Source organism: Rhizobium sp. PL01, from assembly GCF_033447125.1.
Classification (GTDB): domain Bacteria; phylum Pseudomonadota; class Alphaproteobacteria; order Rhizobiales; family Rhizobiaceae; genus Pararhizobium.
Map to the genome: position 1 here is coordinate 449317 of NZ_JAWQUM010000003.1, position 56166 is coordinate 505482.

Genomic DNA, 56166 nt, shown 5'->3' on the forward strand with positions numbered 1-56166 from the left:
TCGATGCTGGGCCTGGTCGCCTCCGATAGCTTTCTGATGCTGTTCGTCTTCTGGGAACTGACCTCGATCACCTCGTTCCTGCTCATCGGTTTCGATCATCACCGCGAGGCCGCGCGCCGCGCCGCGTTTCAGGCACTGGTCATCACCGGTGGGGGCGGGCTGTTCCTGCTCGCCGGTCTGATCGTGCTTTGGAACATCTCCGGCGTCACTCAGTTTTCGGATCTGTCGACGCTTGGCCCGATGGTCAAGGCGAGCCCGCTTTATCTTGCAGCGCTTGTTCTGGTGCTCGGCGGTGCCTTTACCAAGTCGGCGCAGTTTCCGTTCCATTTCTGGCTGCCGAATGCCATGGAGGCACCGACACCGGTTTCCGCCTATCTGCATTCGGCCACCATGGTGAAGGCCGGCGTCTATCTGCTGATGCGGCTCAATCCTGTTCTCGGCGGTACGCCGGAATGGCAGATCATCCTGCCGGTGTTCGGTGCCACCACGCTCGTCATTGGCGCGCTTCTGGCCGTGCGCCAGACCGATCTGAAGCTGATGCTCGCCTACACGACCATGTCGTCGCTCGGTCTTCTGGTGATGCTCACCGGCTTTGGTACGCCCTATGCCATCGAAGCGGCTGCGCTCTATCTTGTCGCGCATTCTCTGTTCAAGGGTGCACTGTTCATGGTGGCGGGCATCATCGACCACGAGACGGGCACCCGCGACGTCACCCGTCTCGGCGGGCTGCGCTCGGCGATGCCGCTGACCTTTGCGATCGCGCTCGCGAGCGCCATCTCGATGGGTGGCATGCCGCCATTCTTTGGTTTTTTGGCCAAGGAAGAGGTTTACGCCGCACTCTCGTCCTTTGATCCGCGCTCGATTGCTTTTGCGGTTCTCGCCTTGACCGGCAACGCGCTGATGTTTGCCGTTGCCTTTGCCGTGGGGTTGAAGCCGTTCGTTGGAAAGCACGTCGCCACGCCGAAACATGCGCATGAGGCACCGGTGCTGCTCTGGCTGGGGCCAGCCGTTCTGGCGCTCGCTGGCCTTGCCGCCGCCGTCCTGTCGGGCACCGTCCATATGCTGTTCTCCACGCCGATGGCATCCGCCATTGCCGGTGAGCCGCGCACTGTGGCTGTTTCGCTTGTGCCGCATATTGGCGTACCGCTTTCGCTGTCCGGCCTGACCGTCATCATCGGCATTGCCCTCTATCTTGGCCTTGCGCAGGTGAGGGCGGGCATCGCGTCGGTTCTCGCATGGATCGGTTGGGGGCCGGACCGCGGCTTCGATCAGGCCATCCGTGGGCTGGTTCGCATGTCCTTTGCTGTCACCCGGCGGCTGCAGAACGGCCGGCTGGATAGCTATATGACGGCGACCTTCGTGATGGTGGCGCTCGTCCTGCTCGTGCCGCCGTTCCTGTTTGGCGAACTGGCGCTGGCGCCCGTGTTTCCGTCCATTCCGGTGCACGAACTGGCCATCATGATTATTGCGGTGATCGGTCTCTTTGCCGTCGTTCTCGCCAAGGACCGGCTGACGGCGATCGTGTCGCTGGGCATCCAGGGCTTTTCCGTCGCTGTTATCTTCCTGCTCTACGGCGCGCCGGATCTGGCCTTCACCCAGTTCATGATCGAAACCCTGGCTGTCGTTATTCTGGCGCTGGTGATGACGCGGCTCAAGCTGTCTGCGTCCGATCACCGTCCATTCCGCGAGACCTTGCCGGATGCGGCGATCGCCATTGCCTGCGGGCTGGGGGCTGGCCTGATGCTGCTGAAGGTAACGCAGGTGCCGTTCAACACGTCCCTGTCCGATTTCTTCGCGCAATATTCGAAAACCATCGCCCACGGTGCCAATATCGTCAACGTCATCATCGTTGATTTCCGCGGTACGGATACGCTGGGCGAAATTGCCGTGGTGATGATCGCCGGACTGGCCGTTCTGTCGCTGGTGCGGCTCAGGGCCGGATCGATGCGCCGCATGGCCGATAATGATCCGGATGCGGAGGAGGCCGGCCGATGAAATCGCTGATCTTCCGCACCATCGCCCCGGTTGTCGTCAGCGTGACGATCCTGTTTTCGATCTTCGTGCTGTTGCGCGGGCATAACGAGCCGGGTGGCGGTTTCATCGGCGGGCTGATCGCCGTTGCCGCCCTGTCGATTTACGGCATCGCCTTTGGCGTCGAGACCGTGCGACGGGCCATCGTCTTCCATCCGCTGTCGATCGCCGGTGCAGGCCTGCTGCTGGCAACGCTGTCCGGCGTGCTGTCGATGGTCTTGCATGTGCCGTTCATGACCGGTCTCTGGATCTATCCCAAAATCCTCGGTGAGGAGATCCCGCTGTCGAGCGTCATGACGTTCGATATCGGTGTCTATCTCGTCGTCGTCGGCGCCGTCACCTCGATTGCCCTCTCGCTCGAGGAAAGGGGGGAAGACTGATGGAACCCGTTCTCGCCGTTCTGACCGGCATCTTCCTTGCCGTCGCAGTCTACCTGCTCTTGTCGAAGTATATCATCCGCATGCTGCTCGGCGTCGCCATTCTCGGCAATGCGGTCAACCTTCTGATCTTCACCAGTGGCCGCATCATGCGCGAGGTGCCGCCGGTGATCGGGGCAGGGCTTGACGTGCCCGCCGGTGCGACCGCCAATCCGCTGCCGCAGGCGCTGATCCTGACGGCGATCGTGATTTCGTTCTCGTTCTTTGCCTTCCTGTTGGTGCTGTCCTGGCGCGCCTATAGCGGTCTTGGAACGGATAACACCGATGCAATGCGCGTGGCCGAGCCGGACGATGTCCAGCCGCCACCGCTCGGATACTGACAGACATGGCCGCTTCCACTTCTCCCGTAGATCTTTCCGCAGCCCTGGTTCTCGAACCGGTGGCGGCACTCGACTGGCTGGTCGTCCTGCCGGTCGTCTGGTGCATTTCCATCGGCGCCATCCTGATGATGATCCGCCACAGGGGTATGGCCCAGCCGCTGATTGCGGTTCTGGGGCTTGCCGTCCTGGTCGTGCTTGACGCGGCACTGCTGTGGCATGTCGTCCAGAGCGGGCCGGTGACGATGGTCATGGGCCGCTGGCTGCCGCCGTTCGGCATCGCGTTCACGGTTGATCTCACCGGTGCCCTGTTTGCACTGACATCGGCCGTGGTGGCGCTCATCGGTGCCATCGCTGCCATCGACGATGTCAATGCCAGTGGCAGGCGTTATGGCTTCTATCCCTTCCTGATGCTGTTGATGGCGGGTGTCAGCGGCGCTTTCCTGACCGGCGACGTCTTCAATCTCTATGTCTGGTTCGAGGTGCTCTTGATCTCGTCCTTCGGTCTTCTGGTGCTCGGTTCCGAGCGCGAGCAGATCGACGGGGCGGTGAAATACGGTTTTCTCAACCTCGTTGCCACAACGCTGTTCCTGATCACCACCGGATATCTCTACGGCATCTTCGGCACGCTCAACATGGCCGATATCGCCCGCAAGGCACCTGGCCTGCAGATGGCGGCGCCGCTGGTGACGCTGACGGGGCTCTACATTCTCGCCTTCTCGATGAAGGCGGCCGCGTTCCCGGTGAATTTCTGGTTGCCGGCCTCCTATCACACGCCGCGCATTGTCGTGTCGGCGCTGTTTGCCGGCCTGCTCACCAAGGTCGGGATCTATGCCCTGATCCGCATCGGCGTCATGCTGTTTCCGGCAGAGCGCGAGCAGCTGAGCCTGGTGCTGGCTATCGTTGCGGCGCTGACGATGCTGACCGGTTCGCTCGGTGCCCTGGCGCAGAGCGATACCCGCCGCCTGCTCGGTTATCTCGTCGTCTCCGGCATCGGCGCCATGCTGGCCGGCATCGCCGTCGGCGGTCCGGAAGCGATTGGCGGGGTCATCTTCTACGCCATGCATTCGATGCTGGTGATGACGGCGCTGTATCTGGCAGCCGGTGTCGCAGCCCGGCTGGGCGGTGGTTTTTCGCTGAGTGCTGCCGGTGGGATCTATCGTCACCACCTGCTGTTCACGGCGCTGTCGCTGATGCTGTTCTTCTCGGTGTCCGGCCTGCCGCCGTTCTCCGGCTTCTGGCCGAAGGTCATGCTGGTGAAGGCCGCCATCGATGGCGGTGTATCCTGGCTGGCCGCCATCTTGCTGCTCTCCGGGTTTCTTACCACGATCGCTACTGGCCGGGTTTTCCTGCTGGCCTATTGGCGCCCCGTGGAGGCGCAGACTGCGGCAAAGCCGGAACCCCTGGCCTTCACGGCCCTTCTGCCGCTGCTGTGCCTGACGGCGCTCAGTATTATCATCGGGATTTTCCCCGAGACACTGATGAACCTTGTGCAACAGGCCGCAGCGACGCTCAACGAGCCGTCTGCCTATCTCAACTCCGTCTTTCCGGCGGGAGGGACGCCATGACATTTCTTGCCGTCAATCTTCTGCTGACCCTGATCTGGGCTGCCGTATCCGGCAGTTTCACCCTGCACAATCTGCTTTTGGGCTTTGCTGTCGGCGCGCTGTCGATGTGGCTGGTGCGCGAGCAATTCGATGCAGCGCGCCACCGCGTCCGTCCCCTCAAGCTGTTGCTGCTCGTCGGCCTGTTCTTCAAGGAGCTGTCGCTGTCGGCCATCAAGGTGGCGGTCCTGGTGGTGCGGCCAAACATGCAATTGCGGCCGGGCATTTTTGCCTTCCCGCTGTCGCTGACGCGCGATTTCGAAATCACGTTGCTTGCCAATCTGATCACCCTGACACCGGGCACCCTGTCGGTCGATGTCTCCGAAGACCGCAAGACCCTTTATGTGCACGCGCTCGATTGCCATGATCCGGCGGCGGAAAAGCGGGCGATATCTGGCGGTTTCGAACGCCGTATCCGGGAGGCCTTTCCGCTATGAACGCCGCAGCCATCCTGTCCTATTCCACCTCCTTCGCGCTTATTGCCCTGTCGCTAGGCCTGCTGCTGACGGTGTTGCGGATCCTGCGCGGGCCAACCTTGCCAGACCGGGTTCTGAGCCTCGACATGCTGGTGGCGATTGCCATCGGCCTCATCGCTGTCCTTGCCATCAAGAGCGGCTTCAATCTCTATATCGATATCGCCATTGCGCTCGGCCTCGTCGGTTTCCTGGCAACTGTCGCCTTTGCCCGCTTCATCCTGGCGCGTGGCCTCTCGCCGGAAAAGGACAAGGGAAGAGGGAGCACGCTGCCTACGGCGCAGAAGGCCAAGCGCGGCAAGCTGGTGCACCGCAACAGGAAGGGAGCCCGGTGATGGCAGATGATCTCAACATGCTGACCGCGCTCGTCGTCAGTGCGCTTCTGGTGATCGGGTCGCTGTTCAGCGTTCTGGCTGCGCTTGGGTTGCTGCGCTTTCCCGATCTCTATACGCGCATGCACGCGGCCTCCAAGGCCGGCACGATCGGCTCCGGCCTGCTGCTGCTGGCGGCCGGCATCCACGCAATGGATATCGGCATCCTGTTGCGTGCCCTTGCCGGTTTTGCTTTTTTCGTGCTGACGGCACCGCTTTCGGCCCACCTGCTTGCCAAGGCCGCACATCAGGCCGGGTACCGGCTGACCAATCTGTCCGTGACCGATCAGATGCCGCAGTCGCCGCAGAAATCCCGTGCCCTCTGACGCACTGTGCCTTTAATCGAACGCATTCTGCCGCGATGCATGCGTTCGCGCGATTCTCATCAAGCGGTGCCGGTTTTATTGTACCGGCCAATCAGCCCCCTCACTAGAATGTCTGGCAGCTGGGACTTGGTATTGCTGGAAACAATGTGGTTAATGCTAAGTAAAATAGCAATTACTTGCCGAGCCATACAGCCTCTGCGGCAAAATGTGTCGTAATGTTTCTGATTACGCGCTGATATGCGCTGTCTTTAAAGTTCAATAGGCTAAATCTCGCATAAATTATGATTGGACTTTTGCCCGATCGATGTTAATCGAGTAAAGGCAAAGTGTCTGTTTTCGTATTACTTCATTCTGAAATTCCAGCATGGGTTGTGAATATTATTTGTTGCTTTGAGGCGCAGGGTTGTACCGGCGCTTTGGTGACGGATTTCAACCCCTAGGAATTGGGAGTATTATGCAGTTGTCGTGATTTTCTGTCGCCGCCAGAGCCAACGTGCATCTGGCCGGGCAGGACCTCGCGATGTTCGGGCGCTTTCTCAAAATGGTTTGGTTGTGCTCGCGATAAACCCGTCGCAGGCACGTTTGAAGTGATTCCGATAGGAGAAAGAAAAAATGACGGATCTACCGCTTGGCTCAAGCCATGATCTACTGGTCGAATTGACCGCCGAGATCGTCGCCGCTTATGTCGGCAATCATGTCGTCCCGGTCGCCGAACTGTCGACGCTGATCGGTGACGTGCATGCTGCACTGCACAACACGAGCAGCCCGGCTCCAGTCGCCGTTGTGATCGAAAAGCCGAAGCCTGCCGTTTCGGTGCGCAAGTCAGTTCAGGACGACCAGATTACCTGTTTGGAATGCGGCGGCACGTTCAAGTCGCTCAAGCGCCACCTGATGACCCATCACACCCTGTCGCCGGAAGAATATCGCGAGAAGTGGGACCTGCCGTCCGACTATCCGATGGTCGCACCGGCCTATGCCGAAGCGCGGTCGCGCCTCGCAAAGGAAATGGGCCTTGGCCAACGCCGCAAGCGCCGCGTGAAGTAAACCACGCGGATATAAGTAATAATTCGAAAAGCCGGTCTGGCTCCCACAGGCCGGCTTTTTTGTGCGCATAGCCAATGCGGAAAAATTGGGAACGAGGAAAATATACCTATTATTTTCTGGAAAAGGCTTAAAAACCATGGAAAAACAACGGGTGGTTGTGGCGGTGCGCTTCCATTCATCCCCGTAATCACACTAGGGTGTATGAATTAATTCCTATTAAAGGAGTGAGCCATGCACCTCAACACTATCCTTCACCGGCCCTTGTCCCAAAACCTGTCCTTGCCCGTGCGAGGGGGCGTGCTGAAGCGCACCATCCTGCCGCCCGGTTCCGGCACCCTCGCTGATCCATGGGGGCCGGTCCTGTCTGTTGCCGCCCACCACAGATGCCGCCTCGTGCGTCAGGTGACGGCGGAAATGGTGATGATGGTGGGGGAGCGCGTGCCGCTCAGGCGTGATCGCCGCCGCACCAGCTGCCATGTCCGGCAGATCTCCATGTATGTCTGCCATGTCGTGCTGCAGATTTCGCTGACCGATATCGGCTATTCCTTCGGCCGCGACCGCACCACCGTCAGCCATGCCTGCAATGTCGTCGAGGACCGGCGCGACGATCAGGCCTTCGACGATTTTATCGCTGCGCTGGAGCGCGTCGTTACTTGCTTTTTCGGTGCGCCAGGGGGACGGGACCATGCGTGAGGTAGCCGGTGCCCACACAGCCCAAAAAGATCTCGTCCGTTTCGTTCGCGCTGTCATCACCCATGCACCCGTCCGGCTTGAGCCGGGGGAAGCCGCTGGCACGCTCGTTCTCGGCGGGAATAGCCCGCAGAAAGGCAGGCCGACGGGACAGGTTGCTGCGAAGACGGTCGGTCAGGCCCTGTCGCTCGGGTTGATCATCCTTGAGGGCTGCATCGTCCGGGCAACGGCTGAGGCGCTGCCTTTCCTGCGCCGCGCCCTCGTGGGCGCGCCGGAGGCATTTCAGGAGCAGCACCGCGACATCGAGACCGCAGTTGTCGCCGTGGAGGGTATCCGTCAGGCCGTCCGGGTCAATCAGCTGGAATCGCCGCTCGGGGCTGCTACCCGGCTGAAGGAGAAATCCGGCCAGCCTTTTCTGACGCCGGAGGCGATCGCAGCGGGGGAGAGGCTGCATGCGGATTTTACCCGGGCGCATTTGCAGCCACGGCTCACCATGCGTTACGAGCCGCTTCTGTCCACGAAGACCAGGGGAAGCGCAAACAGTGCTGCTGATATCAGCGATTCCGCCATGTCCGCGCGGTTTCGGGTGGGAAAGGCGATGGAGGCAATCGGGCCGGAACTCTGCGGCGTGGCGCTGGATGTCTGCTGCTTCCAGAAGGGACTGGAAATCGTCGAACGGGAGCGGCAATGGCCGGCGCGTTCGGCCAAGCTGATGCTGCGGACCGCCCTGATGGCACTTGCCCGCCACTATACCCCGCCCCGCGAGGCGAAAAGGAAGAACCATGCCTGGGGGGCGGAAGGCTACCGGCCTGACGCGGCTGATCTCAGCCTTTAGGCCACCAGCTGGCGGGCGGCTTCGTCCTTGATGCGCTTGATCATCGAGCGCAGCCCGTTGGCACGCTGCGCCGTCAGGTATTCGATCAGGCCCATGCGGCTAAACAGGTCAATGGCATCGGTCTTGACGATGTCGGAGGCGTGCTGGCCGGAAAAGATCGACAACACGATGGCGACCAGGCCGCGCACGATATGCGCGTCCGATTCGCCCTCGAATGTCAGGATCGGGTCGCTTGCGGCCGGGCTGGCATGAGTGACCAGCCAGACCTGGCTGGCGCAGCCCTGCACCTTGTTTTCCGATGTGCGCTTGTCTTCCGGCATGTCCGGCAGCTTGCGGCCGAGTTCGATGACATAGCTCATCCGGTCCTGCCAATCATCGAGATAGGCACAATTGTCGATGATCTCGGCAAGCGGGGTGATCGGCGATGTGTTCATCTGGTCCATGTCGTTCATATAGGCGATGGGCGGCGAAATGAGAACTGCAAAAAAGAAACGCCGCGAGGGACGGGCGTTCCTCACGGCGGCCGGAAAATCGGCAGTTTAGGCAGTCTGAAAGAATCCTGGAAATGGGCGGCGCTTTTAGCGCACGACCTTCGGCTCGATGCGCTTTTCCGGCACGGGGATTCTGTTGAAGATCGGTTCTGGCTGGGCGGTCACCTGTTCGGCTGTCGCGACATCTGCCGTGACATCGACGGCGGGCTGTGTGGCGGCGGCAACCGTTCCGGTGGTCACCGCATCGCTCGGTTCGGCAAATTGCTGGTCGAGAAACTGATAGGCGATCTTGGCGCCTTCACGGGCCCGGTGACCGAGCGCCACGAATGTCTCGGTGCCCTTGACGCAGACATCCGGCTTTTCGACGCAGATGGCGCTGATATAGCCGAAGGCCTCGGTGGCTGCCGATACCGTGTCGCCGACATCGACCTTTGGGCCTCGCTCAAGCGTCGAGGTGCTTGCCGGATCGAGAAACGGCAGGAGCACCAGCACCAGCGAAAACCAGAATGTTCCCTTGATCAGAAACCACATTGTCTTGCCCATCCTTTGGTAAGGCACTCAAACCTGCGTCCGGTCTTTGCCGGGTTCGCTCCGTTGGCGCCTTGTCATCACACCTTAAAAGGGGATTCGGAACATGCCTTTGCCAAAACCGGTGGCATTTGCACCGTCTTTTCGTAAAATTTGAACGATCGGCATTTGAATGGCATTTGTCGCGCATTTTAACGATCGCCATTAAGGTTCAAGGCGGAGCGTACCCGGCCAAGGCAGCAAACGCGGGAGTGGCAGTCGATCCGGGCTGCCACACAGGTTAACGCGAGGGCGAAAACCACCTAAAATCCGGCGCTTACACCCCATTAACCACAAAAGACAAAGCCCCGGCGATTTGTCCCGGAATGGGACTTTGGGGGCGTTTCGCGGGATTTGTCGCGGTTTCATTTATCCTTTCATTAAGCCGCCAATGCGAAATTCGGATGTGCAAAGCGATCGCTCATAAAGACAGTTTCCGGTCGTGGACGAGAACTTGCCTATAAAGGACGGAACCATGACGGGGTCCGGAAAAGAACGAACGTACAGGGTTAGACGTTGAGAGTATTGCGTAACATTGCTGGCAGGATGGCGTCGCGTGTCGATGACGCTGCGCGCCTTTGGCTGCCCCGCCAGGTGGCGGGCGAGCCGGCGGCAAGCCGCGAGTTCGCCGTCGTCCGGGCGGTCGCCGCCACCGCTCTTGTTGCCTTCCCGACCGTTCCTCTCGCCCTGTCCGTTGCTTTGCCGGTTTCTCTGGCGTTGCCGGTTGGCGCAGCACTGGTCGGCGCCGCCGCACTGATCGCTGCCGTTGGCGGCATTGCCTACCAGCGCAATCGCAAGCCGGCCTATCCCACCGCCGAAACTCTGGAGAGACCTATCGATAATGGCGCCCGCCACTATGATTGTTTCGCCGGTCTGGTGACGATCCATGATATCCGCGGCTCGGTCACGTCGGTTCACGGCCGCGACGCCGAATCCTACCTTGCCTGGATGCGCAATCCCGGCGGCCGGGGATTTATCGAGCAGATCCACGTTTCCGACCGTATTCTCTTTCTGCAGGCCATCGATATGCTGCGCCAGGGCGATCGCCAGGCGACCATCGACATCCGGCTGGAACACCCGAATGTCTTTGCCGGCGGCGAGCAGTTCGTCCATATGCGCTGCGAAATGACGGTGCTTGGCGAGGCGGAGGGTGAATTTTCCATCCTCGTCCAGTCGCGCGACGTTTCCGAAGAGGCGCGGTTGCGCGCCGAGGCGATCTACAAGACCGGCCTTGCCGAATCAGCCAATGACGCAAAAACCCGCTTCCTGGCCGCCGTCAGCCATGAATTGCGCACGCCGCTCAATGCCATTCTCGGTTTTTCCGACATTCTCTCCGGTGAATATTTCGGCAAGCTCGAAAACGACCGGCAGCGTGAATATGTCTCGCTGATCAACCAGTCGGGCCATCATCTTCTGTCGGTCGTTAACACCATGCTCGACATGAGCAAGATCGAGGCTGGCCGCTACGAGCTGATCCCTGAGCCTTTCCGGGTCGCCGAAGTCGTCAATGCCTGCGAAGCCATGCTCGGCCTGCAGGCGCGTGAAAAGGGCGTGCAGCTGACCAGCCGGATCATGCGCAATGTCGCAGAGGTCAATGCCGACCAGCGCGCCATCCAGCAGATCCTGATCAACCTTGTCGGCAATGCCATCAAGTTCACCGATCGTGGCGGTCTCGTCACCATCGACGCCGAAATCGCCGGCAGCAATCTCAACCTGATCGTCAGCGATACCGGCATCGGCATTGCCGAAAACAAGCTGTCGTCGCTTGGCCAGCCGTTCGTGCAGATCCAGAACGACTATACCCGCAAATACGAGGGCACCGGCCTTGGCCTGTCTCTGGTCAAGGGTTTGGTGGCGCTGCATGGTGGGGAATTCGATATCCGCAGCCGCCCAGGCGAGGGCACGGTGATTACCGTAACGATCGCGCTCGACGGATCCGGCATTGTCGGCATCGACGAGCAGGAAGCTGTGGAACAGACAATGGTGGAGTTTCCGCCGCGCCTGAAGGAGCGTACGCGGGTAGAGACGAACGGTCAGACCTATCCGGAAGCGAGCCGGAAGGATGCCGGTGGAATGAACGGAGGCGCTGGTCATGACGGCTCGCAAGCGAAAACAGCCTGAGAAGAAAAAGAAGGCGCAGCGCGGCCTCGGTCTTGCGACCGCTGGCCTGGCGATGCGTGGTCTGACCTTCGCCGGCCGCTTGGCGTCGCGCAATCCGCGCGTCTTCGGCGGTTCGCTGGCGTTTGCCATCGCCTTCAGTTTTGTTGCCGCCAATGCCATGTGGTATCAGCCGGGCGTGCATCCGTCGCCGTTCCTGCGCACGCGTGTGCCGCTGAGCGATCCGCAATCTGCCAGGATCGGCGCTGAGGATGACAGCCTTGCACCGCGCAAAGTGACCACATTCGTCATCCAGCGCGAAGACGAAGAGCAGCAGACAGCCAGCATCGAACAGCCGAAACCGGAGCCGGAAGCAGACACCGTTTCTGAGATTATCCAGTCCGCGCCCGCAGCGACGCCTGCGAGCGACGCCACGCTGGTGGCTGGCATCCAGAAGGAACTGGCACGCCGCGGGTTCTACGACGGCCCTGCCGATGGCAAGACCGGCCCGAAAACATCGGCGGCGATTCTACGTTTCGAAAAACAGGCGGGACGTCCGGAGACGGGATCGGCCAGCGATACGCTTTTAGCGGCGCTGCAGGGTGCAGCGCCCGCGCAGAACAGCGCACAGCAGATGCGCGCAAAGGCAGTTGCCGCGGCCAAACCTGCACAGCGGCCCTATGAGAACGTCAAGGGCGGCAAGGGCGAACTCGATCCGGTCGCTGCCGCGATCCGCAATGCCGAGATCGATCCGCAATATATCCCCAAAGTCGATATTCCCGCCTCCAGCGAACTGGTGATGAACATCCAGAAGGGGCTGACCAACCTTGCCTATAGCGATGTCTCGGTCGATGGCGTCGCCGGCGAGCAGACACGCACGGCCATCCGCCATTTCGAAAAGCACTACCGGCTGCCGGAAACCGGCCAGCCGAGCGACAAGGTGCTGAAAAAAATGAAGGAAATCGGCGCACTCTAAGTTCCCGCGTTCGTTGTAAATCTCGAAAATTCCCGTTTTCGCTTCGTTAACCCTGTTCGCATAGGTTGTAGCGGGGTTGAGGAGAGAATTGGGATGGTGACGACGGCTTTGCGCATACCTGTGCCCGGAATCGAACCGGGTGAAAACGATAGCGATGCGGGCTCCGGTAGCCTCAGACGCGTCATCGCCGATCTGGCACGCGAAGCAGCCGGTCTTGGCATCGATCTTGTCGATATCGCCGGCGCTATCCAGGATGCTGCAACACTGTCTGCCCGCCACGTCGATATTTTTTCCAGCGCCACCACGACTGCCCGTTCGATTGCCGCCGCCAATGGTGAGGTCGCCCGCTCGCTGCGCGAAACCGATGCATCGGCCACCAGCGCCCGCACGGTGCTGGGCGAGCAGGGCGAGCGGCTGCAAGGCTCGCTGCTTGAAATAGACCATATGGTCGCGACCACACGCGAGATCGGCACCGAAATTTCGTCATTCTCCGGCGCGCTTGCCGATGTCGACAGGTTTGCTGGCGAGATCGGCACGATCGCCCGGCAGACCAACCTTCTGGCGTTGAACGCTGCGATCGAGGCGGCGCGGGCAGGGGATGCCGGCAGGGGCTTTGCCGTAGTGGCGTCCGAAGTGCGGGCGCTGGCGTTGCAGACATCGCAAACCACCGTTTCGATCCAGAAGACGCTCAGTGAATTGCGCAGCCGCATCGTGCGGTTATCGTCTGCCGGCGAACAGGCTTCGGCGTCGGCCGCAGGCGTCAAGCAAAAGGCCGGCGAGATTCAGGGCTCCTTTGCCAGCCTGGAGCAGGTGATGTCGGCGATCCTCGACAGCGCCTCGTCTGTCACCGGGACGACCGATGCGGTTGACCGGCAATATGCCGCCTTTGCCGAGCAGTTGACCGGTATAGCCGCCGAGATCCATACGTCGAGCGGTGCGCTGCAGACAGCTTCCGCGCGGGTCGATGCCGTCGTCGCGGTCTCAGAAAAAATCATTCAGGTGACGGCGAGTGCCGGGCTTGAAACCCCAGATAGCCCCCATATCCGCACCGCCTGCGCTGTTGCCGCGACGATCTCCGAGGTCTTCGAGCGTCATGTCGCATCCGGTGGTATCAGCATGGATGCCCTGTTCGACCGGCAATACCGGCAGGTCACTGGCAGCAATCCGGCCCAGATGACCACCCGCTTCACCGAATTTACCGACCGTGTTCTGCCTGCTATCCTGGAGCCGATCGCCACGTCTGACGATCGTATCGCCTTCTGTGCGCCGATCGATGAGAACGGTTACCTGCCGACCCACAACCGCAAATTCTCCCATCCGCAACGGCCGGGCGACACGGATTGGAATACCGCCAACTGTCGCAATCGTCGCATGTTCAATGATCGTGTCGGTCTAGCCGCTGGCCGCAGCACCGAGCCCTTTCTGGTGCAGACCTACCGGCGCGACATGGGAGCCGGGACTTTCGTGCTGATGAAGGATATCTCCGCCCCGATCTTCGTCAACGGCCGTCATTGGGGCGGGTTGCGGCTGGCGATCCGGGTTTAACGCCGACGCCATGAGCAGGGGCCGGGTATGCGGAGCAGCGTATATTTGCACGTCAATCCCGGCCGGTGTATCAGCCATCCATGCGCCTGAAATCCGAAATCTTCGTGTCTGCTCTCGTTCGCCGGGTCTTTGGCCTTGGCGGCTATGCGGCCGTGCTGCGCAAGGGGGCAGGCGAGGCCGGTGCGATCTTCATCCGACAACGGTCGCGCCTCGGTACTGAAACGCTATACGCACCGGCGCCGCAGAGTTTCTTCGACGATCCCGCTCCCGGCCGGTTGTTCGAGATCCGGCTGGATGCAGTCGAGGCAGATGCGGTCGATCAGGCAATCGTCCGGGAAATCCGGTTCGATCCGGATTGCTGGGTGGTGGAGATCGAAGTGGATGCGCGGGGCGATCTGTTCGATGTCGTGGCTGAAAAACCCAGCTGAACCGATGAAAACCTAGCGCCCGCGGCCAAAGGTTCGTGTTTGCTGGACATCGGCCACACTGCGGGCAGGGTCCTGCCGCGCTGCTGTCTGACGGGGGGCGTTGCCGCGATCCGGCGACAGGTAGGCCTGATGCCCGGATGGGCCGACCGTATCCTTCTGGTCCGACTGCAGCCAGGCTTGAACGCGGACGCGGCAGGTCTCGGAACTCAGAGAGCCGAGCAGCGCTTCGCCGCGTGTCGCGCCGCCGAGGCGCTCGGCAAGGTCGGGATAGAATGCGCAGAGCACGAAAAGGCTGTCATCGGCATGCATGTCCAGCGCCGTCAATGTTGTGGCGAGTTGCTGTCCGGATATGTCGAGCAGGATCCGCTCGCCAAGTTCTGCGGTCGAAGACAGGGCGGCCGACAGGCTGGCGGCGAAAAGGTTGGCCTCGCCGGAGCGGGCGAAGCGCACGAGCAGTGCCCCATGAAGAGGCTCCAGGGGTTCGATGACCGGCAGCGAAGGTGCGGTTTTTGGAGTGACGCGGGCCAGCGACTTCAGATCGCTACGAAGTTTTTCCTCGCGCAACAGCTTTGCCGTGGTCATGTCCTGTGCCGTTGTTTCCGGCTGGCGCGTCTGTGCTTCATCTGCGGCTCGTGCGGCCGGGAAAACTGGCATGGCGGGGGAGGCGGGCATCGCAGGAGCGGGCGTCTTTGCCGGTGTCGCGGCGGTCTGGCGGCGTTCGACAAGGGCATCGACCACGTGAACCGAGAGATTGTCGCGGCGGGCAATCGCGGTGGCGTGCGCCTGTCCCTGGGCGCGGATGACCTGCAGCAGCGTCGCGTCATCGATCGAAGTCGAGCGGGTGAGGAAAATCGCTGCAATGGAAATCGGCGCATTGCCGATCTGCAGCGCTACAGACGGTGGCAGGTACTGACACTGCGACAGGGCGGCGGCGGCCTGGCGGCGGGCTTCATCGCTGGAGGCGGAAAATAGCGGATCGAACAATTCGGAGAATTGCTTGAGGTCGATACGGCGGGGGCGGCGCAGGGCTTCAAAACCGGTCACGGTCGCCATCAGGACCACGTCCTTCAGCCGCCCTGTCTGCGGTCTTTCCAACTCACGAAACCGGTCCGCCACGGATACACCCACTCATACGCACAACATTATTGTCCCGATTTCGGACAGCCGGCATTGCCGCTTGTCCGAAAGGGTGGCGAAATTTCAGACATGGACGGAGGGAGCTTTTCCGAACGCCGCTGGCGCTACCACTATCATCGACGCTAAGGCGCTGAAAACATTGGTGCCAACGAGGGCGATGCCGACCCTGCCGATCATGGCTGAATGATGATTTCAGATTAGGGTGACGTGGTTAATATTCCGTTTACCGGATGAGAATCGTGCCGTTACGCTGCACGCTCAGATGGTTTTGCACAGGTCCCTCTGGCGAACCCGCCGGCGGATTCACATTATCGATGACTTTGGCGATGGAGGTGCCGGTGATATCCGCCAACTGATGATCTGCGGCGTCGGCAATCGCAATCAGCACTTCTTCGCGGCTCCAGCCGGCCAGATGAGCTTTATCGACGATGAGGGCAATGGTGGGGGAAATGGTTCGGGCGCATTGTTTGCGGCGATATTCGCCGACCCAGTGCTGCAAAGGACTTAGAAACATATTTTTCTCCCGTCAATAAAGGACAACCCCTGCGCGACGGGGTTTGTTCCATTAAATCGAGGGTGGAGCGTTCCATTCTGTCAACATGAAAACGGGCTGCCAAAATGAAAACGGGCGGCGTGATGCCGCCCGTCGCTCCGTGCATGAGTTCCGCTAGTAGTTGTTGCAGTTCACGTCGCGCGGATTGCAACCTCCGCCGCCATCGCCTCGGAATCTGGGTTGGGCGTTACCGGGTTCTACCTGCTGCTGACTGTTGTTGCGGCGTTCGATGCGCTGCTGATTATTGTTATTGCGCTCGATCTGCTGCTGGCTGATGCTGTTGTTACGATCTATGCGTTCGCGGTCCCGTTCGCGCCGGTTGTTCTGATCCCTTTCGACCTGTCTCGCATTGTCGTCACGGCGCCGCTCGATGCGTTCCCTGTCAGGGTCGCGGCTCGGGCGTTCGATGACGATGCCATCGTTATTGTCGTAACGCGGGCGTTCATAGGTGTTGTAGTCACGCCGTGGCCGGCTGTCCGGTGTGTAACGATCCCTGTCGCGGTCACGACGGTAGGAATCGCGTTCCCGATAGAAAGAGCGATTGCGATAGTTGCGGTCCCAATAGGTTCCGAGTTCGAACGTCACCAGTGGAATGCCGAGCGAGCGGTAATAGTCCGGCTCGACATAAACGCGGCGCTGCTGATACTGCGCCTGGACATAACGGCCAGCGACCCAGCCGCGGCCATTATAGAAAGACACGTCGCACCAGGGCGTGTCGGCAAGGCAGCCATGAATTTCGAGCGCCGTGCCAACCGGAATGACCGTGACGGCAGGGTAGCGGGTGCTCGGCCCGGAGCGCATGTTGACATTTCCGGTCGCAAAACCTTCCGCAGCTTGCGCGGCGACCGGCAGCAGAAAAGCCGCTGCTGCTGCTATCGCCATCAGCGCTGATTTCAATGAATATCGTCGCGGTGTTCTCATCGGTTTCCATCCTATCCATCCGGCGTGGCTTCGCAGCTGCCGCCGCCCAGTTTGCTGCAAACACCGTTGTTTTACGTCTTTTTTGAGGTGTTGGTGCGTCCGTCAGCTACGTTCAGCACAAAGAAACGCCAAGACAGGCTGCTTCGTTCCGTCGATACGCGGCAATATGAATGGCACCGGAACAGGATGATCAAGTCACAGCTTTCCTGATTGGAAAATGCGCGGGAAGGAAGCACAGTTTGCGTGGGTTTGTGGGGAACCAAATCGGCACTGATGCGTTTTGGAATCATTGAAAAAGGAGCCCTGACCATGGTCGAAAAGAAATTCGCAGCTGTGCCCAATGATGGCGATGTAGCGGAGTTAGAAGCCAGCACGGCGAAAGCCGATCTCGAAAACCAGCTGGCCGATCTGCGTGCCGAGATTGCCCGTCTGACCGATTCCGTATCCGCCATCGGCAGCAGTGCCAAGGCGGTCGCCGCGTCGGAAGTCGAGGTGCTGACCGAACGGCTGCGTGACCGCATCCGGGAGGAACCTGTTTCCACGCTGCTGGCGATTGCCGGCGTTTCGTTCGTGATCGGCCTGCTCGCACGGCGTTAGGCTTGGCTTTCTGGGTGTTCCCGGCGAAACTTTCGAGTGCGAATGTTCGTCTATGATGGTTCCTGCAGGACGGGAACAGTGTCCGGTGAATTGGCGCCGGACACATTGGTCTCATGGCTATCGCTTGAATCGAGGTTTGGACCGTTAAGGAGCTGTTAACTATCGTATGGCTCAATCTGACGGCGGGGGGTGTCCTTGGATATCATCGGCATTCTCGCATGTAGACTGGCATGAAATCCGGATTTTCCGGAAGAAGGAGCAACGAGAAAGGCGCAGATGCCCCAAGCCTGACGGCAAAGGGACCGCGCCAGCCCGCAAAACGGGCAGGGTGAAATCAGTACGGTAGTTCATCCGTCTCAACCATTTTTGGAGACGAGCATGGCAGAGGTTATCAGACTGGAGGACCGCGTTGTGCGGGCACCGCCGAAACCATCCATGGGTCCGATTGCGCCAAGCAATGCGGTGATCCTGTTGTTTACCGGCATCCGCTACGAGCGGCTGGACGGTCATCCGGGCAGCACACCGGCTAAACCGGCTCCGGGCAGGGCAAAGAAGCATTGAAATCTGTTCAGCGCCTGGCAGCGATGTTTCGGGCTGACCAAATTATCGTGTTGAAAATTCCATTTTGAATTGAACATTTATTGGAGACGGCCAGCCGCCTCCGCGCCGCGAATGTGCCATTGCTCAAAAAGCTATCGCCGGAAGGGCTCACAGCTGGATTCGGCCAGGAAGTTGCGCACGGTTTCCTCATAACTATCCGTTGGCGCCAGGGCGCGCAGGACGGCATATCCTTCCTCATCCGGCATCTCCACCATGATCGACTGAGCCAGGCTCGCTGGCGGCGTCTTTCTGAGATCGACGAGCTGGATTGGCGTGGCCATGATCAGATCGAGATTGCCGTTGACCGCCGTATGGTCGTTCATGCTGAAAATTTCATTGGAATTGGCGTCGTAAATAGCAAGCGACCAGAAGGGCGCGGCGCCCTTGGCGACGAACCGGGCCGGGCCCGCATCCACCGAAAACCCGCAGACGGCGACCCGCAGGAATGGATCGTCGTTGGCAAGTCCCGTTGGCCCGGGTTCGCTGGTCAACGAAAAGAAACTATCCATCTCGTAGAGACCAAGCACCCGGCTATAGGCATCCTTTCCGGTAAATTGCGGCAGGGCCAGAATGATGACGATATGCAGCAGTGCCGCACCAACGAGACCGACCAGGATGGCAAAAAGCGCGCTACGCATCCGGGCACCCCGTCTTGACGATCTTCGGCATGGCGAGATCGATGAGGCCGGAGGACCCGGCCGTCGGGGTGTCGAGCAGGGTCAGTACCAATTTGAAGGCGCCAGTGCGGCGTATCGCCAGCCAGTTATCCGGCTGGGCGACCGGCGAAACATGGATGACGAAGGAACTGTCCGGTTTGCGCAGCACCGTCCAGGCATTGGTTGCCGCTGGCAGCTCAGGGGCGATTTTCATCGGCTGGTCGTTGGCATTGGTGGCGTACAGCGTCCAGAAGCGGGCGGGCGGGGTGATCCCGGCGATATCGTAGGTGCAGCTGGAGGTCAGCTTTTCCCCCGTGCTGTCCATGGCAGCGGTAAACTGCAGCCCTTCCGCTCCGCCATAGAGCAGCTTGCCGTCGCGCGCCCGGTGCGCCTTGGCATAGGGATCAGTATTTTCCGTCTGCGCCTCGGGAAAGGCGACCCATGGACCGAGCGCGATCGCCCCGAAACCGACCGTGGCTTTCAGGGCAGACACGGTTGAAACGATGCCGACGCCGAAGGCGACGGACAGGGCGAGAGCGATGAGGAGGGGGATGCGGAGCAAAGGCTTTACCGGGACTGTGCAGGGATTGGTGGGGAGAGGGATGCCGGAATGAGTGCGGCGGCGGTGTACCCCCCTCTGTCCCGGAGTGCCAGAGGGGGGCGACAGGGCAAGAGACCAGCCGCAAACACATCACCGCCCGCCATCCCTGCCTCCCTTGACGATGGTACCGGTCGGTTGCGGATCGAGTTCGGCGACTTTGCCGGGAGCGTCTGCCGGGACTTTCAGGGCGGGGGCGGTATCGAATTTTTCGCCGAGCGACTTCAGCATCCGAGTGACTTCCGAGGAGAGCGAACGGGGACGCACCAAAGGCGGCAGGGCATTTTCATCGGCGGGTTTTGCGGCGGCGACCGTCGCCGCTTTCTTCTTCGCGTCCGGTCCCGGCAGCGGATTGTCTATGCCGGGAATGGCTCTGTGCTCGATGCCTTGTTCCGCATAATCCATCAGCCGCTTGAAGGTGATGGCGGGGAGCGAGCCACCGGTCATGTTGTTGGTCGAGGTATAGTCGTCGTTTCCGAACCAGACGGCGGTGGTGTAATCGCCGGTAAAGCCGACGAACCAGGCATCGCGGTAGGCCTGCGTCGTGCCGGTCTTGCCACCGGCGACGATGCCGTTGTCGAGCGCTGCCTTGCGGGCTGTGCCGATAATCGGGATCTGGGTCAGCATGTAGTTCATCGAGGCATTGGCCTGCTCGCTGACCACGCGCTGGGCTGGCGGTGCGTCGCGATTGAAATCATAGAGAATATCGCCGTCATAATTGAGGATCTGGCTGATGCCGTGGCGGCGTGATTGCAGGCCGCCGGCCGGAAACACGGCATATGCCGTCGCCTGATCCATGACCGTGACTTCCGAGGTGCCGAGCGGCATGGTCTTGTCGGTGCGGATCGGCGTTTCGATGCCCATCTTCTTGGCGGTTTCGGCAATGATTTCGGTGCCGAGCGTATCCTTGGCGAGGCGCACCGGCACGGTGTTGATCGACTTGGCAATGGCGGTCAAAAGGGTGACGCGGCCGGAATAGCTGCCCTTGGAATAATTCTGCGGCGACCATCCGCGCCAGGTGATCGGCGCATCGCTGATGGTCGATTCCGGCTTGAGGCCTTTCTCCATGGCGGCCGTATAGGTGTAGACCTTAAACGACGAGCCCGGCTGGCGCAGCGCCTTGGTGGCGCGGTTGAACTGGCTTTCGCCATAATCCCTGCCGCCGACCATGGCCCGCACCGGGCCGCCATTCTCGATCATCACCATGGCGCCCTGCTTGACCTTGTAGGTCTCGCCATATTGCCTGAGGCTGGATTCGACGGAGTCTTCCGCCGCCTGCTGCAGGCCCATGTCGATGGTGGTGCGAACCACCAGCGAATGCTGGGCAAAGGGCGTGGCGATGCGCTTGGTTTCGTCAAAGGCCCAGTCGAGGAAGAAATCCGGCGCACTGACTTCGGCGCGGTCGATGACCGTTGCCGGGTTGAGGCGCGCGGCAATCACCTGGCCTTCGGTCATCAGCCCGCCCTGGACCAGATTGGTCAAAACCTCGTTGGCGCGGGCGCGGGCAGCCGGCAGGTTGACATGCGGCGCATAGCGGGCAGGCGCCTTGAACAGGCCGGCGAGCATGGCGCTTTCGGCCAGGTTGATATCGGTGATGTTCTTGCCGAAATAGAACTGCGATGCCGCTGCCGCCCCGAACGTGCCGCCGCCCATATAGGCGCGGTCGAGGTAGAGGCGCAGGATTTCCTTCTTCGACAGGTTGCATTCCAGCCAGACGGCAAGGAACGCTTCCTTGATCTTGCGCTCGATGGTGCGCTCGTTCGACAGGAACAGGTTCTTGGCCAGCTGCTGGGTGAGCGTCGAGCCGCCCTGAACGACGCCGCCGGCGCGCGCATTGATGGTCATGGCGCGGGCAAGGCCCAGAAAATCAATGCCGTAATGATCGAAGAACCGGCGGTCTTCGGTGGCAAGCACCGCCTTGACCAGCGTGTCCGGCAGTTCGTCGATCGGCACGGAATCCTCGTGGATAATGCCGCGATGGCCGATTTCGTTGCCGTAGCGATCGAGGAAGGTGACGGCAAAATCGCTCTGTGCCCGCCAGTTGCCTTTGGTGTCTTCAAAGGCCGGAAGCGCCAGCGCCAGCATCAGAACCGAGCCGACCGTGCCCCAGGTCATGCCTTCGCCAAGGACCTCGAACAGCGCCTTCTTCCAGCCGCGCATGCGAAAACGGCGGAAGAAGATGGTGAGATCCTCCCACCAGACACCGAGCCGGAAACCGGCATTCCAGACGGTGGAATCAATCCACGAATCGATGCGCAGCAGGATATGCCGCTTCCTCGGACGGTCGTCCTTCGGGACGCCGTTTTCAGGGTTCGGGCTGTCGTCTTGGCTTGGATCCTGCAATGCGGTCGCATCCTGGTGGCTTCAACTCCCATCCGATATTTGCATGGGCCGGGTTTCTATTCTACGCCGATATCGATAATGAGCCTTAAAAAACCGGCAATGTTTTGTAAAAATGTCGCCGAAATCCAACTGATGGAAGAATAAAAATTATGGGCGAACAGCCCTTCTGGAAGACGAAAACGCTGGCCGAGATGACGGGCGCCGAATGGGAAAGCCTGTGCGACGGCTGCGGGCTCTGTTGTCTCAACAAGCTGGAAGATTGGGATACGGGCGAGATCGCCTGGACCAATGTCGGCTGCACATTGCTGGATGGCGAGAGCTGCCGGTGCAAGGACTATCCCAACCGGCAGGCGACGGTGCCGGACTGTATCCAGCTGACGCCGGAAGAGGTGGAGACGCTGAGCTGGCTGCCGCCGACCTGCGGCTACCGGCTGGTGCGCGACGGGATCGATCTCTACTGGTGGCATCCGCTGATCTCAGGCGATCCGGACACGGTGCATCAGGCCGGCATTTCGGTGCAAGGCCGCACGGTGTCGGAGGACGATATCGATGTCGAGGATCTGGAAGACTATCTGGTGACCTGGCCGTTGACCGTGGGTGAGCGCGCCGAGCGGTAAAGCCTATTCTGCCGGAACCGCCGGTGTCAAAAGACTTTTCGGTGCGACATTGCGCCAGGCGGTGTCCATCACGTGGCCGATGACGTCGTCTTCGGCATCGGCGAAATAGACGGATGTCCAACCCTTCAGGCCCCAGCCGCCGGGAACCGCAGCACAGACACCGGGCTCGGTTTCGAGAAACAGTTTCTGCTGGTCTGGCGTGAACTTGACGACGGCGCGGCCTGCTTCCGGCAGGGACATGAAGATGCGCTTGCCGACGCGAAAATCGCGCTTGCCGAAATGAGCGCTTTCAACGGCGCCCGGCAGGCCCAAAGCCCGCTTTTCCAGGTCCTCGGTTCTCATGGGGAAAGTGTAACACGCTCGGGAAAATGCACAAAATACAAGAAAATAATCCTAATAGGAAAATAATCCTTGACGGCGTGACGGTCATTTGATAGGTTTATGGCACAGTCGGAAAAGTGGGTGAAGCGGGAAGCTTCATCCGGCTTTGACGCTCTCTTGAAGAGCACACCATCCGCCGTTCGCCCCGAAGGGCTGCACACATTCAAGGATCATTTTGTCATGTCTGAACTGGATTTCGATCCGGCGCTGTTTGGCCTGTGGCCGAAGGCGGCGGTCTATGACGGGTGGCCTGCCGGTGAAGCCGACGCGGCACTTGAGGACGTCGCCCGGCGGGTAATCCTCGAGACCAAGGCGGAGACCGTGTCGCCGCTTGACGATCTGCAGGACATGCTGAACGGCATGACCAGGGAATTGCGCGAACAGATGCAGCAGTTTCAGCGGCTGCGGCGGCTGGCCGACGACAAGGCTGAAGCGGCAGGCGAGGAGATCGACCGCAAGCTGATCCAGGCCGACGCCAAGGCCAGCATCGAGGCGATGTCGGTGATCGTGCGGACGCTGGAAAAGATCGACAGCCTGCAAAGGACGATTGCGCATGACCGCCATGTGATGGCCGAACAGGACTTCGACGAGGCGGCATTTGAAAAGCTGCAAGCGGAGTTCGAAGCCCGAATTGAAAGCCGAGCACAGGATATCGTCCGTGAGCGTGAACAAGATAAAGCGAGAGAAGCGGCGGCAAAAGGCGCTGATGCAGAGTGTTCGTCTGCCGGGCCCGCCATCGGCAATGCCAAATCAAGCGGGCCGTCCTGAGCGAAACCGCGCCAAGACGTTGAGCGTCAAAAAGGATGAGATCGAAGCCTTTCGCGGCACCAAAATGGGCTGGACATTCGATGCCCACAGCACGACGGAACGTTTATTGACACGGCTGGAGGTTGGTCTGCTGCGGGATGATCGGGTGTCGATTTCTGCCGGTGAGGAGGATCGCGATGACGATGCAGCATCCATTTGCGAAGGCCGTGAGCTCATCTCTGATTCAGTGGACGGTCAGGCAGGGCAGACAGCGGAAACGGCTGCCGGTACCGAAGTGCCTTTCTCACAGCCTCATCCGGACGCAGGCTTGCCGGATTGCGATGTGCAGGTGGCGCGCACGTTCAGGAAGAGGAAAGCTTTACAGTTCCACCGTCTGCTTGGTGCCTGGAACCATACTGCCCGCTCCGAACAGAAGCCGCCCGAGGGCGACTGGCGGGTCTGGCTTTTGATGGGCGGGCGCGGGTCGGGCAAGACGCGGGCAGGGGCTGAGTGGGTGCAGGAACTGGCGGCCGGGAAGACCGCGCGGCCGGGACTGCGGATCGCGCTGGTGGCCGAGACGCTGGGTGATGCACGCGAGGTGATGATCGACGGCGTCTCCGGCATCTGCCGGATCGCGCGAAGCAGCCGGCCGGATTTCGAGGCCTCACGGCGCCGGCTGGTCTGGCCGAATGGCACGGTGGCGCAGATCTTTTCCTCGGAAGATCCGGAAAGCCTGCGTGGACCGCAATTCGACTATGCCTGGTGCGACGAACTCGGCAAATGGAAACACGGGCAGGAGACCTGGGACATGCTGCAGTTTGCACTCAGGCTGGGTGATCATCCGCGCGCACTGGTGACGACGACGCCAAGGCCTGTGCCGGTGCTGAAGGCGCTGATCACTGACCCCGGCACCACGACGTGCCGGATCAGGACCGGCGACAATGCCGGCAATCTGGCACCTGGATTTCTGTCGGCGATGGCAGGGCGCTACGGCGGCACGCGGCTCGGACGGCAGGAACTCGATGGCGAGATGATCGAGGACCGCGAGGATGCGCTCTGGTCGCGCACGGGGATCGACGCATTGAAGCTACGCGATACCGGGCCGCTGACGCGTATCGTCGTGGCTGTCGATCCGCCCGCCGGCATGGGCCGGGAATCCTGTTGCGGGATCATCGTGGCGGGACTGGACCGGAGCGGGCGCGGCGTCGTGCTGGCTGATTGTTCGGTTGAGGGCGCAAGCCCGGCCGGATGGGCAGGCGCGGTGGTGCGGGCCTACAGGCGTTTCGATGCCGACCGGATCGTGGCCGAGGTCAACCAGGGTGGTGACATGGTGTCTGCGGTACTGCGCGGCATCGATGCGCAACTGCCGGTCACATCCGTCAGGGCATCGCGCGGCAAATGGCTAAGGGCAGAACCGGTGGCGGCACTCTACGAACAGGGCAGGGTGGTGCATGCCGGGTCGTTTCCGGCACTGGAAGATCAGATGTGCGATTTCGGGCCGGATGGCTTGTCATCCGGGCGCTCGCCGGACCGGCTGGATGCGCTGGTCTGGGCGCTGACGGCACTGATGCTGGATGGCGGCGGCGAGCCGCGGGTCAGGGGGATTTGAGGTGGCGGCAATGATGCGGCGCGTCACCCCACCCCGGCACTGCGTACCGACCCTCCCCGTCAAGGGGAGGGTGAAAGGGCGGAATTATTTAGCTGATGCCGTCGCGGATGGCTTGGGCGTTGTCGACGCGGTTTCGCGGATCTGGCGCCACTCGTTTTCAAGGCGTTCGAACTGGGCCTGAGAGATCTGCTGGGCTGGCATGGGCGATCCTTTCGTCAATTTTTAGTACCGCTCGGTAACGCGATTGGTTCCGGAAAGGTTGCATCGACAGGTGAAATAATCCGGACGGGCGCGGTCAGCGCTTGTTGTCTTCGGCCGTGGCGGATTTCGGTATTTCCGACGCGTTTGCGCGCATCTGCTGCCAGGCGCTTTCGAACCGGTCGAGGATATGCTGCGGTACCGTCGAGCGGTTGGTGTCGGCTTGGATTTTACTCTGCGCGTTCATTCGATCCTCCTCGATCAATCGCAAAATCATTTTGCTGACTTCAGTTTTCATATCTTAAAGCCAAAGTAAATCAGGGCATTAAACAGTTTAAACGATTTAAATTAGTTAAATCGATTTAGAGTCACGACATTTTTTCAGGTCTTGTGACTGTAAGCGGAGTGTAAATGGTGTTTGCGCGAAAAACCTTCTTCGATGCGGTGCGCGTTTCCCTGTTCGACGGTGTCTTGAAACGGCGCCAGGTGGCGGGGCTGACGGCGATTCTCGATGGTGTCAGCGATGTTCGCGAGATCGATGACCGCTGGCTTGCCTATATGCTGGCGACCGCGCATCACGAAACCGGCCGGACGATGCAGCCGGTGCGCGAAACTTTTGCCGCCAGCGACAGCCGGGCGATTGTGGTTCTCGACAGCGCGTTTGAAGACGGCAGCTTGCCATCCGTGTCGGCGCCATACTGGCGGCGGGACGCGGAGGGGAAGACCTGGCTGGGGCGCGGGCTGGTGCAGCTGACGCATAAAATCAACTATGAAAAGATGGCACTGGCAACCGGGATCGATCTGGTGTCCCGGCCGGAGCGGGCGATGGAGTTGAGCGTTGCCGTCGACATCCTGTTCATCGGCATGGAGACCGGCACGTTTACCGGGCGCAGGCTAGGGCAGTATTTCTCCGAAAGCACAGAGGACTGGGCCGGCGCCCGGCGGATCATCAACGGCCGCGACAGGGCGGAACTGGTTGCAGGCTACGGCAGGCGCTATCTCGCGGCGATCCGGCAGGCCGGATGAAGGAGTGACCGAAGGCGGGGGCGGAAGCCCGTTCTTTTCGTGGGCTTGCCCCTTGCCCTAGCCCTCTCCCCGTGAACGGGGAGAGGGGACGATAGAGGTTGCCGCATGTCCCTTCACCCTGTTGGCGGGGAGAAAGTGCCCGACAGGGCGGATGAAGGGCTGTTCTTCCCACGAACCGCAGACAATCAAGGAAATTGATCCGATGAAAAATCCATTCCGTCTGCCGTGGCATCGCCCGGCAGAGAACGAGAGCGTGCGCGAAACCAAGACGGCATCGGGTTTTGTCGCGATTGCGCAGGAGGGGCGCGCGCACTGGACCGGGCGGTCCTATGCAGCCCTTGCCCGCGAAGGATTCATGCGCAATCCGGTGGCGCACCGGGCGGTGCGGCTGATCTCCGAAGCTGCGGCAAACGTGCCGCTGCTCGTTTACGAAGGTGTGCAGGAGCGCAGCGGGCATCCGGTTCTTTCGCTGCTGGCCCGGCCGAACGGCCGGATGGGCGGACATGATTTCCTTGAGACGCTCTATGGCCATCTGTTGCTTTCCGGAAATGCCTATGTCGATGCGGTCGAGCTCGGCGGCACGGTGCGCGAACTGCATCTGCTGCGGCCGGACCGGGTCCGCATTCTCGAAGGGCGTGACGGCTGGCCGGAGACCTATGAATACCGGGTCGGCGCTCTGGTGCGGCGGATGTCCGCCGGCGAAGACGGGCTTCTGCATCTGAGGCTGTTTCATCCGCTCGACGATCACCTTGGTTTCCCGCCGCTGGCGGCCGCGCAAATGGCGCTCGATCTCTCCAATGCGGCAGCGACCTGGAACAAGGCGCTGCTCGACAATTCGGCCCGGCCTTCCGGCGCGCTGGTTTACCAGCCGAAGGAGGGCGGCAATCTGTCGGCTGACCAGTATGACCGGTTGAAGAGCGAACTGGACGAAGGGTATTCCGGCCCGATCCGTGCCGGGCGGCCGCTGCTCCTGGAAGGCGGCCTCGACTGGAAGGCGATGGGGCTTTCGCCCAAGGACATGGATTTCGTCGAGGCAAAGAATGGCGCGGCACGCGACATCGCCCTTGCCTTCGGTGTGCCACCGATGCTGCTCGGCATTCCCGGCGACAATACCTATGCCAATTATCAGGAGGCCAACCGGGCGCTCTACCGTCTCACCGTCCTGCCGATGGTTTTTCGCACGGCTGCGGCACTGTCGGGCTGGTTCTCCGGGCGATCGGGCGAAATGCTGAAGCTGGTTCCGGATCTTGATCAGGTGGCCGGGCTGACCGGCGAACGCAGCGAGGTCTGGGCGCGGATGAAGGACGCGGATTTTCTCACCGACGAGGAGAAGCGGCAGGCGGTGGGGTATTGAGGCGGGCTGTCACGGCTGCGGCTGCCCTGGTTTTGTCAAGCAGATCAGATGGTTCACTGAATGCCCGGAATCGATTTCCGCTGTTTTTGAATCAATCTGTGACGGGCTTGAATCGATCTTTGAAGATCGGCGGCCAAGGGATTCAAAAGAATCAGCAATCCGTGGGCCTGACGCAGCGGCAGGCATCGCCTGACCTCGTGGAACGAGGCAGTGGCGCGCCAATCAAGTGCAATTCCGATAATAGCATCAAGGACTTAACAAATGGCTGATTTTGGCAATGATCCGGGCCTGTGGGCCGCCAAGGGTATCGGCTCTGCGGCTGGGGCTGCGGTGTCGCTGATCTACATGTTGCCGAAGGGCAAGCGCGAGGCTGCCTCGCGCTTTTTCACCGGTCTTTCCTGCGGCCTGATTTTTGGCGGCCCGGCGGGGCTCTGGATTGTCAGCAAGCTCGGTATCGCCGGGAGCCTTTCGGGTGCGGAGGTTATGGTGACGGGATCGGCGGCGTCCAGTCTTGTTGCCTGGTGGGTGATGGGAGCGGCGGTGCGGGTGGCCGAGCGGTTTGGCACACGGCCGGATTAGGTCATGTGTCATGTCCGGCTGCCATCCCGGGCGGATCGAAAGCCCCGCCCGGGTGTGTTCCTTCCGCATCGCATCCTGCGTCGGTCCACGGCCGTCCCTCGAAGACGACCCGGATCGAGATAGACCGGAGCTGCCGACGATCAACCCCGGGCTTTGAATAATTTTGACGGCGTGGCGCTGACGTTCAGCTGCCCGCTTTTCGTCCACTGCATTTTCAACCATCGGAGAGAGACCATGACGACCGACAGGATGCCTGTCTGGCGAACGCAGAAGTTCGCCAATCTGACGCTTTCCGGGGTGACCGGGGAGGGGCGGTTTTCCGGCTATGCCAGTATTTTTGGCGAGGTCGATCTCGGCAAGGATGCGATTTCGCCCGGTGCTTTTCAACAGTCGCTGGCGCGGCGTGGCGCTGGCGGCGTGCGCATGCTGTTCCAGCACGATCCCGGCGAACCGTTGGGTACGTGGAAGACCATTCGCGAGGATGCGCGTGGGCTCTATGTCGAGGGGCTTTTGTCCCCGGGCGTCGCGAGGGCTCGGGAGGTGCATATGCTGATGAAGGCGGGTGCGCTCGACGGGTTGTCGATCGGCTTCCAGACCGTCAAGGCCAGGACCGACGGCAAGAGCGGGGTGCGCCGCATCCTCGAAGCCGATCTCTGGGAAATCTCGATCGTCACCTTCCCGATGCTGCCATCGGCACGGGTGTCGAACGTCAAGAATGCGCGGTTCTTTCGCGACACGGAAACGGAGCTCGTGCGCACGATGCGGCGGGCGGCCCGGTTGATAAAACTCTCTGACAGAAGGACAGGCCAATGAACGACACGAGCAACATGGCGCCCCAGAGCAAGGTCGCCCCGGAAATCAAGACGGCGCCGGAGACGATGACCGCAGCCTTCGAGGATTTCATGGGTGCCTTCGAGGCCTTCAAGGAAACCAATGACCGGCGGCTGGGCGAACTGGAAAGCAAGCTGACGGCCGATGTCATCACCCGCGACAAGATGGATCGCATCTCGCGCACGATGGACGAGCAGAAGCGGGTGATCGACCAGCTGGCGCTGAAGAAAGCGCGGCCGGCATTGGGCCGCGGCGGCGAAACAAGCCTGGAGACGATGGAGCACAAGGCGGCGTTCGAAAGCTATATCCGCCGCGGTGACGAGCAAGCATTGCGGGAGTTGGAGGCCAAGGCATTTTCCACCGGTTCGGCCAGCGATGGCGGCTATCTGGTGCCGAACGAGACCGACACGGAAATCGGCCGCAGGCTTTCGGTGGTGTCGCCGATCCGGGCGATGGCGACGGTGCGGCAGGTTTCTGGGGCGGTGCTGAAGAAACCGTTTGCACTGGCCGGCATGGCAACCGGCTGGGTGTCAGAGACGGCAGCACGTCCGCAGACCACCACGCCGCAGCTGGCCGAACTCTCGTTTCCGACCATGGAGCTTTATGCCATGCCCGCGGCAACGGCGGCCCTTCTTGACGATGCGGCTGTCGATATCGAGAACTGGATCGCTTCCGAAGTCGATATCGCTTTTGGCGAGCAGGAAGGCACGGCCTTCGTGTCCGGTGACGGTACCAACAAGCCGAAGGGCTTTTTGAGCTATACCAATGTGGCGGACGCGAGCTGGAGCTGGGGCAATATCGGCTATATCGCAACGGGCGCTGCTGGCGCCTTCAAGGCGAGCGGACCGTCCGATACGCTGATCGACACCATCTATGCGCTGAAGGCCGGGCACCGGCAGAATGCAGCTTTCGTGATGAACCGCAGGACGCAGGCCGAGATCCGCAAGTTCAAGGATGCCGACGGCAATTATCTCTGGCGTCCGCCGGTGGTGGCCGGCCAGCAGGCCTCGTTGATGGGCTTTCCGATCGCGGAGGCCGAGGACATGCCGGATATCGGCGCCAGCAGCATGTCGATCGCCTTAGGCAACTTTGCCGCCGGCTACCTGGTTGTCGATCGCACCGGGGTCCGGGTGCTGCGCGATCCCTATTCGGCAAAGCCTTATGTACTGTTCTACACCACCAAGCGAGTTGGTGGTGGAGTGCAAAATTTCGAGGCTATCAAGCTGATTAAATTCGCGGCATCTTGAATACGCGTAAGGCTGCCCTTTCTGAAAGGGTGGCAGCCCATTCGCGCCGCGGTCTTCCCTGCCGCAGTGCGCGAGGGGTGGACGCAGCTCCCCTCCCGCTGCGTCCACCCAATTTCTCGCCCAACAGCCTTATCGACGGAGATATCCATGACTATCACCGAACTGGCGCCGCCGCTCGGCGAGCCGCTGACGCTTGCCGAGACGAAGGCACATCTGCGTGTTGAAACCAATGCCGACGATGCTGTCATCACCGGGCTGATCCGCACCGTGCGCGAGCACCTGGAGCGGCAGACCGGGCTTTCGCTTCTGACGCGGACCTTCCGGCTCTATCTCGACGACTGGCCGCCGGCACGGGTGATTCAGATTGGCAGGGGGCCGGTACAAACAATTGAAGCCATTACGGTTTATGACGCGGCAGGCGTGCCTGTTGCTGTCGATACCGCTGGTTTCGTGCTCGACGGTCGGGCCCGTCCGGCGCGGCTGATCCTGCCCCGGCAACCGCAGCCGGGGCGAGTGATCAACGGCATCGAGATCGATTTTTCAGCCGGTTTCGGGGCGACCGGTGCGGAAGTGCCGGACACGCTGAAACGGGCGATGCTTCTCCATGCGGCTCTGCTCTACGAGTTTCGCGGCGCGGTCTCTCCAGACAGCCAGCCGGCAGCGGTGCCTGCCGGTTACGACCGGCTGATCGCACCCTTTTGCCGCAGGGGGCTTTGACCATGGGCGCCGTCATCCTTGATCCCGGGCAATTTTCGGAGCGGCTGGACCTGGAGATGCGGGCCGACGCTCGCGATGGTCACGGCGGGATTGTGCCGGGTTTTGCGCCGGTGACCTCGCTCTGGGCGCGGATCGAGCCTGTCGCCGCCGGCGAGGAAGAGCGGGCGGACGCGGAGGTGTTTACCGTGACGCACCGTATCTGGATCCGGTTTCGCGAGGATATCGCGGCCGGCATGCGCTTTCGCAAGGGGACGCGGGTTTTTGCAATCCGGGGATTTCACGATCCGGATGAGACCCGGCGTTATCTGGTCTGCCGCTGCATGGAGGATGGACGATGAGCGCTGCAGGGGCCTTGCAAAAGGCGGTTTTCGGACAACTCGCCGGTGACGCGGCATTAAAAGTGCTGATTGGCGCCGACGGGGTTCACGATCATCTGCAGGCACGGTCGCACCGGCCCTGCGTTTTCATCGCCGGCATCGACAGCCAGGATGCATCGACGGCGAGCGAAGCGGGGGAAGAGCATCTTGTCACGCTGGAGGTGCGTACCGGCGAAGGCGGCAATCGCGTGGCGGAAGAGATTGCCGCGCGGGTACGCGCGCTTCTGAACGACGTGCCTCTCGTTCTGGCCGGGCATGCTCTGGTCAGTATTTTGCATCGGCGCACAAGGGTTGGCCGTAATGCCAAGGCCAAGGGGCATGTGGCGGAAATGGTCTTTCGTGCCGTGACCGAGTGAAGTTTCGCGGTCGCGAAGTGTGCGTTCGTCGGCGTCCCTGCGGGCGCTTTTTTTGTTTCCCAGAAGGATGAAGACATGGTGGCGCAGAAGGGGAAGGATCTTCTCTTGAAGATCGACAATGGCGGCTCTTACCTGACGGTGGCGGGGCTGCGCTCGAAGCGGCTGGCGTTCAACGCCGAGACGGTGGATGCCACGGATGCGGAATCGGCAGGGCGATGGCGCGAGCTGCTGGGCGGGGCGGGCGTACAGCGCGCCTCGGTATCGGGTGCCGGTATCTTCAAGGACCAGAGTTCGGATGCGCTGGTGCGCGCGGCCTTTTTCAACGGCTCGATCCTCAACTGGCAGATCGTCATTCCGGATTTCGGCACGCTGACCGGGCCGTTCCAGGTGACGGCGCTGGAATATTCGGGCCAGTACAATGGCGAGATCCTGTTTGAAACGGCACTGGAATCGGCCGGTGCCCTGACCTTTGCGGCGCTGTGATGACCGGGCGCAACACGGGAGCGGCGGGCCGGGCGAACCGGCATCGTGGCGAGGTGGAAGCCATCATCGATGGCGAGCGGCGCATCCTTTGCCTGACGCTCGGCAGCCTTGCCGAACTGGAGACGGCGTTTGCCGCCGATAATCTGATGGAGCTTGCGGCGCGATTTTCCGCCGGGCGGCTGAAGGCCGAGGATATGATCCGGATCCTCAGCACCGGCCTGCGCGGTGGCGGCAACCTGGTTTCCGATGAGGATGTCGCCGTGATGAGCATGGACGGTGGCATTGCCGGCCTGGCGCGGTTGACCAGCGAACTCCTGGCGGCGACCTTTGGCGGGGCGGAGGACAGCGCAAACCCTTGAAAGCCGCAGCGGGCAAGGAGAATGGTTTGCCAGCCCCGTTTCCGTGGGGGCCGTCGATCCATGCCGGGCTTTGCCTTCTGCGGCTTCCAGCACAGGATTTCTGGTCGATGACGCCGCGCGAGATGCAGGCCGCCTTCGGCGGATTGCGGCCTTCCACCGCAGTTCCGGATCGCTCCGGGATGGAAACGCTGATGGCGGCGTTTCCAGACTGAGATGGCGAGCACTCTTTTTAAGGAGATAATGATGGAACGCGACGAGATCGGGTTTTCGGCCGCCGTCGACGATGCGGATGCCTTGAAGGATGTGCTCGACGATCTGGAACGGCGTTCGCGCTCGTTCGGCTCGGCGCTTACAGGCGCCTTGGCATCGGCGACGCGGGGTGGCAAAGGGCTTGAGGATGTGCTGCGCAGCGCCGGGCTAAGGCTGACGGACATCGCGCTGTCAGCGGGGTTGAAGCCGCTCGAAGGGCTGCTCGGATCGGCGATCTCCGGGCTTGCCGGGAGCCTCAGCGGCGCGACGGCTTTTGCCGATGGCGGCGTGCCGGGCAGGGTGACACCGTTTGCTGCAGGCGGTGTCGTCTCGACCCCGACCTATTTTCCGATGGATGGACAGATGGGGCTGATGGGCGAGGCTGGATCGGAGGCGATCCTGCCGCTGAAACGTGGTTCCGACGGATCACTCGGTGTGGCGTCTTCCGGTGGAGGTGCTGCGATGAATGTCGTCTTCAACGTGACGGCGCCGGATGCACAGAGTTTTCGGAAGTCGGAGGGGCAGATTGCCGCGATGCTGACACGCACGGTGGGGCGCGGGCGGCGGGGAGTATGAGAGCGGGTTTGCTTTTGTTCGCGTCATGCGCCACGCCCCAAGACCATTCGCGGGGCAGCTGTGGCCGCTTAGTAGTTAATCGCACGCATATAAACGACAGGTCGTCCATCGCGAACTACAGCAACCCCTTCGTGTCCATACAGTGGCCCGCGCTCCTCGCTGCGACACCTCCAAAGTCGATCACCTGGCAACATTTCACTAAGCAGCGGGGCAAGCTCTGCCTCGGGATTGTTGACAGCGTCGATGAAAGCCTGCGGGAAATTATCAATCCGACCTCCCATGAACTGTATCATCCAGTCACGAAAGCCAGGCGGGCTGATTTCATTAACCAACTCCAGCCCTGTGGGTTCGAAAACTATCTTCAAATTACTGTTCATGAATTGACCCATAGCATGACGCAGTTGCCACCCCAACAGAGGTTGCGGGGGATGGGCGATCGAGGTCGCCGCTTCCAAATAGGCGGAGAGGGCGAGAGACGCCGCTACCTTTCCGTTCGCACTTCCTTCGGGGCCAAGCTTGCCGACAAGCAAACGAGAGGCGAGTGCCACACGCACTCCTCCCGCAACCCCTGAAGACATTCCGCCAAACGATTCCACGATAAGCAGAAGCGGCACAGCCTGGCTGGTAAGATCCGCTCTGGACGGTATCGGCGGCTATCCGAAGATCTGCCCGAGGGCAATGGTGATGAATTGAAGTGGACGTCGCGGGTGAGCCTTCGACGACGATCACCAAGCCGGCGGCAATTGAGCAATTCGAGATTGACGGTGTCTACAGCCTGACCCCCGAAAAGGTTGGCCGACACCGTTTGTCTGGAATGAAGCCGGGCTTTGCGGCCCGGTTCCAACATCACCAACCACCTTTGGCGCAGTCAGGCCAGTGACGCCCAGCGGCACACACCGTCTTCGGTGGAGGCGATGTAATTCTGCATTTTACAAAAGGAGAAATGAATGGTCACCAGTATAGTTACCACATCGGGAAACACGACCTGCATGGATTTCGGTTCGAACCCATTGCACGGCTATGTTGGCGGAAGCACGCCCTACGGCTTGTGGGTGGATGGCCCCTTGCATCCATGGCGCGATGCAAACGGAACGCCTACGTTCATCACCTGCCATTCCGAAGGGTACCGTTACAATGTTGTCTCCGACTGGCACAACGGTGCGACCTGGACCAACTGGAATGCAGGCGTGCACTGGAACTCCCCCAGAGATACCACTGAAGGTCATTATGCGAACCGTCACTGGATCATGTCCCCCTTCGCTCGTGGCTCACTCGTGGTTGGCTTGACACATCACGAGTTCTATCAATCATCCAAGACGGTCGGCGGGGTTGCGGGTTTCAACTCCCACGCCCATGGGTTCAATACGCGCTGGGTCAACACAATTGGTTATGTGCGCTCCATCAATGATGGTCAGGCATGGACAATCCCGAATCCTGGGGACTACGGCCAAAATCATCACAATGTTCGCTGCGTGTTGATCCCGGAGCCGTGGTCTTATCAGTCTCTCGACACCGCCTATGGCTTCCTGCATCCTTCGAACATTGTGAAGGAAGGCAATTATTATTACGCCTTCGTGGAGGTTCGGAACCTGCCAGGTAATACTACGCTGCTTGATAACGGCTTCACAATAATCCGTACGTCGAATCTTGACGCCTCGGTGGGCTGGCAATTCTATAACAACGCGAACCAATGGGAGACGGTCAACCACCAATACTACCAGGGAAACATTGCGCCGCAGCAACCGAAGATATTCCTCAAGGTATCTGGGTATAATCCCTATACCATGCACGATCAGCACGGGCGCATGGCGCAGACCATCCGATATCATGTTCCCACGCAGAAATGGCTTTTGTTCGGCTATACCGGTCTGCAGGCGAATGGCTTCTGCTACTGTGTATCGGATACTTTGGCTAATCCGCAATTCGAGGCGAACGGGCGCCGTATGATTAGCCTCGCTGGCGGTGGTGCGATGAACGAATATCACAACAATCATTACATCGGGGTGTTCGATCCAAATTCTCAGGATCAGAACTATCAGACAATCCTGGGCAACAGCGCTGTGGTCATCACGGCTGATGAAGCTGTTCGCTATAAAATAGGCACGATCCAGATCACCTGATTGCTTCCGCGAACACACTGGACGCGTCATGCCCTTAAGGGCGTTCGTTCGCTTTTCATACGGGTCCGTTGATTGCGATATCAGCGGGGCAGAGCGATCTCTGCCCCGCGACGAAACGATAGCGCGAGGGAAATCGTTATGGGTAGAAATGGACGATGCAGGGGAATGTTCGATGAAGATCAGCCCACTGCGTCATCAAACTGTTTGAGATCGGTGGGGTCTACCCGTTCCCCTTGAAAAGGCTTGCCCTTCATTGAAGAGATTGATCGAGGCCGTCGCTTCTCAATAGACCGCGAGGGCGAGGGAGGTCGCGACTTGGCCGCCTCTCATTCACTTCGCGGAAGGTAGCGGGCAGGCGAACGTCGCCGCCGATACTGCGATTCCTAGAGAAGCCCTCCCAATCGATTCCACACACACTGGAAAACACCATGGCAACAGGATTTCACGAGGTCCGGTTTCCCTTGCGCCTGGCTTTGGGCACGAGTGGCGGGCCGGTGCGGCGGACGGATATTGTCAGCCTTTCGAACGGACGCGAAAACCGCAACCGGCGCTGGCGTGATGCGCGCCGGCATTATGATGCGGGTTCCGGGATCAGGTCGATCGGCGATCTCTATGCGGTGCTGGAATTTTTCGAGGCGCGGGCGGGGCAGCTTTACGGGTTCCGCTTTCGCGATCCGCTGGACTTCAAATCTTGCGCGCCGGGTGGGGGCATCACAGCGCATGATCAGGCGATCGGCACCGGCGATAGTGTGGCGGCCACGTTCCAGTTGGTGAAGACCTATGGCGATGCGGGCGGCGCGAGTGTGCGTGAGATCGCCAAGCCGGTTCCGGGGACCGTGGTGATTTCGGTTGGTGGTGTTTTGGCAGCGCCCGCCGATTTTACGCTCGATGCGGCGACCGGGCGGGTGACATTCCCGCCATCGAAAATTCCGGCGAGCGGCGCTGTCGTCAAGGCGGGGTTCGAGTTCGATGTGCCGGTTCATGATCTGCGCTTTGACGGGACCGATTTTTGGGCGGCCAGCGGTTTCCAGGCGGCCGACAGCGAGGCGGCGAGCGGGCTTTCCGTCGAGGCGGGCGAGGTTGCCGGCGGGTTTTCGAGCGTTGCGATCAGCGAAGCGGATGTGATCGCTGGACGTTATGACGGCGCCAAGGTCGAGGTGTTCCAGGTGAACTGGCAGGCGCCGGACCAGCGCATTCTGCTGCGCGTGCAGGAGATCGGCGATGTGGTGCGCGCGGGCGGCGCCTTTCGCGCCGAGCTGCGGCGGCTGACGCATCGGCTGGATCAGGTGCAGGGGAGGATTTACGGGCGGCGTTGCGATGCCGTGCTGGGCGATGGACGCTGCAAGGTGAATTTGAGCGATCCGGCCTACCGGGGCAGTGGCACGGTTGCCGCTGTTCTGGGGGAGACGCGGATACGGGTGACCGGGGTCGATGCGGCGGTGGCGGGACACTACCGCTATGGCATGTTCCGCTTCGTTGGCGGTGCGAATGCCGGGCATGGCTGCGACATCGAGGATCATCGCAAGGACGACGACGGGGTGACGTTTTCTCTGTGGCTGCCGCCGCCGTTGCCGTTGGCGGCGGGAGATCCGTTCACGGTGACAGCGGGGTGCGACAAGAGTTTTTTCACCTGTGGCGGCAAATTTGCAAACCGGCTGAATTTTCAGGGTTTTCCGCATATGCCCGGAACGGATTTTGCCTTCGGTTATGCGGATGGCGATGCGGTACATGACGGGCGGGCTTTGTATGAGTGAGGTTATCCGGAAAGATCACCCGACCCCGGCGCGGTGCGCCGTTCCTCCCTCTAAATGCGTGGGTAATGGCGCCGCATTCGCAGACCGGATCATTTCGGTCGCCCGGAGTTGGATCGGCACGCCGTACCGGCATCAGGCAAGTCTGAAGGGTGTCGGTTGCGATTGTCTGGGCTTGGTGCGGGGCGTCTGGCGCGAGATACATGGTTCCGAGCCTGAATTACCGCCAGCGTATCAGCCGGACTGGGCGGAGCGCAGTGGCGAGAACCGGTTGCGTGATGCAGCGCGCCGGCATTTTGGTGCGGAGCTGCCGGTGGCGGAGATGCGGCCGGGCGATCTGCTGCTGTTTTGCTGGCGGCCGGATCTGCCGGCCAAACATGCGGGAATTGTCAGTGCCTCCGACAGGTTCATTCATGCCTACGAACAGGCGGCGGTGATCGAGTCGGCGCTGGTGCCGTCGTGGCGCCGGCGGATTTCCGGAGTATTTCGTTTTCCCGAAAAGGTCTGACGATCATGGCAACCATTCTTCTACAGGCGGCGGGCGCTGCTCTTGGCAGTGTGTTCGGCCCGGTTGGGGCAGCACTTGGCCGGGCGGCCGGGGCGTTGGCCGGATCGGTCATCGACCGCTCGATCATCAACGGCATGACGACTGTCTCCGGCGCCCGGCTGGGCGATGCACGCATACCCGGTGCCGAGGACGGAACCGCGATCACCCGCGCCTATGGCACGGTGCGCATCGGCGGCACTTTGATCTGGGCGACGCGGTTCGAGGAGGAAGTGCGGGTCGAGCGGCAGGGCGGCAAGGCGAGCGGGCCGAGGGTCGAGACGTTTCGCTACTACGCCAATTTCGCCCTGGGGATCTGCGAGGGCGAGATCGCCTGCGTGCGCAGGGTCTGGGCGGATGGGCGGGAGCTGGATCTGACCGGGATCGAGATGCGGGTTTATCGCGGCACAGGCGGACAATTGCCCGACCCGCTGATCGAGGCAAAGCAGGGTGTGGGAAAAGCGCCGGCCTATCGGGGGCTCGCCTATGCTGTGTTCGAACGGTTGCCACTGGATGGTTATGGCAACCGGCTTCCGGTGATCCAGTTCGAGGTCTTGCGGCCGGTTGGCGCGCTGGAAAAGCAAATCCGGGCTATAACGATCATTCCGGGCTCCAGCGAGCACGGCTATGACCCGAACGTTGTGAAGGAAGAGACAGGGGCGGGTGCGAGCCGGCTGATCAACCGCAATATTTTTCATGCCGGTTCTGACTGGTCTGCCTCGATCGATGAATTGCAGGCATTGTGCCCGAACCTCGAGCGCGTGGCACTGGTGGTGTCGTGGTTCGGAACGGATTTGCGGGCAGGCCAGTGCCGGATCGTGCCCGGCGTCGAGACGCCGGTACGGCGGGGGGAAAGCCGGCCCTGGTCCGTGTCGGGCATTTCGCGCGGTGGTGCGCGGTTGATCAGCCACAATGATGGCGGCCCTGCCTATGGCGGAACACCGAGCGATGCGAGCGTGGCGGCGGCAATCGCCGATTTGAAAGCTCGGGGGCTGAAGGTCTATCTCTATCCTTTCGTGATGATGGACATCGCGGCCGGCAACGCGCTGCCCAACCCTTATGGTGGAACGGGGCAGCCGGCCTATCCGTGGCGGGGGCGAATTACCGCGCATCCGGCACCGGGACTGGTGGATAGTGCCGACAAGACAATGGCGGCGCGCACGCAGGTGGGTGCGTTTTGCGGCGCTGCCACGGCGGGAGATTTTTCCTTTTCCGGGACGTCGGTGGCGTCGCTGTCTGCAGGCGAGGGGTACCGTCGGTTGGTGCTTCATTATGCACTGCTGGCGAAGGCGGCGGGTGGGGTCTCCGGGTTGATCATCGGCTCAGAATTGCGTGGTTTGACGCAGTTGCGGGATGACGCGGGCGCGTTCCCGTTTGTCGAGAAGTTGGTAGCGCTTGCGGCGGATCTTCGGGCCATTCTCGGGGCGGGCACCAAGCTGACCTACGGGGCGGACTGGAGCGAGTATTTTGGTTACCACCCGCCGGACGGCTCAGGCGAGGTGCTTTACAATCTCGATCCGCTCTGGGCCTCGCCGGATATCGATGCAGTCGGGATCGACAATTACATGCCTTTGTCAGACTGGCGCGACGGCGACCTCACTCGGGGCAATCCGGATGACTTCCGGTTGGCAGAGGATGCGGAGGCGATGCGGGCCATGGTCGCGGCCGGTGAGGGCTATGACTGGTATTATGCCAGCAGCGGCGATCGCCGGGATCGCATACGCACGCCGATTACCGACGGGCTGGCGGGAAAGCCGTGTGCGGCTTAGCACGTTCCTTTGGGAATTACGCGGATGGACTTGTGTGGAGCGCCAATTATACCAATTATTCGCAATGCGTCAACTTTTTATAGTGGTGGTTTTGACGATAAAACGTCGCGAATTTGAAGGAGCGCACTCAGGCGCGGACGCAAAAAATGCACTATCCGATTCGCCTTTGATTCGCGACAGCGATGTAATTTTCCACGAAAAGCACAAAAAAACCGCCTGTTCGACGGTTTTTGGCTGGTTCAGCAAAATAAATTGTTTCTTTGACCCAAACGGCCTTGAGGGCTGTGGCCTGCTCGCGGGAGGCCTTCCGCTCCCACGGACCAACGGGCGACGTTAACTATTTCCCCGTCCAAGGCGTGCCGGTCCCGGATGTATTTCGCTCTCTCCTGAAGTAAAGCTCAAAGTATAGATTGGATTCTCCGGCTTCGGGTTAATTCAAGACACCGCGTGTTCTAGGAGGTGCGATTTCACGATCTGGAGCGGTGGCCATATCCTGGTCTTCGTCTGCCGTCAGAGATTGCCGCTCGCTCAGAGTGTCCGCGACTTTATTCAAGACCTCGATCCTTTCCCTTAGAAGGTCATCGGCCCGAGTGTATTGAGACCGGATACGCCTCTCTACGGCCTCTGCTAGCGCCGGCTTTGTTTCCCGCAACCGTCTCAATTCGCCATGACCTTCAGCTGTTTCCAAAGACATCGCGGACCCAAAACCCCCTTTGACGTCCATCATTGCGGCCAAATCCGTAGCAGGAACGAGGTCTGCATCAGGTGGACGCCGCTGCCGCTCGTGTGGTCGCCGAATACGATACGTTCGGAACTACCACGGTTGCATGCCCCTCTTCATGGGTAGCGGTTAATTTCAGGACCTCACGGGGGATGACCCGCCGTGGCATCGCCGCCAGCTGCCACGCGGCCGGCACCCTTATTGGTCGCGTCGGTCAGCACGAGACTCGCAACGAACTGAGGAGAACGTTTAAGTCTAGGGCGCAGCACACGGGAGATCACAGCCATTGCGACGCAAGAGGACAGCGTGAGTTGTTCATCGATCCTGGATCGACGGCGAGCGAAATCGGACGAGTGCTGCATTTGTTGGACCTCAACGGGAACCGATACGGGTGGCGGACGAGAGCTATCCCTGTATGTGCTGCACAGCCATTTGAGAGCAGATCAATTCGCCAACCAAGTCGCCGTGGAATTTCCCCAGGATCACTGAAGCGAAGCCAACCATAGACTCCGCTGGTCGGGCAGGAGCATTTCGATATGCAGTATACAAGACTCTCATAGGACCGCTCTCGTTAGATATCTCCGACGTCGGCACGCCCATTCGGGCGTCGGATAAACCTATTCGCTTAGCGATATTTTTCGCGGTCATGAGCATGCGTGCAGTCGTACCGGACACTGTGAACTTGCGTCAACGCCGCCGCTTCATTTTCGTACGCGGATACCTTTGTGAAGCGGAGATGAAAATCCGGACTCCACAGGAGATGCTTGGGAAGTAATTCGGGCGGGGTCACCTGACCCGGCGGCTGTTAACCTTTGGCCACCGGGCGGGCTACGTTCGCCAGCATTTGGCCGCTCATCAGCTGCGAGCCGCGGTGACCGCATCAACGGTTTGTATTAGCTTGTTATAATGTTTGGCAATGATTTGTTAACCTCGTCCGGCTTCACTCATGTCATCCGCTGGATCATGGCGGTGCTGAAACAGGGCGACGTCGCCGCCCGATCTATAGGAGAACCGGAAATGCCGAAAGCTTTAATGAGAAAGGGGCCGACCTTTCGGACGACCCCTTGCAAGCTCGAAGTGGTTGACCTCTCTGCAAATCGGTCAAGGCACATACAGTAGTACACACCCAGAAGGTAAGTGTGTTTGGTTAGCAAGACGTTAACGTGCTTTCGGCCGCGTTATTCTTGGGTGGGCCCGGTTGACTGCAGGGGTCGTTCTCTTTATGTTCCGCCTCCATCGGAGCGAAGAACCTATACCGCCCGATCCGGAGACCAGCGATGACGATAGTTAGGACATCCCAGAACCGAATATGACCAGCGTTAGCTGATCATTGGTTTTGTGACGGCCGCGCGATCCTCGTCGATCCCGACCTTCATTTCAGCAGCAATACTGCGGTCCGCCTACGCGGAAGCGCAGCAGCATGACCAAATTCCAATTTCATTCATCCGCGACGGTTGCCGTCCGCGGAAACAGGAGACGCATGTCATGTTCATTCCCAAAGACTGCTTCCATCCGACCGAAGTGCTTCCGACCGATCTCTGGGCTGAGTTCGGTATCCCCGAAGTCCTTCTCGTAGACAATTCTGGCGGGTTCATCCGCGCCATGTTCGCTGACGGTGACGTCAGCCTGGAGACCAATCTCCGCCCCATCGATGACGGCGAGGAGGCTGCGTCCTGGTGACCCCATCGCCCACTCGCGGCCTCTGGCACGCTTTGCAGTATTTCGCCCGGCCGCCGCCGCAATCGAACTGAACTGTCCGCATCCATACCCGAGCCACTCAGTCCGCGACGTCAAGCGTTCGCGACATCGGAGACGCATGCCATGAAAACCGAAAAGCTTAACCCTTTAGCCGCAGAGCAACTTGAAATGGATAGCTCGTCGTTCCTCGGCCAGCAAATCACGGTCTTGATCGATCGCGCCACGCGCTGCGTGATCGCCTGTCGCGTGGGGAAGACGTTGATCGGGGCGCGCTGCTGCATGGTCCGCCCGGTTGCGGAAAGACGACATACGCCCAGGCACTCGCTAACTCGTGCGAGGCCAATCTCGTAGTCGCGTCCGCCGCTCGTTGGCAGGCTGCTGGTCACTTAGGGGATTACCTCAAAGCTATGCGCTCCGCATTCACACAAGCGATGAAACAGAAGCCCTGCATCCTTTTCGTGGACGAATTCGATAGCTTCGGCGACAGGGAGGGGGAGGACGACCATGCAAAGGATTATCGACGGCAGGTTATCAACGGCATGCTTGAATGCCTTGATCCGGTCGAGGGTCGTGAAGGCGTCGTCGTCGTGGGTGCCACCAACAATCCGTCTGCCATCGATCCTGCCCTGCTTCGGCCCGGAAGGCTGGAGACGCTCATCGAAATCCCGTTGCCTGATGCCACCGCCCGTGTAGCGATCCTTCGGCATCACCTGCGTGATCAAGCGTTTGGCGGCGAACTCGTCCGTTTCGCCTTGGCGACTAGGGGATGGTCGGGAGCTGACATTGAGAAGCTTGCTCGGGACGCCAGGCGGCTTTCGAGGCGGCGGAAGGTTGCCTTGTCGGAAGACCTTCTTTTAGAGGTGATGCCAGCGCGATATGTCCTGAGCGAGAGCGAGGTGCGCCACACCGCGGTCCACGAAGCAGGGCATGCCCTCGTTGGGGTCGTCCTCGCATGCGACGTACTCAATCACGTTCACATTGATCGGGATGCGGCCCTCCAAGGGGGCGCTCAGTCGGTCGGTATGACCGTTTTTAAACCCGAGGTCGGCCGAGTGAAGCGGGCCAGCTACTACGACGACAGGATTGCTATGCTCTTGGGTGGCATTGCGGCCGAGACGCTGGTCTATGGTAGCCATGCAGACGGGGCAGGCGGCGAGCCATCGTCAGACCTGATGCTGGCAAGCGATACCGCCACGAAGCTGGAGCGTCACTATGGGTTTGGTGAGGTGCTTTCTGCCGAACTTGGGAAGGGGAACCGTCCCCTAGAGTATCTCCGTGGTCGCGACCCTGAACTGCGCAGTCTCGTCGATGCAAGGCTGAAGACCCAGTTCAATCGGGCGATGGCGCTTCTCTCGGAGCATCGTCAGGAACTCGACAATCTTACCGATACGCTGATCGACAAGGGCCGCGTCATCGGCGACGAAGTTCGGGCGCTTCTGGACGTGAAGTCCAGCCCAGGGGCGACGAACCCGCATCCGTCAGGAATTGACGGCTAGCGGTCAGGCTCCGCTCCTCGCTCGAGAGAGGGGCGGAGCCGCTCAACAAATAGTCTCCATCTGCTAGCACCGTTCTCCTGTGGCGTTTGCGGGGAATGGCTTCCGGAGCTGTGTTTGATTGATGCCTGGCTTGATTTTTACGCGACGGCCGAGCGGCTTGAATCCGATTTCGTCTAAGGCGGAGCCGAGCGACATTTCCTTTGCCGACTTTTGCTTAGGGCGTGGTGGTCTGGTCACCTCTGCCTCCTTTCAACGGATCACAAGCACCTTGAGCTCTACGATTTGATCCGGCAAGGCAGAAAAACAGACCAGACCGTGGCGTCCAATTATTGTATCTAGGTCGAGCATTCGACCCTCGGAGTTCAGGAAGGTGCAAAAGCGTGAAACTCTGGATCATTTCCGATTTGCATCTGGAATTCGGACAACCGTATGTTCAGGTGCCGCCTCCTGACGCAGACGCATTGCTCCGCGCCGGCGATCTGCTTACACGCGGCATTGTTCCGAGCATCGAATGGTTGGCGGCCAACATCACTTCCTCGATGCCCGTGGTGTTTACCGCAGGGAACCATGAATAAAAATCGGCACTGAAGAAACCTTCGGCGCGGAAGACGGTTGTCTTAACGTCTTAACCCATCACCCAGATCAATTCCACCGGAGTTCAAGGGCGATCCGCTGTCTGCCTGCTACGCCTCCAATCTGGAGGACCTGATCGTCGAAGGACAGCCTGCTTTGTGGGTGCATGGCCACGTCCACAAGAGGGTCGATTACCGTGTCGGTGAGACGAGGGTGCTGGCCAATCCGCGCGGGTATCCGGGAGAGGGGACTGACTTTGACCCGCACCTAGTCGCAGACCCCGTCAACTAAGTGTTCTGATAGCGCGTCGAAACGGAGGTGTGCCGCAGCGTCATCGAAAATTTTGATTCTCATATGTTCCTTACATCTGAGAAATGTCACTTGGAACTTTCACGGAAACGATGGCGCAGTCAATCGGCAACGGTGTTCTCTCGGCCACCGATACAATCGTCGCGATATGCTCGCCTGGACTATCAGCTCACCCCAACGACAAGTACATCGCGGGCCGCCTTCTGGTCCTTAATACTGATGCCTTCGAAAATCTCGGTGAATTCAAGCCGAACTGCCGGGGTGAGGTCAGCGAGTTTCGGAAAACCCGACTCGCCTATCACGATCTTGGGAGACCTCTTTTCGCGGACTTCGTCAAATGCTCTGGCGTAGTCAAAGCTTATGATCGGATTACCGTCTCGCGCCATTTCCGCTGCTATCCTTGCAAACCTCACAAACACATACTCCCCGATGTTCTGCCTAGAATATGAGTACTTCGTGATGTTCATTCCCGATGCGGACCCCGCCCGGTTCGGCCATTGCACCGTTTTTGCCAAGGCTTGGAGAAGGCCGATTAGGACGTCCCTGTCAAACCGCACACGAAGGAGAAAGAGCGCGAAATAGAGTGCCGTTTCTCGTTGCTCCTGACTTTTTGAACTCAAGTCCATCGCAATCATTCGCACGAGCGCGGGACCGTCGATCACGTCGGCTCGCAAAAATCCGTAGTAACGAAGCAATATCTGGATCGGCAGTTGAGCATCAGCCAATCCTTTTTGCTCGCGGAATATGAATATTTCTTCCAGCAGCAGCAGAGGGATTTCGCCGCTGAACCTCTGCATCCCTTTATCCACGTAGGCCAGAAACTCTTGGTAACCCGGGCTCTGGCGAAGGAATGCTAATATCTCGGGGTTGAGATTTTTAAAGATGGACTGGACCTGAATCTCGTGCTTTTCGGCCTTCTCTAGCCTGCGCGCGACGAAGAATTCCAAGAATGATCGGTGAGAGAAGTAGTAGTTCTGACCGAACTTACGTTCCAGAAATGAACCCGTGAAAATCTCGCGGTACAGCGTGTCGCGCTCGTAAAGGGGATCATCAAGGAGGTCACGCCCGATGATCGATTCCGGAACCACGTCGGCAGTGAAATATAGACGCCGCCCGTCAAATGAATCCCAAAGCCACCACGCAATACGCTCGATAATGCGTTGCCGTTTCTCCGAATCGATCTGTTTCCGTACGAGCTTTTCGCCTTCGCGCTCGCTGATCCTTGTTGCCGCTATCGAATAAAGACCATAGGTCGTGAAGCTCTCAAGTTTCACGCTCGGATCAGCGGCTATGTCAGCGTAGATTTTAAGGTGGACGGGTCGGTGGAGGTCGCCGCTCGACCTGATCTTGTCAAAATCCGTCACGCGAAGCGAAACCCACTCGTCGATCTCGGATGGCTCGACCATATCAGCGGGATGATTTTGTCTTAGATAGCTCTCCAGAAACCGCGTGACTTCTTCGTCCGAAAACGGGGCGAGGGCGAGTTCGATATACTCCGGCGCGCCCGGCATGCGAATTACCTGTTCTCCTGCGATCCGCTGACCGCGTAAAATCCAGGCGTGTTCACTATCGGAGAGAAACGCATTCGGTCTCCCAGCGACAATGATCTTGGCTTTCCCGTCCAAGAGCGAGTGTATCTGGGAGAAATTGTACTTGAAGTCCGCCCAGGACAGCGCGTGCTTCATTTCATCGAAGCCGTCGAAGATAATCACGAACTTCCCTGTACGGTTCAACTTCTTGAACTTGGCGAACGAGTAGTTCTTGGTGCTGTATCGGCCTGCCAGCGTCTTGGCGATCAGACCGTCAACGTCCATCTGGGTGGCGATGTCAGACAGACGTACGTAAACAGGGACTCTTGAAGAGGGGTTGTCGAGGTAACGGTCTGCCAAGTCTCTCGTTAGGAACTTACAGTACGACGTCTTGCCCATCCCATAGCCGCCGAGGATGGCAACCGGCGTTTTCGATGGGTCGGCTACCCATGTCATAATGCGTTCGTGAAGCTCACCGTCGCCTTCGATCGAAGACTTGATATAGTATTCCTCGAGGCCCCCTTCGCTGAAGAGGTCGCGGACGTCGCGGCAGTATTTTCGGAAGCCAAGAAGGTTTTCTTCGAATTCCTTAATTGAGAATATCTCCAGCCGGCCGCGCCTTTCTTGGGCGTAAGCCTTGGCTTCAGGTGAGAAGTCGAGTCTTGAAATGACGAAGACGCTAGTGACTTCGCCTTTTTCGAACAGCGACATGTAGTCGGCCCAGATCGCATTAAGCTCACCCTGCGACATATTCTTGGCAAGGTTCTTACACTCGACAGCGATTTTTTGCGGACGGAACTCATCCGCCATATCGAGAAGGATGTCGACCTTCTTGGTGCCGATGCGGATTTCACGCGAGACCTTATGTCCCTCCGCTTCAAGCAAGTCGATTACCTGATCGCGGAGTTCATCTCCAATTTCCGTGGTCGAGCGCGCAATCGGCGCGCCACTCTTGCCAAATTTGTTCGTCAAACAACTTCCCCCGACTCACGTTGCCCAAAACAATGACTGCATTCCTTCCTGGCGCGCATCAACAATCCGAGATTGCGCGCAAATAATGCCTGATGTCGCCAAAATTGTTGACGTAAGATCACTAACAACTGATTCTGGGTCGACATCATGAAAGAATTGAAGGAATTCACGCTAGCCGAGTTCTTAACGGAGCAGGGCACCAATTTTCACTCTGGACTTCCGCTGGTCCACTCAACTGAAAGCGCGAACATCTGGAAGATGTTGGGGCACGAGCGCGTGGAAGTAACGCCCTGCGATACCTTCACCGGGGAAAATCTCGCCTATTTCTTCCATGGACGACCCGCATACCGAAAGTTCCACAAGAACCCTCAGGATTGGGAGCTGCCCTTCGTCCTCGTTTTGAAAAGTACCTGCCTTCTCAATATTCGCCGTATTTTCCCCTTCGACTCCGGGGCATTCCAGAGTTCGCGCTTGCCGAGCTATGTTTCGCGCTTCAACGCTGAGGGTTATGACGTCGCGAGCAACACAGCCGCGATCGACCTGCTCGTCGATATATTCTTCGGAGGCGACAGTTCATATTTCCACGGAAAGGCGAAGTCGCGTGACGAGGTTTCCAGACGAAACGGCCTGGGTATGCGCCATGCCCAGGTGCTTGCGCTTTGCGCGCTATATAATCGCGAACACCTCGAAGCGGACGACCGCTCGCTTGCAATCGAGGTCCAGACCGACCTGGAGGTGTCAATCAAAGATAACCTGCTCGGTGTCGTGCTCCCGCGCTCGTATTTCGACGACAAGAACCTGAAGAAATACTTCAAGGAGCGTGGGGTTCAGGTCCGTCAATACGACGTCTATCCGATCAACACGGAGGCTTACGTTTCTATCGTCTACGAGGAAGTCAAAGCGATTTACAAGAAGCTGAGGCTGATCGATGGATGAGACATATGAAATGGTCGGTTGCATCGACTTCGAGACGGATTCTTATGCGATCTCGCTGCCGGTGCTCCAGAAGCCTCGGTCGAATTATGTCTACATTCCCAAGACGGACCATCATTTCATCGTCATCGATTTCTACGAAATCGATGAACTCAATTACCGGGTTCATTATCTCGAAGACCGAATGTCGGTCTCCATAAGCAAAAAGACGCCGATCCCGGTGCTGGAAGCGGGGCATGCCTACATAATCGATGCCGACTGGACCGACGCCGAGGTTTACGCGCGGCATCCTCGACTGGGAGGCGAAGCGATTAAAGCCTTCATCTCCCTGCGATCTCGGATGGCTGCGAAAACAAGGAGTGTCGCCCACGGCGAGGTGGAGGCTGGAATTCAGGACCTTTTGGGCAATCCGGTCCGGTCCAAGTACTGGATATCGAAATTCTCGGCGCTTGTTCGATCCGCTTTTGAAAGCGGTGATCCATCTGGCGAACTCCTCAAAATGATGGAAAACGCACGACTGAGGTGGATTGAGAAGTATTCGACAAAAACGTCACTGAAGCTCGTGACGCAGCTTATGCAGGTGCAAAACCTCACTCTCCAAGCAAGTGATGCGAAGAAAGTCCTACTGACGAGATTTGAAGGCATCCTAACGACGAAGGGAATCTACATTCCCAAGGCGGAGCTGGCAGCATACAAAGAGCTATTTCCGCACGGTATTCTCCCGGCAATCCGTGACGACGCTAAAGACCATTATGACTATTGGTCACGCGGTGGCCAAATTGGGAAGCTGGTGAACGATCAGGTTTACACGCTTCTAAATCCTGCCGACGCTAGCCAGAGCAGAAAACACGACCCCGACAGATGGTCGCTCCTCGAACTCGAACGCATCCTCCTCTTCTTTACTGTTCTGGGTGGTGATGACCATCTGTTGGAGCAGGCTGGAAGCTTTTTTCACCCATTGTACGAAGTCCTGCTAGCCGACCTGCTGGATTACGCGTCCGACCGATACGATTGGACTTCCGCTTTGGCAGGGCGTGTTCGGAAGGGCTTCCTCCATGGCCTTTCAGAAATAACGGACATGGTTCCGGTTGATCGCGTCCCGGAAAACGACGAGTGGATGAGAATAATCGCGGTTATCCTCGAGAACCTGCGGAAGATTGAGGTACTGGCTAAAATCGTACGTCCCCCACTGCGAAGCAGGGACACTCAGGAGGTCGGGATAAAGGGTATCGACTATTCGCTGTTCGATGCGCTGAGGAAGGTCTACGTCACGAAGAACTTGCAGCACATTGATGTATTGCGGAAGGCGGACGCTGGCAATTAGCGGATAGACTACGATGGTGGACAGGGCGGGCGATGCATAGCGGGATCAAGGCAGTTCATGTAGGCAGAAGCCTCACAAGCTAATGCCCGAAATCTGCCTCTCTCAACGCGGGAATGTGCGAAACGGGGATAACGAATGGCCAAAAGACCGCCGCTAAGTCATTGATTCTCGACAGCTGTCTCACAACGGTAGTTGCCGGGCCACACCGTGGGTCTACCGTTACAAGGATATTGCCAACTGGTGGGGGCAGCCGCATCGCAACCGGATCGGCGGTGTCGAAGAGGCGGTGCCGACGGCCTGGGTTGCAGGCTCCAAGCCTGTCTGGTTTACCGAGCTGGGTTGCCCAGCGATCGACAAGGGGGCGAACCAGCCGAACGTCTTTACCGATCCGAAATCGTCGGAAACGGCGGTTCCTTATTTTTCGAACGGCGCCCGTGGCGATGCCATGCAGCGCCGGTTCCTTGAGGCGCAGCACCGGTTCTGGCAGAGGGCAGGTGCGCCCGCATGCGCTGATCCGGATCATATGTTCGTCTGGACCTGGGACGCGCGGCCGATGCCGGCCTTTCCGGAGAATACGGTGCTTTGGTCCGATGGCGCCAATTGGCAGACGGGGCATTGGGTGAATGGCAGGTTGGGTGCAGCGACAGCGGCCGACGTGATCGCGGCGGTGCTAGCGGACCATGGCTTTCAGGGCGGCGATGTGAGCCGCGTCAGCGGCGATCTCAGCGGTTATGTGCAGTCGGAGCAGGCATCGGCGCGCGATGTGCTCGAGCCGCTGATGGCGGCGTTGCAGATCGATGCGGTTGAAGATGGCGGGACACTGCGGTTCCGTTCACGGATGAAACAGGCGTCGCAGCCAGAGGTCATTTCGGTGCTGGCGGATCTCGACGGACAAGCGCTGTTTGAGGAGACACGGGGCCACGATAGCGACTTCGGCAGCGAGGCCATCCTCGATCGGCTCGATCCGGAAAATGCCTACGAGCGGACGACGGCGCGGTCACGCCGGGTGTCGCCGGCCAACGACCGGGTTCTGCGGCTTTCCCTGCCAGGTGTTATGCATGATGGGGCGGCGGCAAGCGCCGTCGAGGAGGCGCTTCGGGATCATCAGGTGTCGCGGCGCAGCGTGCGTTTTTCGCTGTCGCCAGCAGCCCTGGCGTTCGAGCCGGGCGATGTCATCTCTTTCGACGATGGGCCGGCGGGCCAGTTTGTTGTCAACCGGATCGAGGATGGCGCGGCGCGCTCGGTCGAGGCACGGGCGTTTGTGCCGTCGAGCGGTGGTGGGCCGGTCCAGCCATCCATACCGGTTCGTCCGCCGCGCACCCCATCCGATGGGTTCTCGCCGGTCGTGCATCTGATGGATCTGCCGCAATACGAGGCGGGTCCTGCCAGCACTTTTGCGCGGGCAGCTGTCTTTGCCCGTCCATGGCGGGCCGTCACGCTCTCGTCATCGGCGACGACGGAAGGCTATCAGGCGCGAGTGCGGCTCGCGCAACCGGCGCAGACGGGTATTTTGACGGAGCCGCTCAGTGGAGGTGTTACCGGGCGGTTTGATGCCGCGCGTACGCTGACGCTTGATTTGCATTTCGGCGGGTTGTCTTCAGCAGCCCGACTTTCCGTCCTCAATGGACAGAACCGCGTGGCGATCCTTGCTGCAAACGGTGCCTGGGAAATCATCGGTTTCCAAAGTGCGGAGGAAATCTCTGCCGGGCGCTGGCGGCTGACAAAACTATTGCGCGGGCTGCACGGGACCACCGATGCCATGCTGGCGGGCAGTTCCTCCGGCACACCGGTGGTTGTTCTCAACATGGCCGTCAGGCCGCTTGGGCTGAGTGCGGACGAAGCGGGGCGTGTGATCAACTGGATCGCCGAGCCCGGCGGGCAGGCTGCTGCGCCGAGCGGTCCCTTTGCGTTTGCCGGTGGCTTGAGGGCTGAGAGGCCGATTGCGCCGGTGCATCTGCGTGGGCGGCGTCTTGCGGGCGGTGAGATCCGAATCACCTGGATCCGGTGCGCCCGCAGCGATGCCGACCACTGGCTTGACGGCGATATTGCACTGGATGAATCCCAAGAGAGATATCGTCTCGACATTTTCGATGGCGCGACCATCAAGCGGTCCTTCGATGTGTCCGAACCGGTGTTGCACTATGCGGCGGGCCTCGAGATCGAGGATTTTGGCGGACCGCAGACGGCCTTGTCGATTCGCGTCCGGCAACGCGGCCAGAAGATTGCCTTCGGAGTGCCGGCGCAGGCGTTTCTCAGCCTTTAGACCATCGGCTTTCCATTCAAATCCAACTCAAATCAAGGCAACGGGGCGAGGAGCGTCAAATGAACGATTTGAAAACCTGGTACATGTCGAAGACAGTGTGGGGCGGTGTGGTTGCAATCCTGGCATCCAGCGCCAATCTGCTGGGACTGGAGATCGGGGCCGACGATGAAAGTGGACTTGTGGATGGACTGACGGCGCTGGCAGCGGCTGTGGGTGGACTGATCGCCATCTGGGGCCGGATCTCCGCTCGCTCACGATTGCGCTAGACAGTGCACAAAACGGGCCGTTGCCGGGACATTCATTTGCCATTCAGACTGTATCGTCTATTAAAACTGCAACGATGCTTCCCAGACCGCCAATTTTGTTTTCAATCCGAAAGTGCGTTCATGTCCTCACCCTTGATCATAGCAACGCTTGCAGCGGGCCTTTCCGGATTCGCGCCGCCGGCGATTGATGTGCCATCGATGGTTGTTGCGGTGGATGGCGATTGCGGTCAGGCGGCTGCCGAAGTGGTGGCCAAGACCGGTGGCGAACTGCTGTCGGCACAGCCGACAGGCGACGGCAAATGTGTCGTCACCGTGCTGATCCCCGGCAATGGCGGCCGTCCGAAAAAGGTGACGATGCGGGTGCCGATGTAGCCGCAGGATGCTTGCTTTCAAAACATTCTCGAAACGGATGAAATAAGGTAAGCAGTGTAATACCAAGGTTCGATGATAGGAACCTACGGGGTTCCTATCATCGAACCTTGGTAGAAGTCTCGTGTTGCAACGCGACGGCAAATCCTTGGGAGATGCTGGCGCGAAAGGGAAGAAAGTCTGTTCATGCGCATTCTGGTGGTCGAAGACGACGTCAACCTCAACCGTCAATTGACGGACACTCTGAAGGAAGCCGGATATGTCGTCGACCAGGCCTTCGACGGCGAAGAAGGCCATTACCTTGGCGAGGGCGAGCCTTATGATGCCGTCATTCTGGATATCGGCCTGCCGGAAATGGACGGCATTACCGTGCTGGAAAAATGGCGCGGCGCCGGGAAAGTGATGCCGGTTCTGATACTGACCGCACGCGACCGTTGGAGCGACAAGGTCGCCGGCATCGATGCCGGTGCTGACGATTATGTTACCAAGCCATTCCACGTGGAGGAAGTGCTGGCCCGTATCCGGGCGTTGATTCGCCGCGCTGCCGGACATGCAAGCTCCGAGATCGTTTGCGGTCCGGTGCGGCTGGATACCAAGGGCTCCAAGGCGTTGGTCAACGGCGTTGCACTGAAACTAACCTCACATGAATTCCGGCTTCTGTCCTATCTGATGCATCACATGGGGCAGGTGGTATCGCGCACGGAACTGGTCGAGCACATGTACGACCAAGATTTCGACCGCGATTCCAACACGATCGAGGTTTTCGTTGGCCGGCTTCGCAAGAAGATCGGCAATGACCTGATCGAAACCGTGCGCGGCCTCGGCTATCGCATGCAGGCACCTGGCATGGCCAGCAAGGAAGTGAAATCCTGAGCGGGATCGCCATGATCGACAAGAAAGACCGGGCGTCTGCGCGCGAAGGACAAGCCCCGGAGGTGTTGTCCGGCCAAACCATTCGGCAACAGCCATGATGCTGCGCCCGCAATCGCTGACCGCACGCGTTCTTCTGGTTTCCACCATCTGGGCGGTGGTGGCGCTGGTGGTGATCGGCGTGGTGATCTCGACACTTTACCGGCAAGGTTCGGAGCGCGGGTTTCAGGACCTTTTGCGCGCGCAGCTATACAACGTCATCAATTCGATCGTCGTCAACGACAAGTCTGTGCTGGCCGGCAGCCCGCAACTGGGCGATCTGCGATTCTCTCAGCCGCAGACGGGCTGGTACTGGATCGTCGAGCCGATCGGCGAGTTTAACACGCCGCCGCTGATTTCAACCTCCCTGGGTTCTGGTAAGTTGCCGATCGCAAGCGTTGATGAAGTGCCCTTCGATATTCGCTACGAGCGCTTCTATACCACCGTCGATTCCTTCAACAACGACGTCGAGGTGGCAGAGACAGAAGTCGTTTTGGACATTCAGGGGCATACGGCCCGCTTCCGGGTTGCGGGCAATCGTGACGTGCTCGAAGCCGATATCAATGATTTCAATCGCAATCTCTACCTAGCGCTGGCTATCTTTGGTTTCGGTGGCCTTGGCATGAATGCGCTGGCCATTCTCTTTGGGCTGAGGCCACTCGATCAGGCACGGCGGTCGCTGGAAAAAATCCGTGGCGGTGAAAGCGAGCGGCTGGACGGCGAATTCCCGCGCGAAATCCAGCCCTTGGCAAGCGAGGTTAATGCGCTGATCGACAGCAACCGGCGCATCATCGAGCGTGCCCGCATGCAGGTCGGTAACCTCGCGCATTCGCTGAAGACGCCGCTTGCCGTTTTGATCAACGAAGCGCGCGTGCTCGAGCCGCCGCACGGCGATCTCGTCAAGGCGCAGGCCGATGCGATGCAGATGCAGGTGCAGTCCTATCTCAATCGGGCTCGGATCGCCGCACAGCGGGAATCGGTTCTGGCGCGTACCGAAGTGGAGCCCGTGCTGGAGCGGCTAGTGCGCGTCATGCGCCGGCTGCACCCGGAAAAGACTTTTTTGCTGACGGTATCGCCACCCGGTCTGATCCTGGCGATGGAACAGCAGGATGTCGAGGAAACGGTGGGCAACCTGCTGGACAATGCCGCGCGCTATGCGAACGATCAGGTTCACGTCGTGGCACAGATTGCGCCCGAAGGCGTGCAGGGCAAAGATCCGGGGCGGCGCAACTGGATCACCATCGAGGTTGATGATGACGGCCCCGGTCTGGAGCCGGAGCAGATTGTCATTGCCATCAAGCGTGGCAAGAGACTGGACGAAAGCAAGCCGGGCACTGGCTTGGGATTGTCGATCGTCAGCGAGATTGCCGGTGAGTATCAGGGAACTCTCGGGCTGTCGCGGGGCGAGCGCGGAGGGTTGAAAGCACTGATCGTGCTGCCTGCTGTGTCATGATGGGACGTATCTTGAGCCGCCGCGTGACTTTTTTGACAGGATTGCGGGCAAAATTCCGCAATGCAGCAGGTTTAATCGCTGCGATGTTGCCTGCCCATGCGGGGAATGTAAAAAGATACTGAGCCATGAATCGGCCTGAAGCTGAGCCATGATTTGCCGATGCACCGGAAACCGCGAGAGCAGTCCGATACGATGAAGAACCAGGCCCGTTTCCCGACCCTCCTTTCTGCTTCGCCGGCCGCGTGCCTGATTGCCTCGTCGCTGCTGATCGCCGGATGCGGTACGACCTCGCGCGACACCGGTAACATGAGTGGTGGGATCACCTCGAACACGTCGGCTTCCTATATCGCAGCACTTGGCGGTGGTGTGATTGGGCGCCAGGCGGGGCTTTCGATCAGCAAGGCTGACCGTCAGCGGGCGCTGGAAGCCGAATACCGGGCCCTCGAAGGATCCCGCGGCGGACAGCCGGTGGTTTGGCAGGGATCTGGAATCAGCGGTTCCGTTGTTGCGGCCGCGCCATATCAGGTCGGCTCGCAAAACTGCCGCCAATATAGCCATACGGTGACTGTCAAGGGGCAGGATAGCGTCGCGCGTGGCGCCGCCTGCCGGAACGCCGACGGCACGTGGACCCCGCTGGGCTGATCGCCGCATCGGGCAGTTGCGGCGAAACGCCTCAAATTTCCGTCATCTCCGGTTTTCCGATTGGAATGGCAGGCTTCGCATAGTAATTGAGCGCACATGCTATTCTGGATCCTAGTTGCCACCCTGACGGCGGCCGTTGCCGCTGTTCTGTTGCTTCCGCTGCTGCGCGCCGCCGCCAGCGCCGAGGCCCCCCAATCCCATGACGTCGAGGTCTATCGCGATCAGCTGGAAGAGCTGAAGCGCGACGAGAAAAATGGCCTTATTTCCGGCGAGGACGCCGATTTCGCGCGTGCCGAAGTGGCCCGCCGTCTACTGGCTGCGACCGATGCGGTGAAGGCTGCAGCGCCCGTTCGGCCGGTTAAGCGCAGCAACCGGCTGGCGCAGCTGGCCGTCATTCTCATCCTGCCTGCCGTCGGGCTCTGTCTTTACTTGCGGACCGGTAATCCGGATGTCCCGGATGCGCCGCTGGCCGCCCGCCTGGCCAATCCAGGCGATGACATGAACATTCTGATCGCACGGGCCGAACAGCAGCTGGTCACCAATCCTGAGGACGGCGCCGGATGGGACGTGCTGGCGCCGATCTATTACCGCAGCGGCAGGATCGAGGAAGCCGCCGTGGCATTCCGCAACGCTCTTCGCATACTGGGGGCGACACCTGTGCGTCTGGGTGGTTATGCCGAGAGCTTGATCGCACTTTCCGGCGGCTTGGTGACGAACGAGGCACGGGACGCGCTGCAGAAACTGCTGGCGATCGAACCCGGCGATCCACGTGCGCAATTCTACCTGGCCCTTGCCCTAAAGCAGGAAGGCAAAGTGCCGGAAGCGCTCGCTGCTTTTGAGCAGATCGTCAGCACATCTCCGGCCGGTGCCCCGTGGTTGCCGCTGGTCAACGAGCATATCGCCGGTCTGAAGGGCGACACCCCGGCAGCGGCGCAACAGGCTGGAACACCGCTGGGCAATCCAAGCGGTGAGGATATCGCGGCGGCGAAGGACATGAGCACCGGCGACCGCACGGCGATGATCGAGGGTATGGTCGGCAGTCTTGCCGAAAAGCTAAAGGCAGACCCGAAGAATTTCGAGGGCTGGATGCGGATCATTCGGTCCTACTCCGTGCTCGGCCAGAGGGATAAGGCGGCCGATGCCCTGAAACAGGGGCTCGCCGTCTTCCCGGCCGACGGCAGC

The 56166-nt window shown here is 60.0% G+C and carries 58 protein-coding genes and 1 pseudogene (2 of these 59 cut by a window edge); 47 read left to right on the plus strand and 12 right to left on the minus strand.

The window, feature by feature from the left end; translation table 11 throughout:
- The 10 genes from R6X40_RS09965 to R6X40_RS10010 all read left to right on the plus strand — a co-directional run.
- On the plus strand, positions 1–1995 hold the 3' portion of the coding sequence (locus R6X40_RS09965) for a putative monovalent cation/H+ antiporter subunit A (protein ID WP_318413071.1). It extends 366 nt beyond the left edge of the window; the window shows 1995 of its 2361 coding nt (coding positions 367–2361); its start codon lies beyond the left edge, outside the window; it ends in the stop codon at positions 1993–1995.
- Entirely contained in the window at positions 1992–2411 is a 420-nt protein-coding gene (locus R6X40_RS09970) for a Na(+)/H(+) antiporter subunit B (RefSeq protein WP_318413072.1), read from the plus strand. The genes R6X40_RS09965 and R6X40_RS09970 overlap by 4 nt, the downstream gene beginning before the upstream one ends.
- Positions 2411–2788 (plus strand): Na+/H+ antiporter subunit C, encoded by a 378-nt coding sequence (locus tag R6X40_RS09975; RefSeq protein WP_318413073.1) that lies wholly within the window; start codon positions 2411–2413, stop codon positions 2786–2788. The genes R6X40_RS09970 and R6X40_RS09975 overlap by 1 nt, the downstream gene beginning before the upstream one ends.
- Positions 2789–2793: 5 nt before the next feature.
- A complete protein-coding gene (locus R6X40_RS09980; protein ID WP_318413074.1) occupies positions 2794–4353 on the plus strand; it encodes a Na+/H+ antiporter subunit D in 1560 nt (519 codons plus the stop codon).
- Positions 4350–4826, plus strand: a complete 477-nt coding sequence (locus tag R6X40_RS09985) for a Na+/H+ antiporter subunit E (protein WP_318413077.1) — start codon at positions 4350–4352, stop codon at positions 4824–4826. The genes R6X40_RS09980 and R6X40_RS09985 overlap by 4 nt, the downstream gene beginning before the upstream one ends.
- Entirely contained in the window at positions 4823–5197 is a 375-nt protein-coding gene (locus R6X40_RS09990) for a cation:proton antiporter (protein WP_318413079.1), read from the plus strand. Before R6X40_RS09985 ends, R6X40_RS09990 begins: the two co-directional genes overlap by 4 nt.
- Positions 5197–5559 (plus strand): monovalent cation/H(+) antiporter subunit G, encoded by a 363-nt coding sequence (gene mnhG / locus R6X40_RS09995; protein WP_318413081.1) that lies wholly within the window; start codon positions 5197–5199, stop codon positions 5557–5559. Before R6X40_RS09990 ends, mnhG begins: the two co-directional genes overlap by 1 nt.
- A gap of 612 nt (positions 5560–6171) precedes the next feature.
- Positions 6172–6603: a MucR family transcriptional regulator gene (locus R6X40_RS10000; protein ID WP_318413083.1), complete on the plus strand. Its 432-nt coding sequence runs from the start codon at positions 6172–6174 to the stop codon at positions 6601–6603.
- A gap of 231 nt (positions 6604–6834) precedes the next feature.
- Positions 6835–7296 carry a helix-turn-helix domain-containing protein gene (locus R6X40_RS10005; protein WP_318413084.1) on the plus strand — a complete coding sequence of 154 codons (462 nt, stop codon included), beginning with the start codon at positions 6835–6837 and terminating at the stop codon, positions 7294–7296.
- Positions 7289–8128, plus strand: a complete 840-nt coding sequence (locus tag R6X40_RS10010; protein WP_318413086.1) for a DUF6456 domain-containing protein — start codon at positions 7289–7291, stop codon at positions 8126–8128. The genes R6X40_RS10005 and R6X40_RS10010 overlap by 8 nt, the downstream gene beginning before the upstream one ends.
- On the opposite strand, the gene R6X40_RS10015 is transcribed toward R6X40_RS10010, so the two are convergent.
- Positions 8125–8547 (minus strand): SufE family protein, encoded by a 423-nt coding sequence (locus tag R6X40_RS10015; RefSeq protein ID WP_318413264.1) that lies wholly within the window; start codon positions 8545–8547, stop codon positions 8125–8127. The two genes, R6X40_RS10010 and R6X40_RS10015, sit on opposite strands and share 4 nt — an antisense overlap.
- A 159-nt stretch (positions 8548–8706) precedes the next feature.
- Positions 8707–9150, minus strand: coding sequence for a DUF5330 domain-containing protein (locus R6X40_RS10020; RefSeq protein ID WP_318413088.1), 444 nt, complete (start codon positions 9148–9150; stop codon positions 8707–8709).
- Between the two features lie 582 nt (positions 9151–9732).
- Between R6X40_RS10020 and R6X40_RS10025 the strand changes: the two genes are divergently transcribed.
- From R6X40_RS10025 to R6X40_RS10040, 4 genes are all read left to right on the plus strand, one after another.
- Positions 9733–11307, plus strand: coding sequence for a sensor histidine kinase (locus R6X40_RS10025; protein ID WP_318413265.1), 1575 nt, complete (start codon positions 9733–9735; stop codon positions 11305–11307).
- Positions 11279–12259 (plus strand): peptidoglycan-binding domain-containing protein, encoded by a 981-nt coding sequence (locus R6X40_RS10030; protein ID WP_318413089.1) that lies wholly within the window; start codon positions 11279–11281, stop codon positions 12257–12259. The genes R6X40_RS10025 and R6X40_RS10030 overlap by 29 nt, the downstream gene beginning before the upstream one ends.
- 93 nt (positions 12260–12352) lie before the next feature.
- On the plus strand, positions 12353–13804 hold the full coding sequence (locus R6X40_RS10035; protein WP_318413091.1) for a methyl-accepting chemotaxis protein: 1452 nt from the start codon (positions 12353–12355) through the stop codon (positions 13802–13804).
- A gap of 80 nt (positions 13805–13884) precedes the next feature.
- Positions 13885–14232: a DUF1491 family protein gene (locus R6X40_RS10040; RefSeq protein ID WP_318413092.1), complete on the plus strand. Its 348-nt coding sequence runs from the start codon at positions 13885–13887 to the stop codon at positions 14230–14232.
- Positions 14233–14244: 12 nt separating this feature from the next.
- On the opposite strand, the gene R6X40_RS10045 is transcribed toward R6X40_RS10040, so the two are convergent.
- The 3 genes from R6X40_RS10045 to R6X40_RS10055 form a co-directional block, all read right to left on the minus strand.
- Positions 14245–15348 (minus strand): DUF2336 domain-containing protein, encoded by a 1104-nt coding sequence (locus R6X40_RS10045; RefSeq protein ID WP_318413094.1) that lies wholly within the window; start codon positions 15346–15348, stop codon positions 14245–14247.
- Positions 15349–15592: 244 nt separating this feature from the next.
- Positions 15593–15883, minus strand: coding sequence for a hypothetical protein (locus R6X40_RS10050; protein ID WP_318413095.1), 291 nt, complete (start codon positions 15881–15883; stop codon positions 15593–15595).
- A 153-nt stretch (positions 15884–16036) separates the two neighbouring features.
- A complete protein-coding gene (locus R6X40_RS10055; RefSeq protein WP_412178364.1) occupies positions 16037–16819 on the minus strand; it encodes an SH3 domain-containing protein in 783 nt (260 codons plus the stop codon).
- Positions 16820–17152: 333 nt separating this feature from the next.
- On the opposite strand from R6X40_RS10055, the gene R6X40_RS10060 reads away from it, so the two are divergent.
- Positions 17153–17440, plus strand: coding sequence for a hypothetical protein (locus R6X40_RS10060; RefSeq protein WP_318413096.1), 288 nt, complete (start codon positions 17153–17155; stop codon positions 17438–17440).
- A gap of 378 nt (positions 17441–17818) precedes the next feature.
- A complete protein-coding gene (locus R6X40_RS10065; RefSeq protein WP_318413097.1) occupies positions 17819–18001 on the plus strand; it encodes a hypothetical protein in 183 nt (60 codons plus the stop codon).
- A gap of 131 nt (positions 18002–18132) precedes the next feature.
- Here the strand turns inward: R6X40_RS10065 and R6X40_RS10070 are convergent, their stop codons facing one another.
- The 3 genes from R6X40_RS10070 to R6X40_RS10080 all read right to left on the minus strand — a co-directional run bounded on the left by R6X40_RS10070 (position 18133) and on the right by R6X40_RS10080 (position 21637).
- A complete protein-coding gene (locus R6X40_RS10070; RefSeq protein ID WP_318413099.1) occupies positions 18133–18678 on the minus strand; it encodes a DUF1254 domain-containing protein in 546 nt (181 codons plus the stop codon).
- Positions 18671–19258, minus strand: a complete 588-nt coding sequence (locus R6X40_RS10075) for a DUF1214 domain-containing protein (RefSeq protein ID WP_318413100.1) — start codon at positions 19256–19258, stop codon at positions 18671–18673. Before R6X40_RS10075 ends, R6X40_RS10070 begins: the two co-directional genes overlap by 8 nt.
- Positions 19259–19387: 129 nt before the next feature.
- Positions 19388–21637 carry a transglycosylase domain-containing protein gene (locus R6X40_RS10080; protein WP_318413101.1) on the minus strand — a complete coding sequence of 750 codons (2250 nt, stop codon included), beginning with the start codon at positions 21635–21637 and terminating at the stop codon, positions 19388–19390.
- A gap of 149 nt (positions 21638–21786) precedes the next feature.
- Between R6X40_RS10080 and R6X40_RS10085 the strand changes: the two genes are divergently transcribed.
- Positions 21787–22254 (plus strand): YcgN family cysteine cluster protein, encoded by a 468-nt coding sequence (locus R6X40_RS10085; RefSeq protein ID WP_318413102.1) that lies wholly within the window; start codon positions 21787–21789, stop codon positions 22252–22254.
- Positions 22255–22257: 3 nt separating this feature from the next.
- Here R6X40_RS10085 and R6X40_RS10090 read toward each other — a convergent pair whose 3' ends face one another.
- Positions 22258–22596: an MmcQ/YjbR family DNA-binding protein gene (locus R6X40_RS10090; protein ID WP_318413104.1), complete on the minus strand. Its 339-nt coding sequence runs from the start codon at positions 22594–22596 to the stop codon at positions 22258–22260.
- A 99-nt stretch (positions 22597–22695) separates the two neighbouring features.
- Between R6X40_RS10090 and R6X40_RS10095 the strand changes: the two genes are divergently transcribed.
- Complete coding sequence (locus R6X40_RS10095; RefSeq protein ID WP_318413106.1) at positions 22696–23403, plus strand: hypothetical protein; 708 nt, start codon at positions 22696–22698, stop codon at positions 23401–23403.
- Positions 23404–23467: 64 nt separating this feature from the next.
- Positions 23468–24991 (plus strand): DNA-packaging protein, encoded by a 1524-nt coding sequence (locus R6X40_RS10100; protein WP_412178365.1) that lies wholly within the window; start codon positions 23468–23470, stop codon positions 24989–24991.
- Between the two features lie 295 nt (positions 24992–25286).
- Here R6X40_RS10100 and R6X40_RS10105 read toward each other — a convergent pair whose 3' ends face one another.
- Complete coding sequence (locus R6X40_RS10105) at positions 25287–25436, minus strand: hypothetical protein (RefSeq protein WP_318413109.1); 150 nt, start codon at positions 25434–25436, stop codon at positions 25287–25289.
- A 164-nt stretch (positions 25437–25600) separates the two neighbouring features.
- Here R6X40_RS10105 and R6X40_RS10110 point away from each other — a divergent pair, with 164 nt between their 5' ends.
- The 12 genes from R6X40_RS10110 (at position 25601) to R6X40_RS10165 (ending at position 33343) form a co-directional block, all read left to right on the plus strand.
- Complete coding sequence (locus R6X40_RS10110; protein ID WP_318413111.1) at positions 25601–26215, plus strand: hypothetical protein; 615 nt, start codon at positions 25601–25603, stop codon at positions 26213–26215.
- 202 nt (positions 26216–26417) lie between these two features.
- Positions 26418–27569 carry a phage portal protein gene (locus tag R6X40_RS10115; protein ID WP_318413112.1) on the plus strand — a complete coding sequence of 384 codons (1152 nt, stop codon included), beginning with the start codon at positions 26418–26420 and terminating at the stop codon, positions 27567–27569.
- Positions 27570–27830: 261 nt separating this feature from the next.
- A complete protein-coding gene (locus tag R6X40_RS10120) occupies positions 27831–28148 on the plus strand; it encodes a DUF6107 family protein (RefSeq protein WP_318413114.1) in 318 nt (105 codons plus the stop codon).
- Between the two features lie 234 nt (positions 28149–28382).
- Positions 28383–28961: an HK97 family phage prohead protease gene (locus tag R6X40_RS10125; RefSeq protein ID WP_318413116.1), complete on the plus strand. Its 579-nt coding sequence runs from the start codon at positions 28383–28385 to the stop codon at positions 28959–28961.
- The gene (locus tag R6X40_RS10130; protein WP_318413117.1) at positions 28958–30226 is read left to right on the plus strand and encodes a phage major capsid protein; all 1269 of its coding nucleotides are present in this window, start codon (positions 28958–28960) and stop codon (positions 30224–30226) included. The genes R6X40_RS10125 and R6X40_RS10130 overlap by 4 nt, the downstream gene beginning before the upstream one ends.
- 147 nt (positions 30227–30373) lie before the next feature.
- Positions 30374–30943, plus strand: a complete 570-nt coding sequence (locus R6X40_RS10135) for a phage head-tail connector protein (RefSeq protein ID WP_318413118.1) — start codon at positions 30374–30376, stop codon at positions 30941–30943.
- A gap of 2 nt (positions 30944–30945) precedes the next feature.
- A complete protein-coding gene (locus R6X40_RS10140; protein ID WP_318413120.1) occupies positions 30946–31281 on the plus strand; it encodes a phage head closure protein in 336 nt (111 codons plus the stop codon).
- The gene (locus tag R6X40_RS10145) at positions 31278–31676 is read left to right on the plus strand and encodes a DUF3168 domain-containing protein (protein WP_318413122.1); all 399 of its coding nucleotides are present in this window, start codon (positions 31278–31280) and stop codon (positions 31674–31676) included. Before R6X40_RS10140 ends, R6X40_RS10145 begins: the two co-directional genes overlap by 4 nt.
- Before the next feature lie 75 nt (positions 31677–31751).
- Entirely contained in the window at positions 31752–32159 is a 408-nt protein-coding gene (locus R6X40_RS10150; RefSeq protein WP_318413123.1) for a phage major tail protein, TP901-1 family, read from the plus strand.
- On the plus strand, positions 32159–32518 hold the full coding sequence (locus R6X40_RS10155; RefSeq protein WP_318413125.1) for a gene transfer agent family protein: 360 nt from the start codon (positions 32159–32161) through the stop codon (positions 32516–32518). Before R6X40_RS10150 ends, R6X40_RS10155 begins: the two co-directional genes overlap by 1 nt.
- Before the next feature lie 26 nt (positions 32519–32544).
- Positions 32545–32730 (plus strand): rcc01693 family protein, encoded by a 186-nt coding sequence (locus tag R6X40_RS10160; protein WP_318413126.1) that lies wholly within the window; start codon positions 32545–32547, stop codon positions 32728–32730.
- A 31-nt stretch (positions 32731–32761) separates the two neighbouring features.
- Positions 32762–33343: a phage tail tape measure protein gene (locus R6X40_RS10165; protein WP_318413269.1), complete on the plus strand. Its 582-nt coding sequence runs from the start codon at positions 32762–32764 to the stop codon at positions 33341–33343.
- A 68-nt stretch (positions 33344–33411) separates the two neighbouring features.
- On the opposite strand, the gene R6X40_RS10170 is transcribed toward R6X40_RS10165, so the two are convergent.
- A complete protein-coding gene (locus tag R6X40_RS10170; RefSeq protein ID WP_318413128.1) occupies positions 33412–33891 on the minus strand; it encodes a hypothetical protein in 480 nt (159 codons plus the stop codon).
- A gap of 399 nt (positions 33892–34290) precedes the next feature.
- On the opposite strand from R6X40_RS10170, the gene R6X40_RS10175 reads away from it, so the two are divergent.
- From R6X40_RS10175 to R6X40_RS10205, 7 genes and pseudogenes are all read left to right on the plus strand, one after another.
- A complete protein-coding gene (locus tag R6X40_RS10175; RefSeq protein ID WP_318413130.1) occupies positions 34291–35463 on the plus strand; it encodes a hypothetical protein in 1173 nt (390 codons plus the stop codon).
- Positions 35464–35891: 428 nt separating this feature from the next.
- Complete coding sequence (locus R6X40_RS10180; RefSeq protein WP_318413132.1) at positions 35892–37217, plus strand: TIGR02217 family protein; 1326 nt, start codon at positions 35892–35894, stop codon at positions 37215–37217.
- Positions 37177–37722 carry an NlpC/P60 family protein gene (locus tag R6X40_RS10185; protein ID WP_318413133.1) on the plus strand — a complete coding sequence of 182 codons (546 nt, stop codon included), beginning with the start codon at positions 37177–37179 and terminating at the stop codon, positions 37720–37722. The genes R6X40_RS10180 and R6X40_RS10185 overlap by 41 nt, the downstream gene beginning before the upstream one ends.
- 5 nt (positions 37723–37727) lie before the next feature.
- Positions 37728–39515: pseudogene (locus tag R6X40_RS10190) on the plus strand (glycoside hydrolase TIM-barrel-like domain-containing protein); the annotation flags it as partial.
- Positions 39516–41733: 2218 nt separating this feature from the next.
- Positions 41734–41928 carry a hypothetical protein gene (locus R6X40_RS10195; RefSeq protein ID WP_318413134.1) on the plus strand — a complete coding sequence of 65 codons (195 nt, stop codon included), beginning with the start codon at positions 41734–41736 and terminating at the stop codon, positions 41926–41928.
- A 293-nt stretch (positions 41929–42221) separates the two neighbouring features.
- Positions 42222–43442 (plus strand): AAA family ATPase, encoded by a 1221-nt coding sequence (locus tag R6X40_RS10200; protein WP_318413270.1) that lies wholly within the window; start codon positions 42222–42224, stop codon positions 43440–43442.
- Between the two features lie 380 nt (positions 43443–43822).
- On the plus strand, positions 43823–44017 hold the full coding sequence (locus R6X40_RS10205; RefSeq protein WP_318413135.1) for a metallophosphoesterase: 195 nt from the start codon (positions 43823–43825) through the stop codon (positions 44015–44017).
- A gap of 471 nt (positions 44018–44488) precedes the next feature.
- Here the strand turns inward: R6X40_RS10205 and R6X40_RS10210 are convergent, their stop codons facing one another.
- Positions 44489–46825: an NACHT domain-containing protein gene (locus R6X40_RS10210; protein ID WP_318413136.1), complete on the minus strand. Its 2337-nt coding sequence runs from the start codon at positions 46823–46825 to the stop codon at positions 44489–44491.
- Between the two features lie 147 nt (positions 46826–46972).
- Between R6X40_RS10210 and R6X40_RS10215 the strand changes: the two genes are divergently transcribed.
- The 9 genes from R6X40_RS10215 to ccmI all read left to right on the plus strand — a co-directional run.
- Entirely contained in the window at positions 46973–47761 is a 789-nt protein-coding gene (locus tag R6X40_RS10215) for a hypothetical protein (protein ID WP_318413138.1), read from the plus strand.
- Complete coding sequence (locus R6X40_RS10220; protein ID WP_318413139.1) at positions 47754–49082, plus strand: hypothetical protein; 1329 nt, start codon at positions 47754–47756, stop codon at positions 49080–49082. The genes R6X40_RS10215 and R6X40_RS10220 overlap by 8 nt, the downstream gene beginning before the upstream one ends.
- Positions 49083–49257: 175 nt before the next feature.
- The gene (locus R6X40_RS10225) at positions 49258–51345 is read left to right on the plus strand and encodes a glycoside hydrolase TIM-barrel-like domain-containing protein (protein WP_318413273.1); all 2088 of its coding nucleotides are present in this window, start codon (positions 49258–49260) and stop codon (positions 51343–51345) included.
- A gap of 59 nt (positions 51346–51404) precedes the next feature.
- The gene (locus tag R6X40_RS10230; RefSeq protein ID WP_318413140.1) at positions 51405–51611 is read left to right on the plus strand and encodes a hypothetical protein; all 207 of its coding nucleotides are present in this window, start codon (positions 51405–51407) and stop codon (positions 51609–51611) included.
- Positions 51612–51731: 120 nt separating this feature from the next.
- Positions 51732–51983: a hypothetical protein gene (locus R6X40_RS10235; protein WP_060503652.1), complete on the plus strand. Its 252-nt coding sequence runs from the start codon at positions 51732–51734 to the stop codon at positions 51981–51983.
- 183 nt (positions 51984–52166) lie between these two features.
- Entirely contained in the window at positions 52167–52853 is a 687-nt protein-coding gene (locus R6X40_RS10240; protein WP_113246111.1) for a response regulator transcription factor, read from the plus strand.
- Between the two features lie 100 nt (positions 52854–52953).
- A complete protein-coding gene (locus tag R6X40_RS10245; RefSeq protein ID WP_318413276.1) occupies positions 52954–54342 on the plus strand; it encodes a HAMP domain-containing sensor histidine kinase in 1389 nt (462 codons plus the stop codon).
- A gap of 192 nt (positions 54343–54534) precedes the next feature.
- Positions 54535–54984 carry a hypothetical protein gene (locus R6X40_RS10250; protein ID WP_318413279.1) on the plus strand — a complete coding sequence of 150 codons (450 nt, stop codon included), beginning with the start codon at positions 54535–54537 and terminating at the stop codon, positions 54982–54984.
- 96 nt (positions 54985–55080) lie between these two features.
- On the plus strand, positions 55081–56166 hold the 5' portion of the coding sequence (ccmI, locus tag R6X40_RS10255) for a c-type cytochrome biogenesis protein CcmI (RefSeq protein ID WP_318413144.1). Its footprint extends 66 nt past the window's final position; only the first 1086 of its 1152 coding nucleotides appear in the window; the start codon lies at positions 55081–55083; its stop codon lies off the right edge, out of view.

Excerpts from the sequence above, each read along its gene's own strand:
- R6X40_RS09970 (WP_318413072.1), top strand. The coding sequence starts at position 1,992 with ATGAAATCGCTGATCTTCCGCACCATCGCCCCGGTTGTCGTCAGCGTG.
- R6X40_RS09975 (WP_318413073.1), top strand. The coding sequence starts at position 2,411 with ATGGAACCCGTTCTCGCCGTTCTGACCGGCATCTTCCTTGCCGTCGCA.
- R6X40_RS09980 (WP_318413074.1), top strand. The coding sequence starts at position 2,794 with ATGGCCGCTTCCACTTCTCCCGTAGATCTTTCCGCAGCCCTGGTTCTC.
- R6X40_RS09985 (WP_318413077.1), top strand. The coding sequence starts at position 4,350 with ATGACATTTCTTGCCGTCAATCTTCTGCTGACCCTGATCTGGGCTGCC.
- R6X40_RS09990 (WP_318413079.1), top strand. The coding sequence starts at position 4,823 with ATGAACGCCGCAGCCATCCTGTCCTATTCCACCTCCTTCGCGCTTATT.
- mnhG (WP_318413081.1), top strand. The coding sequence starts at position 5,197 with ATGGCAGATGATCTCAACATGCTGACCGCGCTCGTCGTCAGTGCGCTT.
- R6X40_RS10000 (WP_318413083.1), top strand. The coding sequence starts at position 6,172 with ATGACGGATCTACCGCTTGGCTCAAGCCATGATCTACTGGTCGAATTG.
- R6X40_RS10005 (WP_318413084.1), top strand. The coding sequence starts at position 6,835 with ATGCACCTCAACACTATCCTTCACCGGCCCTTGTCCCAAAACCTGTCC.
- R6X40_RS10010 (WP_318413086.1), top strand. The coding sequence starts at position 7,289 with ATGCGTGAGGTAGCCGGTGCCCACACAGCCCAAAAAGATCTCGTCCGT.
- R6X40_RS10020 (WP_318413088.1), bottom strand. The coding sequence starts at position 9,150 with ATGTGGTTTCTGATCAAGGGAACATTCTGGTTTTCGCTGGTGCTGGTG.
- R6X40_RS10025 (WP_318413265.1), top strand. The coding sequence starts at position 9,733 with ATGGCGTCGCGTGTCGATGACGCTGCGCGCCTTTGGCTGCCCCGCCAG.
- R6X40_RS10030 (WP_318413089.1), top strand. The coding sequence starts at position 11,279 with ATGACGGCTCGCAAGCGAAAACAGCCTGAGAAGAAAAAGAAGGCGCAG.
- R6X40_RS10035 (WP_318413091.1), top strand. The coding sequence starts at position 12,353 with ATGGTGACGACGGCTTTGCGCATACCTGTGCCCGGAATCGAACCGGGT.
- R6X40_RS10040 (WP_318413092.1), top strand. The coding sequence starts at position 13,885 with ATGCGCCTGAAATCCGAAATCTTCGTGTCTGCTCTCGTTCGCCGGGTC.
- R6X40_RS10050 (WP_318413095.1), bottom strand. The coding sequence starts at position 15,883 with ATGTTTCTAAGTCCTTTGCAGCACTGGGTCGGCGAATATCGCCGCAAA.
- R6X40_RS10060 (WP_318413096.1), top strand. The coding sequence starts at position 17,153 with ATGGTCGAAAAGAAATTCGCAGCTGTGCCCAATGATGGCGATGTAGCG.
- R6X40_RS10065 (WP_318413097.1), top strand. The coding sequence starts at position 17,819 with ATGGCAGAGGTTATCAGACTGGAGGACCGCGTTGTGCGGGCACCGCCG.
- R6X40_RS10070 (WP_318413099.1), bottom strand. The coding sequence starts at position 18,678 with ATGCGTAGCGCGCTTTTTGCCATCCTGGTCGGTCTCGTTGGTGCGGCA.
- R6X40_RS10085 (WP_318413102.1), top strand. The coding sequence starts at position 21,787 with ATGGGCGAACAGCCCTTCTGGAAGACGAAAACGCTGGCCGAGATGACG.
- R6X40_RS10090 (WP_318413104.1), bottom strand. The coding sequence starts at position 22,596 with ATGAGAACCGAGGACCTGGAAAAGCGGGCTTTGGGCCTGCCGGGCGCC.
- R6X40_RS10095 (WP_318413106.1), top strand. The coding sequence starts at position 22,696 with ATGGCACAGTCGGAAAAGTGGGTGAAGCGGGAAGCTTCATCCGGCTTT.
- R6X40_RS10100 (WP_412178365.1), top strand. The coding sequence starts at position 23,468 with ATGGGCTGGACATTCGATGCCCACAGCACGACGGAACGTTTATTGACA.
- R6X40_RS10105 (WP_318413109.1), bottom strand. The coding sequence starts at position 25,436 with ATGAACGCGCAGAGTAAAATCCAAGCCGACACCAACCGCTCGACGGTA.
- R6X40_RS10110 (WP_318413111.1), top strand. The coding sequence starts at position 25,601 with ATGGTGTTTGCGCGAAAAACCTTCTTCGATGCGGTGCGCGTTTCCCTG.
- R6X40_RS10115 (WP_318413112.1), top strand. The coding sequence starts at position 26,418 with ATGAAAAATCCATTCCGTCTGCCGTGGCATCGCCCGGCAGAGAACGAG.
- R6X40_RS10120 (WP_318413114.1), top strand. The coding sequence starts at position 27,831 with ATGGCTGATTTTGGCAATGATCCGGGCCTGTGGGCCGCCAAGGGTATC.
- R6X40_RS10125 (WP_318413116.1), top strand. The coding sequence starts at position 28,383 with ATGACGACCGACAGGATGCCTGTCTGGCGAACGCAGAAGTTCGCCAAT.
- R6X40_RS10130 (WP_318413117.1), top strand. The coding sequence starts at position 28,958 with ATGAACGACACGAGCAACATGGCGCCCCAGAGCAAGGTCGCCCCGGAA.
- R6X40_RS10135 (WP_318413118.1), top strand. The coding sequence starts at position 30,374 with ATGACTATCACCGAACTGGCGCCGCCGCTCGGCGAGCCGCTGACGCTT.
- R6X40_RS10140 (WP_318413120.1), top strand. The coding sequence starts at position 30,946 with ATGGGCGCCGTCATCCTTGATCCCGGGCAATTTTCGGAGCGGCTGGAC.
- R6X40_RS10145 (WP_318413122.1), top strand. The coding sequence starts at position 31,278 with ATGAGCGCTGCAGGGGCCTTGCAAAAGGCGGTTTTCGGACAACTCGCC.
- R6X40_RS10150 (WP_318413123.1), top strand. The coding sequence starts at position 31,752 with ATGGTGGCGCAGAAGGGGAAGGATCTTCTCTTGAAGATCGACAATGGC.
- R6X40_RS10155 (WP_318413125.1), top strand. The coding sequence starts at position 32,159 with ATGACCGGGCGCAACACGGGAGCGGCGGGCCGGGCGAACCGGCATCGT.
- R6X40_RS10165 (WP_318413269.1), top strand. The coding sequence starts at position 32,762 with ATGGAACGCGACGAGATCGGGTTTTCGGCCGCCGTCGACGATGCGGAT.
- R6X40_RS10175 (WP_318413130.1), top strand. The coding sequence starts at position 34,291 with ATGGTCACCAGTATAGTTACCACATCGGGAAACACGACCTGCATGGAT.
- R6X40_RS10180 (WP_318413132.1), top strand. The coding sequence starts at position 35,892 with ATGGCAACAGGATTTCACGAGGTCCGGTTTCCCTTGCGCCTGGCTTTG.
- R6X40_RS10185 (WP_318413133.1), top strand. The coding sequence starts at position 37,177 with ATGGCGATGCGGTACATGACGGGCGGGCTTTGTATGAGTGAGGTTATC.
- R6X40_RS10195 (WP_318413134.1), top strand. The coding sequence starts at position 41,734 with ATGTTCATTCCCAAAGACTGCTTCCATCCGACCGAAGTGCTTCCGACC.
- R6X40_RS10215 (WP_318413138.1), top strand. The coding sequence starts at position 46,973 with ATGAAAGAATTGAAGGAATTCACGCTAGCCGAGTTCTTAACGGAGCAG.
- R6X40_RS10220 (WP_318413139.1), top strand. The coding sequence starts at position 47,754 with ATGGATGAGACATATGAAATGGTCGGTTGCATCGACTTCGAGACGGAT.
- R6X40_RS10230 (WP_318413140.1), top strand. The coding sequence starts at position 51,405 with ATGAACGATTTGAAAACCTGGTACATGTCGAAGACAGTGTGGGGCGGT.
- R6X40_RS10235 (WP_060503652.1), top strand. The coding sequence starts at position 51,732 with ATGTCCTCACCCTTGATCATAGCAACGCTTGCAGCGGGCCTTTCCGGA.
- R6X40_RS10240 (WP_113246111.1), top strand. The coding sequence starts at position 52,167 with ATGCGCATTCTGGTGGTCGAAGACGACGTCAACCTCAACCGTCAATTG.
- R6X40_RS10250 (WP_318413279.1), top strand. The coding sequence starts at position 54,535 with ATGAAGAACCAGGCCCGTTTCCCGACCCTCCTTTCTGCTTCGCCGGCC.